Here is a 56082-nt window from a genome sequence, read left to right as displayed (position 1 = left end):
GTACGCCCGCCACTTCAATTGCGTCGAGGGCAACACCACCCTGTATGCGCTACCGAAGCCGGAGATTGTCGCCCGCTGGTACGAGCAGACCCACGATGACTTCCGCTTCTGCTTTAAATTCCCGGCGACTATCTCGCACCAGGCCGCCCTGCGCCACTGCGACGATTTAAGCCGTGAATTCTTCACCCGCCTGGCGCCGCTGGCCTCGCGCATCGGCCAGTACTGGCTGCAGCTGCCGGCGACCTTCGGCCCTCGCGATCTCCCGGCGCTATGGCATTTTCTCGACGCACTGCCGAAGGATTTCACCTACGGCGTCGAAGTTCGTCACCCCGAGTTCTTCGCCAAAGGGGAAGCGGAACAGCAGCTCAACCGCGGGCTGCACCAGCGCAGCGTCAACCGCGTGATCCTCGACAGCCGCCCGGTCCATAGCGCCGCGGCCACCAGTCCGGCGATGATCGACGCGCAACAAAAGAAACCGAAGGTGCCGGTGCATGCGGTGATGACCGCCCGGCAGCCAATGGTGCGCTTTATCGGCGGCGACGATATGGTCCATAACCGGGAACTGTTTCGCGTCTGGCTGCAGACGCTGCCGAAATGGCATCAGTCAGGGACGCCGTGGCTGTTTCTGCATACTCCCGATATTGCCTACGCGCCGACGCTGGTCGATACCCTGTGGGGCGATCTGCGCACCGCCCTGCCGGCGGCAGGAAATGCGCCGTCGATTCCGCAGCAATCTTCTCTTTTCTGATATCCTGCTATCATATCCGGAGCCATCTGCCAGAGTTAAAGGGAGTTTTCGTATGGTCAGCGCGCTGTATGCCGTTTTAGGTGCGTTATTGTTAGTGAAGTTCTCATTTGACGTGGTGCGTTTGCGCACCCAATACCATGTAGGCTACGGCGACGGCGGCTTCAGCGAGCTGCAGGTCGCCATCCGCGTTCACGGCAATGCCGTCGAATATGTGCCGATTGGCCTCATTTTACTGTTATTTATGGAGATGAACGGCGCCCAGACCTGGATGGTGCACGTTTGCGGCATTTTATTGATCGTCGGACGACTGATGCACTCCTGGGGTTTTCATCACCGCGTCTACCACTGGCGCCGCTCCGGCATGAGCGCCACCTGGTGCGCGTTGTTGCTGATGGTGCTGGCCAATCTCTGGTATATGCCCTGGGAGTTGGTTTTCTCCCTCCGTTAGCGCACAATACGCCGTTTTCGTTTTTTCGGGTTTAACGTTATGTCTCACCGCGATACGCTTTTTTCCGCGCCGATTGCCAGCCTCGGCGACTGGACCTTTGATGAACGGGTTGCTGAAGTCTTCCCCGATATGATCCAGCGTTCTGTGCCTGGCTACTCCAATATCATCTCGATGATCGGCATGCTGGCCGAGCGCTTCGTTCAGCCCCACACCCAGGTTTACGATCTTGGCTGTTCGCTGGGCGCCGCCACCCTCTCCGTGCGCCGCAATATTAGCCATCCGGGATGTCGCATTATCGCCATCGACAACTCCCCGGCGATGGTGGAGCGCTGCCGTCGCCATATTGACGCCTATAAAGCGCCGACGCCGGTCGAGGTGATTGAAGGGGATATCCGCGATGTGGCCATTGAAAACGCCTCGCTGGTGATCCTGAACTTTACCATTCAGTTCCTTGAGCCGGGCGATCGTCAGGCGATCCTGAATAAAGTCTATCAGGGGCTGAATCCCGGCGGCGCGCTGGTGCTCTCGGAGAAATTCAGCTTCGAAGACGCCCACGTCGGTGAGCTGCTGTTCAATATGCATCATGACTTTAAGCGCGCGAACGGCTACAGCGAGCTGGAGATTAGCCAGAAACGCAGCATGCTGGAAAACGTGATGCTGACCGACTCTGTGGAAACCCATAAAAAACGCCTGCGTCAGGCGGGGTTCGAACATGCTGAACTATGGTTCCAGTGCTTTAACTTTGGCTCGCTGGTGGCAGTAAAATCCGGGGAGCAGGCATGATCGACTTCAGTAACTTTTATCAGCTGATCGCCAAAAGCCCGCTGTCTCACTGGCTGGAGACGCTGCCTGCCCAGGTAGCCGCCTGGCAGCGCGAGGCCCTGCACGGCAAGTTTCGCGAATGGGAGCGCGCCGTTGAGTTTCTTCCGGAATTAACGCCCTGGCGTCTGGACCTCCTGCACAGCGTCACCGCCGAAAGCGAAACGCCGCTCAGCGAAGGTCATCAGCTGCGGGTAGAAAACCTGCTTAAAAACCTGATGCCATGGCGCAAAGGCCCTTATTCGCTGTACGGCATCAACATCGATACCGAATGGCGCTCCGACTGGAAATGGGAGCGCGTCCTGCCGCATCTGTCCGATCTTAGCGGACGGACCATCCTCGACGTGGGCTGCGGCAGCGGCTATCACATGTGGCGGATGATCGGCGCGGGCGCGCATCTGGCGGTCGGCATCGATCCCACCCAGCTGTTCCTGTGCCAGTTTGAAGCGGTGCGTAAGCTGCTTGGCAACGACCAGCGGGCGCATCTCCTGCCGCTGGGCATCGAGCAGCTCCCGGCGCTGGAGGCCTTTGACACCGTGTTCTCGATGGGCGTGCTCTACCATCGCCGCTCGCCGCTGGACCACCTGTGGCAGCTGAAAGATCAGCTGGCGCCGGGTGGCGAGCTGGTACTGGAGACGCTGGTGGTCGAAGGCGATGAAAATACGGTGCTGGTTCCGGGCGATCGCTATGCGCAGATGCGCAACGTCTATTTTATTCCCTCAGCGGCGGCCCTGAAAATGTGGCTGGAGAAGTGCGGGTTTATCGATGTGCGCATCGTCGACGCCTGCGTCACCTCGACGGAAGAGCAGCGGCGCACCGAATGGATGACCAGCGAATCGCTGGCCGATTTCCTCGACCCACAGGATCAGCGCAAAACCGTGGAAGGCTATCCGGCGCCGCTGCGCGCGGTGATTATCGCCACCAAACCGGAAACGCAGCAGTCGCTGGCGAAGAAAGCGAGATAAAAAAAGGCCCCTGTTTAATGGGCAGGGGCCTGGTACGGGCAATCATCATATTGGGCGACATGATGTGCAGCAAAAACCGTTTAACTTCTGTCAGCGGAAATTATCTTTTTCATCTCCGCCACCGCTGCGCCATTGACGGCGTAGCGTCTGTATTCGTCCGCATCAGGATCGGCTGACATCGAAACGCCTGGATGCCGAAAGCGCATTTCCGATGGCAACCACTGGCCTGCAGAGCTATGAACCTCTTTCACCCCCGCCTGCAGAAACAGCGGCAGGTTCGCGGCGCGCACTCCCGCACCGGCCATAATGATTGGAGTATCCCCTGCGGCAATAAGTTCCGTAATTAATGAAATACCTTTCTCCGCCGAGGATTGCTGACCGGAAGTCAGGATACGTTTAACCCCCAGCTCACCCAGCGTCTCCCAGGCCTGACGCGGGTCGGCGCACAGATCGAACGCGCGATGAAAGGTCACCGCCAGCGGCCCGGCCGCGGCCATTATTTTTTTCATCCGCGGGATATCGACCTGACCATCGGCATTCAGCACGCCGGTCACCAGCCCGGGAAAGCCGAGCTCCCGCACCATGCGGATATCGCCAAGCATCGCGGCGAACTCCTCTTCGGTGTAGCAGAAATCGCCGCCGCGCGGGCGGATAATCGGATGCACCGGGAGGGTAATCGCCTCGCGGACCGAGACCAGCACCCCGTAAGAGGGTGTTAGTCCCCCTTCCTGCGGCGCGGCGCAGAGTTCAATACGATCGGCGCCGGAGCGCTCAGCCTCCCGGGCGCACGCCACGCTGTAACAACATACTTCCAGTACCGCCATTGCTCACTCCCTGATCCAGACAACCTTCTCAGCATGTCATGATTTCACGCGGCGGACGCCGCGCGGCTTCACACTGTTATGTATCGGCTTGCTCGCTGGCGACGATTTGTTCAATAGACCATGGGTGAAATTTGACCGTCACGCTGCCGTCGGTGACCGCCAGGGTGGGATTCGGCAGACGCTCATGTTCCCCTTTCGGCGAGCTGGTTTTGACGACGATCCCCGGCTGGCTGAGTCCGTCATCGGCCAGCAGCGCCAGAGCGCGGGCATTTAAGGTAGCCGGATCGCCGGGCAGGACAATTTCGATATGCTCCCAGCCTTCATGGGGATAACGCTTTTCACCCGGCCACGGCAGCTCAACGATATGAAAGCGCCAGTGCGCCACGCAGACCGGCTCCGCCAGTTTAAACAAGCAGATAGGCCGACCGTTGATCATATTCTCCGACAGCAGGGTTCCGCACTGCGCCAACCCACTGCGCCAGCGCTCCGCGGTGGCGTTCTGATGACAGCGCAGGGAGATATGGTCGGCGTCGAGTCCGCCGATCTCCAGTCCCAGTCGCGCAGCGAAGCGCTGTAGCGCATCGGAAAATCGCGGGAGATCCGCCGTAATATCGGCCAGTTGTTCAATCTGCTGCCAGTTCGCCATGGGTTTGCTCGTCACTTATGTTCATCAATAATAAAAAGGCTAATCTACCGTGTTTTAGGCCGCGGACCAACCGCCACCCTGCCGCTGCGTGACCGACCGACGATGGATTGCCCATGCCGCCGCGCCGCGCGCGATGCTGACGGACGGGGACAAATGCAGTATACTCCCGCCCTAATTTGTCCACATTCCGGCGCCGCCTCCCTCGGGGGCTGGCGCATTACACGTAAGGTATTCCGGTGAATATTCAGGCTCTTCTCTCAGAAAAAGTCAGCCAGGCCCTGATCGCGGCAGGCGCGCCTGCCGATTGCGAACCTCAGGTCCGCCAGTCAGCAAAAGTTCAGTTCGGTGACTATCAGGCCAACGGCGTGATGGCTGTCGCCAAAAAACTGGGCATGGCGCCGCGACAACTTGCAGAGCAGGTACTGTCTCATCTTGACCTCAACGGCATTGCCAGCAAGGTTGAAATCGCCGGGCCGGGCTTTATCAATATTTTCCTCGACCCCGCGTTCCTGGCGGACAACGTCAACCGCGCGCTGCAGTCAGAACGCCTGGGCGTCGCCACGCCGCAGGTACAGACCATCGTCGTCGACTACTCGGCGCCAAACGTGGCGAAAGAGATGCACGTCGGCCATCTGCGTTCGACCATCATTGGCGATGCCTCGGTCCGTACCCTGGAGTTCCTGGGCCATAAGGTGATCCGCGCCAACCACGTCGGCGACTGGGGCACCCAGTTCGGCATGCTGATCGCGTATCTGGAAAAACAGCAGCAGGAAAACGCCGGCGAGATGGCCCTGGCCGACCTCGAAGGTTTTTATCGCGAAGCGAAAAAACACTACGACGAAGACGAAGCCTTCGCCGAGCGCGCGCGCAGCTACGTGGTTAAGCTGCAGGGCGGCGATGAGTACTTCCTGCAGATGTGGCGTAAGCTGGTGGACATCACCATGTCGCAGAACCAGATCACCTACGATCGCCTGAATGTGACGCTGACCCGCGATGACGTGATGGGCGAAAGCCTGTACAACCCGATGCTGCCGGGGATCGTCGCCGATCTGAAAGCCAAAGGGCTGGCCGTGGAGAGCGAAGGCGCCACCGTGGTGTTCCTTGATGAGTATAAAAACAAGGAAGGCGAACCGATGGGCGTCATCATCCAGAAAAAGGATGGCGGCTACCTCTATACCACTACCGATATCGCCTGTGCGAAGTATCGCTATGAAACACTGCACGCCGACCGCGTGCTCTACTACATCGACTCCCGTCAGCACCAGCACCTGATGCAGGCGTGGACCATCGTGCGTAAAGCAGGCTATGTGCCGGACTCCGTGCCGCTGGAACACCATATGTTCGGCATGATGCTGGGTAAAGACGGCAAGCCGTTTAAAACCCGCGCCGGCGGCACCGTGAAGCTGGCGGATCTGCTGGACGAAGCGCTGGAGCGCGCGCGTCGCCTGGTGGCCGAGAAGAACCCGGAGATGTCCGCTGATGAGCTGGAAAATCTGGCGAAAGTGGTGGGTATCGGCGCGGTGAAATACGCCGACCTGTCGAAAAACCGCACCACCGACTACGTTTTCGACTGGGATAATATGCTGGCGTTCGAAGGCAACACCGCGCCGTATATGCAGTATGCCTATACCCGCGTGCTCTCCGTGTTCCGCAAAGCCGGCATTGACGAAAACGCCCTCACCGACGCGCCGGTGGTGATTGCGGAAGATCGCGAAGCCCAGCTGGCCGCGCGCCTGTTGCAGTTTGAAGAGACCCTCTCCGTGGTCGCTCGCGAAGGGACGCCGCACGTGATGTGCGCCTACCTCTACGATCTGGCGGGCCTGTTCTCCGGTTTCTACGAGCACTGCCCGATCCTCAGCGCGGAAAGCGAAGCGACCCGCAACAGCCGCCTGAAGCTGGCGCTGCTGACGGCGAAAACCCTCAAGCTGGGCCTCGATACCCTCGGTATCGAAACCGTCGAGCGTATGTAAAACCAACCCGGCGAAAGCCGGGTTAGTTTTTTCAGGCGCCGCGCCTGCGGGGTCTCCTGCTCAGAAATACTTGCGCAGATACTCGGTCAGACAGAGGATCGCCATCGCCTGGCCGTAGGGCATCGAGGTGAGCGGGATCTGGCGATAGAAATCAAGGTCTGACCCCATTCCGGTGCCAAAGGAAGTCTGCAGCAGCTCCCCCTGCGGCGAAATATTCTGCACAATTCCGCGAATCGCTTTTTCAGCCACCCCGGCGTAGTGCTGCCCGACATATCGCTTGCGCACCGCTTTGAGTATGCCGTAGGCAAAGCCGGCGGTCGCCGAGGCCTCTGGATAAGAGTGCGGGTCGTCCAGCAGGGTATGCCACAGGCCGCTGTCGTCCTGACATTTCGCTAAGGCGGCAATTTGCGCGTTCAGCACCTCGGTCAGATAGCGCCGTACCGCATTCCCCTCCGGGAGATCCACTAACTCAAGAAAATCCGGGATCACCATAGTGAGCCAGCTGTTGCCCCGCGCCCAGCGCGCCCGGGCAAAATTATGCCGACCGTCATAGCTCCAGCCGTGAAACCACAGCCCGGTTTCCCGGTCCATCAGGTTCTGCACGTGGAGCAGGAACTGATAGGTCGCCTCCTCCACATACTGCGGACGGTGAAGCAGCTTGCCAATTTTGGCTAACGGCAACACGGTCATCATCAGGGTGTCATCCCACATTTGCTGGTGGTTTTCTTCCGCCAGGGTGATGTGCTGCATGCCGCCCTGCTCGGTACGAGGCATCTCATACATTGCCCACTCCGCCCAGCTCTCCAGCCACGGCAGATATGCCTTACATCCGGTCTCTTCAAAGCGATAGGCCAGGGTCAGGAACGGCGCCATGGTGTTGACGTTTTTGGTCGTTGCCCCCTCGGCGAAGCGGTCGGCAAACCAGCGGTCAATAATATCGCGCATCTCGAGATCGCCGGTTTGCTGATAATACTGATAGATGCCATACAGCCCGACGCCGTGGGTCCACTCCCAGCCGGCCCAGCCTTTGGTATCAATAACGCGCCCGTCATCCAGGCGCAGTAAAAATTGCCCGCTCTCATCCTTAATATTCACCAGGTTTTGCGTCACGTTGCGGATGAGCGCCTGCAGTTCGCTACGGGCGATAAAACGCTCAGGCTGACAGAGTAATGGGCTATGTTTGACCGGCCAAACTTTCATGTTGTTAACCTCGGGTATATGTCGAATTCAAAGCGCCGCCCTGGGTGAGCGCCGGGGCAGCAGGTTTATGACGATTCAGGTAGCCAATATTGTTATTTCCCCACAGGCAGTCGTAGGGCATCCCCGCCAGCATCTCGACGACCGCGCGGTGTTCCGCACTGGTCAGTTCCGGCTGGGCGTGACCGCTTTCGCGCATTCTTAGGGTTTCGCTGCGCAGGACGCTGTGGGTATGCAGATTGAGTTTGAAGCGCAGCGAAACGAGGAAGCCGCAGGCTAAGACCACCAGCGTGCCGACGCTGAGGATCAGCAAAATGGTATGGCTGACCCCTTCAGGCTGTATTTTTTGCCCGGAGACAAACCCCGACAGCTGCATGATGATGCCCACCAGCATCACCGCCCCCGCCTGCGAGGCTTTGCGGGTCAGCGTCATGATGCCGGCAAAAATCCCCTCCCGGCGCTGCCCGGTGATCGCTTCGTCGACGTCGGCAATATAGGTGTAGGTATTCCACGGTACGTAGTTAATCCCGCCGCGTCCCAGTCCGGCGACAGCAGAGATGAGCAGCAATAACGAATAGACGTCGCTCAGTCCGGCGTAATAGAGCAGCGCATAGGAGAGCGAGCTCAGGCCAAAGAGGACCACCACCATGCGGTACGACGGTGCGGGGCCAAAGCGAATGCACAGCGGGATCATGGCGATCACGGCGATAAACTGGAAAATCGCCATCGTCCCCAGCAGATTCGAGGCGACAGAGGCCTCCTGCATCAGAACAAAGACCACGTAATAGGTGAACACGGCATTGAAGACGTCCTGGGCGATATAGCCCCCCAGATACATGCCGAGGTGCTGGCGGAAAATTTTTATCCGCAGCGTGGAGCTCAGCTCAATCACCAGGCGATTGAGGCTCTGGGCGAGGGTTAAGTTCTGTTTTTCCGCTTCCGCCCGCAGCGCCGCCTCTGACCAGGCCTCACGCGGCCGCTCCCAGGTGAAACACCAGACGAAGGTCAGCATCACCGCGCACAGGACCGAGAACACCAGACTAGCATAAAAGAACGAGCTGGCATTGTCTTTGCCGAGCCAGGTAAGGAGGATCCCCGGCAGAAAGGAGGCTAAAATCGCCGACATTTGCGCCATTGAGATGCGCGCGCCGGAGAATTTGGTTTTCTGTTTAAAGTCATCGGTCATCTCCGGCACCAGCGTCTCGTAGGGCACCAGAATCATGGTGTAGACCATATCAAACAGCAGATAGGTGATCAGGTAGTACCAGAAGCCCATCTCGCCAACCCACATCGCCGAGTAGCTGAATACGCACGGGATGCCGAGCAGAATAAAGAATTTTCTGCGGCCGAAGCGCTTGCCGAGCCAGGTGGTGCCGAAGTTATCGGTGAGAAAGCCCATCAGCGGGCTCACCACCGCATCCAGTACGCGGGCGGAAGCGAATATCAGCGTGGCTTCTATCGGAGAGAGTCCGCAGAAGGTGGTGTAAAAGTAGAGCAGCCATGCGGCGGTTAGCGCCGTGGTGCCGGCGCCGAGGAAATCGCCCGCGCCGTAGGCCAGGTAGTTAGCCAGTCCAATCTTTCGTGTTTTCATCGCCGTGATCCTGTGTCTTTTTTTAAGAGAACGCCGACAATCTTTCCGGATTTGCCACCGGAAGGGAGTGGGTACCTGGCTACACTAAAAGCAGCGAAACGACGTTACCTTTGTGCTTTTGCCACGCAACCGCCGCCGGTGGCAAAATGACAAAGAGATGACGTCTTCACTTCACTCATTTATAAAACGGCATTTCTTTTAAATCAAAAGACAGGTTCATCATTGTGATCTGACCGGAAAAACACCGACTGGCGAAGAGGCTCGCAAATCCCGGGATCGGCCCTTGCGCAGCCGGGTAAACAGGAGTAAAGAAAGAAGGAAAGAAAGGGTTATTCCGCGTATCTCAAGGAGGCCAGATGCCTTATTCACATCTGCTGGTTGCCGTCGCGCCAACGCCGGAGAGTCAGGTATTAATTAAAAAAGCGGTGTCGATTGCCCGGCCCGTGAACGCGAAAGTGAGCTTTATCACCCTCGCCACGGATCCGGAGCTGTATAACCAGTTCGCTGCGCCGATGATGGAAAATCTGCGCGAGGTGATGCAGGAAGAGACGCGTGATTTTCTCAACGAGCTGGCGCGTCACGCGGACTACCCGATAGAGAAAATGACCATCGCCTGCGGCGAACTGGGCCATCATATTAAGGACTTCTGCCGGTCGCACCAGGTCGATCTGGTGATCTGCGGCAATCATAACCATTCCCTTTTTTCGCGCGCCACCTGCTCGGCGAAAAATATCGTCGGCAGCTGCGGCGTCGATGTCCTGTTGGTTTCCCTTGAAAAGGGCTAACGCCGGTTAGCCCTTTTCCTGAACTAGGCCAGTTTAGGGAACGTGGCTATCTTCCCCCGCAGGCGGCTCTCCTCACTGCGCGGTGAAATATGCTGCAGATCGTCGACAAAGCGCGCCTGCCAGTTATGAATATCATTTTCTCTGATCACGTCCAGCATCGCAGAATGACGGGCAATACGTTCCGCCAGCGGCATGCTAAGGGCGCGATCCAGCGCGGCGGCAACCTCGTCGCGATCGTAGGGGTTGACGATCAGGGCGCTGGTCAGCTCCTGCGCCGCGCCGGCAAACTGCGACAGGACCAGTACGCCAGGGTTATCCGGATCCTGCGCCGCCACGTATTCCTTCGCCACCAGGTTCATACCATCGCGCAGGGGCGTCACCAGGCCGACGTCAGAGTAGCGGAAGACCTTCATCAGCAGCTTACGGTCAAAATGCTGGTTCAGGTAGTAGAGCGGGGTCCAGCCAAGCTGGCCAAACTGGCCATTGATGCGCCCGGATGCAGTTTCCAGCTGGTGGCGGATATCCTGATAGGCCTGCACATCGCCGCGGGAGGTCGGTGCGATCTGGGTATAACGGATCTTACCGTGATGCTGAGGATACTTCTCGAGCAGCGTCTCATAGGCGAGGAACCGCTCCGGCAACCCTTTCGAGTAGTCAAGCCGCTCCACCGAGAAGATATTCTTCACGTTTTTGAGCTCGTTTTTCAGCTGGACCAGCTTCGGCGGCAGCGGACCTTTGGCGTTGCGCGTAATCTCGTCCGGATCGATCCCTATCGGATAAACCTCAGTGCTGAACGCCTTACCCCACGCCTGATAGCGTTTGTCTCCGAGGTCGGAGAGTCGGGTCTGCATGGCAATGCTGTCAAGAAACGCGGTTCTGTCGCTTTCAGTCTGGAAGCCCAACAGGTCGTAATCGCACAGTTGCTCCAGCAGCTCAGCGTGCGGCGGTAGCGCGTTAAAAATCTCCGGCGTCGGGAACGGAATATGCAAAAAGAAGCCGATCCGGTTGTTGACCCCACGCTTGCGCAGTTCGCTGGCGAAGGGCAGCAGATGGTAATCATGGATCCACAGCGTATCGTCTGGCTCGATCAGCGGCAGAAGCTTGTCCGCCAGCATGGCGTTAACTCGCTGATATCCCTCCCAGGCTTCGCGCTGGAAGCTGACCAGATCAAGACGATAGTGGAAGGCCGGCCACAGCACGGCATTAGAGAACTGGTTGTAGTATTCATCATGGTCACGTTCATTAAGGTTGAACGACGCCCATGAAATATTTCCGCGGGAGACCTGCTTCAGCGGTTGCTGGTCATCGCCAATTTCGCCGCTCCAGCCAAACCACAGACCCCCTGCCGCTTTCAGTGCCCCCAGGATGCCGACGGCCAGACCGCCAGCGCTCGATTTTTTATCGTCCGGTAAGGCGATACGGTTAGAGACTACGACTAAACGACTCATGGTCATCCCTCCTTTCGGTTTGCGCGTCATACGCCAGATGTTGCAACCACGTCCTTACGGCGGCGGCATCCGCCAACCGCCAGTGCGCCTGGGTTTCCCCGGCGCCCACTTTTATCGACATTCCCTGCAGTTGATTAACCACGCTGAATCCCGCTTCGTCGGTCAAATCATCGCCGACAAAAACCGGTTCGCGACCGGCAAACGGCGCTTCCTGCATGAAGGCGGTGATCGCCTCCCCTTTGTTGACACCGCGGGGTTTAATCTCCACTACGCACTTGCCAAGCTGTAGCGCCAGCAGCGGGTAGCGCTGAACGATGCGCTGCGCCAGCTCCAGCACCGCGCTCTGCTGCTGCGGCGCCTGGCGGTAGTGGAGCGCGAAAGCCATCTCTTTACTCTCCAGCTCGCACCCGGGGAGCGCCTGCAACGCCGAGGTCAGCTCAGCCGCGATTTCATCGCGCAGAGCCGACGGCAGAGAGACAATATAGGTTTTACCATTGATATCACGGCGTTCAGCCCCGTGAACACCGGCCAGCGGTAGCCGCCAGGGATGGGTTAGCGCGTCAAGTTCAGACATTGAGCGCCCTGAAATCAATGCCACCGCCCCGCCCTGCTGCCGGGCCAGCGCGTTGAGCGCCTGCAGCGTGTTGTCGGGTATCACCACCTGATCGGGGTGCGGCTGGATATCGGCAAGAGTACCGTCGAGGTCAAAGAAAAAAGCGTAGTTTCCGGTTAGCGCAGGCGGTACAGATATCTGGTTATCCACCCTGTTTCCTCCTTATCATGGCCAGCCGAAGCTGGTTGTTAATTATATGTTAGCCATGTAAGTATAGACAGTGTGACCAACCTCGCCATTTTTGATAGTTACCGCCAGCGAAACGGGCGCTGGCGGTAATTACTCTGTAGACTTAAAAGTTATGCCTGAAATCAGGCCGCACGTTTGGCTTTTTGTTTGTAGCGGTCAAAAATTACCGCCGCCAGCAGGATGACCCCGCGCACGACGTATTGTGAGAACGGCGAGATGTTCAACAGGTTCATCGCGTTCTCCACGGTCCCGAGGATCAGGATCCCGGCCACCACGTAGGAGATCTTGCCGATCCCGCCCTTCAGCGATACCCCGCCCAGCACACAGGCCGAAATAACAATCAGCTCATAGCCAATCGAGGTCATCGGCTGGCCGCTGGTCATCCGCGACGCCAGAATGATCCCCGCCGCGGCCGATACCAGGCCGGAGAGCACAAAGATAATAATCTTGGTGCGCACCACCGGAACACCGGCCAGACGCGCCGCCTCTTCATTGCCGCCTATAGCCAGCGTATTACGGCCAAAGGTGGTTTTGTTTAGTAATAATCCGAAAACCACCAGGCAGGCGACCGTCAGCCAGATCGGCGCCGGCAGACCAAACCAGTTGGCGTAACCGAGGGTGAAGAAGCGTTCATCTTCGATCCCTACCGCTTTACCGTCGGAGATAATGTAGGCCAGACCGCGGACAATCTGCATAGTGGCCAGCGTGGTGATCAGGGCGTTGATCTTCAGGCGGGCAATGACAAAGCCGTTGACCAGGCCACTGATCGCCCCCAGCAGCAGACCGGCGGCAATCCCCAGCCACAGGCTTTCGCTCAGGTTAATCACCACCGCGGTAGTGACCCCGGCACAGGCGATAACCGACGCCACCGACAGGTCGAAATCGCCGGAGGCCAGGCAGAAGAGCATACCGCAGGCCACCATCCCGGACATCGAGATCGCCAGCCCCAGCCCCTTCATATTGACGAATGAGGCAAAGTTAGGCACAAAAATTACGCAGCCGATAAACAGCACCGCAAACACCACCAGCATGCCAAACTGATCCCAGATACGGGCAAAGCTAAAGGCAGAGCGGGTAGCGCCGGACGTAGTCACTGATGACATCATTTACTCCTTACTCAGGCGACAGCCTGACTCACTTTTGGCATCGCAAGGCTTAACGCCTGCTGTTCATTGGCTTCTTCATGCAGCAGTTCGCCGGCGACTTGCCCTTCACGCATCACCACGATGCGGTCGGCGACGCCCAGCACTTCCGGCAGGTCGCTGGAGGCAAATACCACGGCGACACCGGAGGCGGCGAGGCCATATATCACGTTGTAAATTTCATGTTTGGCGCCGACATCGATACCGCGGGTGGGCTCATCGAGCAGGATCACCTTCATCTCTTCCGACAGCCAGCGGCCCAGGATCGCTTTCTGCTGGTTGCCGCCAGACAGGTTCATGATCAGCTGTTCCGGGCCCGGCGTTTTAATGTTCAGCGACTGGATATGCTGATCGGCGTTGTCCGCCTCCCAGGCGTTGTTGATCAGGCACCCGGCGTGGATATGCTTGCGCCGGGCGCTGATATTGATGTTGTCGCGCACGGAGTGAACCGGAATAATCCCCTCCGCTTTCCGATCTTCCGGGCACAGCATCATCCCGGCCTGGATGGCCTGGGCCGGTTTGCGTATGTCGACGGGCTGGCCATCGATATACACCTGACCGCCGGTGATCCGCGTCCCGCCGAACAGACCTTTCATCAGTTCGCTGCGCCCGGCGCCCACCAGCCCAAACAGGCCGACGATTTCGCCACTGCGCACCGAGAGGCTGACCGGCGTGCGTACGCCCGGGGCCTTCACCTCCTCCAGACGCAGCCGCTCTTCGCCGTAGGGGCGAGGTTTCCAGCCGTAAATATCCCCCAGATTGCGTCCCACCATGGCCTGAACCAGCGCGTCGTGGCTGACGCTCGGCATATCGTCAAAAGTGCAGACGTAGCGGCCATCTTTAAAGACGGTGATGGCATCGCTGAGGGCAAAAATTTCTTCCATCCGGTGTGAAACATAGATGATGACGCGCCCCTCCTCCCGTAGCTCGCGGATAACGCGAAACAGGTTGTCGATCTCCCGGGCGGAGAGCGAACTGGTCGGTTCATCGAAGGCGATAATTTTGGCGTTACGCGCCAGCGCTTTGGCAATCTCCACCATCTGCCACTGGCCAATGGAGAGATACTTCAGCGGCGTCTCCGGGTCGATATCCAGCCCCAGATGCTCAAGCTGCAGGCGGGCCTCGTAGTTGAGCAGCGAGCGGTTGACGATGCCGCCTCTGTGCGGCAGCTGGCCAAGATAGATATTTTCGGCGACGGTCATCTCCGGGATCAGATGCAGTTCCTGATAGATAATCGCCACGCCGGCGTTGAGCGCCGCCATCGTATTGGTGAACGCCATCTGCTGACCGCCGATCTGCAGGTGGCCCGCGGTGGGGATGTAGTTACCGCTGAGGATTTTCAGCAGCGTCGATTTGCCTGCGCCATTTTCGCCCATCAGCGCGTGGATCTGTCCTGGGTAGCAGTCAAAACTGATATCGGACAAGGCCTTTACGCCAGGGAACGTCATGGTGATGCCGCGAAATGAGAGATAAGGGGTAGACTGTTGCATAACGACTCCGCTCTTCTGCACTCAGCCCCCGCCGCGGCGGGGGCCAGTTCAACCGGGCTGTTACAGCCCTTTTTTCGCCAGCTCTTCTTTGAAGTTATCGCGGGTAATCAGCACCACATCGGTCACCGCAGTGAACTTCGGCGGCTCAACGCCCTTGGTGACCCAGTTGTAGAGCATTTCGCTGGTTTTATAGCCATGAATATCCGGGCTTGGCAGCAGGGAGCCATAGAAACCGGTCGGCTGCGCCTTCGACAGTTCGTTGACGGCATCCACGCCGTTGATGCCAATGCCAATCACATCCGGCGCTTTAAAGCCCTGGCCTTCAGTGGCACGCACGCCGCCGAGCACGGTGTTGTCGTTCATCCCAACGATCAGCCAGTGTTTAACCTGCGGGTGCTGGACCAGCATCGAGTTACCGGCGTCAAACGCCCCCGGGATATCGTTAGATTTTGTCGGAACGCGGTAGATTTGCGCTTCCGGGAAACCGGCCGCCTTCAGGGCATCGATGGAGCCAGTGGTACGACGGCGGGCGGTGTCCAGCTCATCGGCGGTGATGGCCATCACCGCGGTGTCTTTAACATCCCAGCCGCGTTTCTGCATCTCTTTATACAGCTCCTGCCCCTGGCGGGCGCCGATTTCGCTGGCCGCCATCATCACCAGCGGCACGCTCTCCATCGGTTTACCTTTGGCGTTGACGAACTGGTCATCGACGGTAATCACCTTCATGTCATAGCCGCGCGCCTTAGCGACAATCGCCGAGCCGAGCTTAGGATCGGGGGTACAGATGACAAAGCCCTTCGCGCCGCTGGCCGCCAGGCTATCGATGGCGTTCAGGGTTTTCTCACCATCCGGCACCGCAATTTTAATGACGTCAAAGCCTAAATCTTTTCCTGCTTTATCAGCAAATTTCCACTCGGTCTGGAACCATGGCTCTTCCGGCTGTTTCACCAGAAAACCCAATTTCAGGTTTTCCGCCATAGCTGATTGTGACATAACCGCTGCGAGACCAATGGCCGCCAGCGCTTTAGTAAATTTGTGCATGGTAAACTCCAGCTTTAATTCGCTTTCATGTAGGGAAAAATCGGAATTAACTTTTTTATCAGCATCAAAACAAGGCATTAGAAAAATCACATTCCCTACTGCCGTTGTTAGAGTAGTAATACCCGGAAATTATTTCTCCATACGAGAGCATTATCACATCGCGGAATTACAGTAATTGCGTACATAGATTTAGCAAAAAAAGACATAAAAAAAGACATAATTGTCATACAATTTAACCGGCGAATAGCAGGATCATCTATACCACCAGCAGGGTTATCCCTGTGATGTCAGAGGGTGTTTAACAGAGGGTTACGGCACTGTTATATCCAGCGGCTAACGGGGTCGCAGCGGCGGTCAACTGCCTGCCGGCGCTGAAGATCAGCAGACGCGCGTCGCCAGTCCGGTATCGGCCGTTTTATATCGCGATAAAACGGATCTTTTGCGTAATTTATTCCGAATTGATAAAAGATATTCCGGATACATAAAAAAGCCTGCAACAAAAAATAAAAATAATTATCATCACCATGAAACATTGCTCTCTGAAATAACTTATAGCTTTGCGTTATACGACGAATCTCGTAGTCAAATACCTATAACTTATACCTGGCACACCGCGCTAGCGCCCCGGTCTACGCCGCCAATCTCCAGCCAGTCGTCATTCAGGAATAATCGTGTAACAAAACGTAAATTATCCATCTTGAGAGTTTTCTTAATTCCATTCAGCGAGTATTCTAAAATTGTCGGCAAGAGGAAAAATTACCCGACTCATACGGAATGTGTAGAGTTTTATTATTCTGCAACAGTGCAGCGCGCCACTCTTTTATCCTGTTGTTTACCGCAGGAACCGCTGACGCGCACCAGTAACCCCTTCCCGGTTAATAAGGATATTTTTATGGCAGTTCCAGGAATGGCACAAAAGCTAAACACCCAGATGAACCTTGAGTTCCACGCCTCTAACGTTTACCTGAACTTAAGCGAGTGGTGCGCCCGGCATCGCTTCGACGGCGCCGCGACATTTTTGCGCAACCGCGCGCAATGCAGCATCACCCTCACCATGCGCGTCTTTGACTATCTGAAAAAAGCCGGCAGCTGGCCGATAGTGAATCCCGACCGCGCCTGTAATCCCGAATGTACCTCGCTGGAAGATCTCTTTACCCAAACCCTGGTCGATTACCGCCAGCGTAGCAGTATGCTGAGCGGTCTCGCCGAGGAAGCCAAAGCGCAGAGCGATGACAACACCTGGCGTTTTCTGACCCGGCTGGCGGAAGAGCAGCAGCAGGATGGGCTGCTGCTGCAAAGCGTGCTCGAGGAAATTCGCAATGCCGACAAAGCCGGGATCGGTATGGAACAGACCGATCGCCGTCTGATGGCCCTCGTCGGAGCGTCACAGAAACCCCATTAATCAGAGGTGTCGGGCCTTTCTCGGCCGATCAGGGGGGAGCGCGTTCGCGCTGCCCCGCCCTGTTTATTAATCCGTTATCGCTATACTCCCCTGCCATTTATTCCTCAAAAGAATAAAAAAGTTTTAACTCGATCCCATTCCCTCGTCACCGTTACCCCTTTGGGGGGATTAGTGAGCGCGGTCACTTTTTGTTGAGCCACAAAGAAATATAAAAACAGTGTTTCAAAAATATAAAACACGAGGTTTATTTTTTATGGCTCGATACACGGCTTCAGCCTCTGAAGGGCTGCAGGGAAGACCGATCTTGTTACGCCATCAGTTAGCCTACGGCGGCGGTAATCTGTTAGGGAGTGGCGCACTGGCGATAAGCGGGGCATGGCTACTCTATTTTTATACGACCTTTTGCGGCCTGACGCTGATCGAGGCCTCATTTATCTTCTCCGTCGCCAGCATCATCGACGCCATCAGCAACCCGCTGATGGGCTATCTGACGGATAATTTTGGCAAAACGCGGTTAGGCAAGCGCTTTGGCCGTCGGCGCTTCTTTTTGCTGATCGGCATTCCGCTGATGCTGTTCTACCCGCTGTTGTGGGTAGAGGGCCTGAGTTTCTGGTACTACCTGTGCACCTACGTGGTGTTTGAGATCATCTACACCTCCATCATGGTGCCCTATGAAACGCTGGCGACAGAGATGACCGATGATTTCTCGCTACGCTCAAAGCTCACCGGCTATAAAGCCATCTTCGGCAAGCTGGCCAACTTCCTCGCCGCGTTTATTCCCGGACAGTTCATTCTGCTGTACGGCAAAGATTCCGCCACCCCTTTCTTCCTCACCGGCCTGACCTACGGCGCGATCCTGATCGTCGCGATTACCTGTCTGTGGCTGTGCAGCTGGGAGCGCGAGCGTGCGGAAGCCGTGGATACCAGCGCGAAAAAGGGGCTGCTGAGCACCCTGCTGTCGCTGGCGAAAGACATGCGTTCCACCTTTTATCTGCGCGTGTTCCGCAAACATCTCGGTATGTACCTGTGCGGGTTTGGCGCGGAATGGCTGTTTGCCTCCATCTTCACCTATTTCGTGATATTCGTTCTGCAGCACGATCCGGCAATGGTAGCCGGGCTGAACAGCCTGAACTCGATTCTGCAGCTGATCTCCACCGCGCTGTTTATCGGCATGTGTGTGAAAAAGGGCTTCAGCAAACCCTATATCCTCGCGCTGGGGATCGTGATTTTCGCAGTCCTGCTGTATACCTCGCTGTGGTTCTTCCATCTGCCGTCAGGCCTGGCGACCGTGCTGATGTTCGGTATTACCGTGCTGTTCGGCCTGGGGACCGGCGGGGTTTACTATATTCCCTGGACCGTTTACACCTTCCTCGCCGATGTCGACGAGATCTACACCGGACGCCGCCGGGAAGGGATCTATGCCGGCGCCATGACCTTCTCAGGGAAAATTCTGCGCTCGATTGTGGTGTTTTCGATGGGGACCATCCTGAGCTTTTACGGTTTCCAGTCAAAAGCGCACAGCCAACCGGAAAGCGCCGTGACCGCCATCGCGGTGGTATTCTGCGTCGGTGTCGTCGCCTTAGCCCTGGCCGCCATCGTCTTCAGTAAGCAGATGAAACTGGACCGTAAAGCCCATCTGGTGGTCCTGCAGGAAGTCGCGCGGATTAAAGCGGGCGGTAAAATCAGTGATATTGCGCCGGAGGTGCGGGCAATCGTTGAGGATCTGGTTGGCCATCGCTACGAAGAGTGCTGGGGCAACAGCAAATTGTTTAAAACCGCTGAGGCTGCGCCAACGCAGACCGTGGTTTCCCATTAAAGGAAAAGGCCCCGTCGGTCACCCGCGGGGCCGGTTATTAATGCGTTTCTTCCTGCGGGGTAAACTTCAGCTCAATCAGGGCAATCGCTTTTTGCACCGCGCGAAGCGTCACCGGATCGGCAGAGACCGGGTGGCTGGCGAAGTCGATGGCTTTCAGCTGACTGGTCATTTTTTCACGCACTTCCACCGGCGCGATGACGTCAATCACGTCGAGGATCTGCTTGATAACCAGCTGGCAGGCAACCACATCGGAAACCAGCTCGTCGTGTTCGGTAAGATGTTGAGACATTAATTACTCCTTTTTTCAGGAGCGTAATAGTACCCTAAATCGTTAACGATAATAAAACCTGCCGTGGCAGGTTTTTTTCGCCACCCGAGTGGCTGGCGGCACCTTTGCTGCCGCTTTGCCGAGGATCCCCTTAATGGCAGCGACAACATGAATACCGCGATCTCTTCCGGGAACGAACGTGCTTTTTCAGCTCCGGCGCTGCTGGTGGCTGGCGCCTTTTTTATGGAGTTTCTCGACGGGACGGTGATCGCTACCGCCCTGCCCGACATGGCGAGAGATTTTGGCGTTACCGCCGTCGAGCTGAATATCGGCATCAGCGCCTATCTGATTACCCTCGCGGTGCTGATCCCCGCCAGCGGCTGGATCGCCGATCGCTTCGGCGCCCGGGCTATCTTCACCCTCGCCCTGGCCATTTTTACCCTTGCTTCGATCTTTTGCGGCCTCTCCAGCGAGATGCATATCTTTGTCGCCATGCGTATCCTGCAGGGGATCGGCGGCGCGCTGATGGTCCCCGTCGGTCGTCTGGCGGTACTGCGCACCACGCCGAAACACCTGCTGATAAAGGCCATCGCCACCCTCACCTGGCCGGCGCTGGTGGCCCCTATTATCGGCCCGCCTTTGGGAGGCTTTATTACCCGCTACGCCAGCTGGCACTGGATCTTCTTTATCAATGTCCCGCTGGGCGTCGCGGCGATTATCCTGTCGCTGCGCATCATTCCTGATATCCGCGAAGCAGAGCGGCGCGCCTTTGATATGACAGGGTTTATCACGACCGCGGTGGCGATGGTCAGCCTGGTCACGGCGATGGAACGGCTCGGCGATCGTCAGCCGCAGATCTGGCCGACGCTGGCCCTCGCCGCGCTTGGCTTCGGCTGTCTGGCGTATGCTATCCGCCACTTCCGCCGGGCGACAGCGCCTATGGTTCGTCTGACGGCGTTGCAGGTGCCGACGTTCCGCGTGACGATGTACGGCGGCTCGCTGTTCCGGGCCTCCATCAGCGCGGTCCCCTTTCTCCTGCCGCTGCTGTTTCAGGTGGGGTTCGGCATGGATCCCTTTCACTCCGGTCTGCTGGTGCTGGCGGTATTTGTCGGCAATTTAACGATTAAACCCGCCACCACGCCGCTGATCCGCTGGCTGGGTTTTCGTCGCCTGCTGTTGATCAACGGCGCGCTGAACGTCTGTTCGCTGCTGGCCTGCGCGCTGCTCACGCCGCAAACTCCGGTCTGGGCGATCATGCTGATCCTTTATCTCGGCGGGGTGTTTCGCTCAGTCCAGTTCACGGGCGTGAGCACGCTGGCCTTTGCCGATGTCCCCGCCGCGCAGATGAGCGATGCCAATACTCTGTTCAGTACCGCGTCGCAGCTGGCGGTGGGGCTGGGGATCACGCTTGGGGCAATCGGCATTCGCCTGGGTGAACAGGTCGGCGACTGGCTGCACCTTTCCGCCGTACCGGGGATCAGCTTTCGCCTGGCGTTTGTGTTTATCGCGGTGATTTGTCTGGTGGGGATGATCGACAGCCTGCATCTGGCCAAAACGGCAGGCAGCAGCGTGTCGGCGAAGAAATCGTAGAGGATGGAAGGGCCAGCGGCGCTGGCCCTGATAACGATTACCCGACGATCTGGCGGACAAACGCTTCGATCGCTTTATCCTGGCAGTTTTCGAAGAAGCACTGCTGGAAGCGAGGGCCAGAGACGGCGGTTTTCACCAGTTCCGGATCGATGGCGCGCAGGGTATCGAGATAATTTTCTTTGACTACCGCCGCTTTGACCTGGTTGAGGATCCCGGCATTACGCACCTGCGGTTCTTTGCGCTCCGGCGGATAGCCTTCGCCGTTACGACCGGTAAAGGCTTTTTCAAAGATAAACCGCACGTTCAGCTCGGCGCCCCAGCCGAAACCTTTGGCAAACGGCAGCGACAGCGCGTTACCATTGTTGATCTGGGCAAACAGGAACGCATCCGCCGGGTCGATACAGTAGCCGCAGACCACGCCAGGATGGATGTTCAGCGACATCAGCGCTCCCTGGCCGGTACCGCATCCGGTGACCACGAAGTCGACCGCCTTCGAATTCAGCAGGATGCTGGCCATGATCCCGAGGTGAATATAGGTCAGATGATGATCGTTCTCATCGCTCATACCGACGTTATAGACCGGAAATCCTTTTTCGTCGGCAACCGCGTTAAGCTCCTTGAGGATGATGGCGTTTTTGTTCGCCTGGCTGTTCTCCATCATCAGTGCAATCTTCATGGTTTACTCTCCTGAATGCTGTGCGGGCCTGCCCGCAGAATGTCATTGGCGTTGACTGCACTCTACTACCTGGAAAACAAACTTTCAAATTTTATGAAAAGTTGTTTTAAAAATTACGCATCGCTTCACACTTTCGCCGCCTCTGTCGCTCAGGTTAGCGTGTCGCCTCCTCATCAGGACGACTCCGCCTGGCGCTCCCCGCCTCGCAATCCGCAGAGGCAGTCATTTCGCCTCCGCAAAAAACTAATAATAAATTAAAACCATTCTCATTTATTATTAAACTGCCAATGCGTGTTATTCCCATTAGCATTTTAAATAAAATCTTTTTAAATTTACTTTTTGCAAATAATTAAATAACAAATTATAGTGGCAGCCGATAACATCTATATTTTAATTCCAGGAGCGCGACGATGCTGAAAACGGAAATGATCGACAAACTGAATGAACAGATGAATCTTGAACTCTATTCTTCTCTTCTTTATCAGCAGATGAGCGCCTGGTGCAGTTATCATAGTTTTGAAGGGGCTGCGGCCTTCCTGCGTCGCCATGCCCAGGAAGAGATGACCCATATGCAGCGCCTGTTCGACTACCTGACCGACACCGGCAGCCTGCCGCGCATCAACGCTATCGCCTCCCCGTTTGCCGAGTATGCGTCACTGGATGAACTGTTCCGCCAGACCTATGAGCACGAGCAGCTGATCACGCAAAAAATTAATGAACTGGCGCACGCGGCTATGACCAGTCAGGATTACCCGACCTTTAATTTCCTGCAGTGGTATGTCGCCGAACAGCATGAAGAAGAGAAATTATTTAAATCGGTAATTGATAAACTGACCCTCGCCGGGAAAAGCGGTGAAGGTCTGTACTTTATCGACAAAGAGCTGGCCACCCTCGATACGCAGAATTAATTGCCCGCGCCGCGACGCTTCTCCGTCGCGGCATTTTCAATGCTGACAAATCTTGTTTTCTGCGGTGGTAAATCCTGCCTCTCTGGCAATAAATTTGCCTTTCTGCTCTAAAAACGCCACCAGCTCCGCAGCGCTCAGATTTTCCGCCGAACAGGTGTGAAAGCGCGCCTCTGCGCCAAAGCGACGGTGAATGGCCGCCTCCAGCGAAGCCACCGTCCAGCACTCCTTCGACGCCAGCATCATCTGCAGCACTTCATGACCATGAATAGAAGACATAACCCCTCCGGAAAAAAACGCCAGCTTAGGCCAGACCGACGGCCCGCGCCTTGCGCCAGCGCAGGCTTTCATCCTTTCGACCTTGTAAAGTTTTAATTACAGAGCTTGTAACCCTGATTTGACGAAAGACGCAATATCCCCTACTCTGCGCGGCATAAATTATTGTGATTTGCTGTAGGGATAGCGAAAAGCGTGAAGAACCGCACTCTGGGCAGTATTTTAATCGTAGCCGGCACCACAATCGGTGCAGGTATGTTGGCGATGCCATTGGCCGCCGCAGGCGTCGGCTTTACCGTCACGCTGGGTTTACTTTTCACCCTGTGGGCATTGATGTGCTATACCGCCCTTTTGCTGCTGGAAGTCTACCAGCATGTCCCTGCCGATATGGGGCTCGGTTCCCTGGCGGCGCGCTATCTGGGCCGTTATGGACAATGGATCACCGGGTTCTGCATGCTGTTTCTGCTGTATGCCCTCACGGCGGCCTACATCAGTGGCGCCGGCGAATTACTCGCTTCCAGCCTCAACCAGTGGCTGGACTGGCAGCTGCCGCCGGCTGCCGGCGTACTGATCTTCACCCTGTTCGGCGGGGCGGTGGTGTGCATTGGCACCGCGCTGGTCGACCTGTTTAATCGCTTCCTGTTTAGCGCCAAAATCGTCTTCCTGGTGATTATGCTGGCTCTGCTGATGCCGCACATTCATCAGGTGAACCTGCTCACGCTGCCGGTTGAGCAAGGCCTGGCGCTGTCGGCCATTCCGGTGATCTTTACCTCTTTTGGCTTTCACGGCAGCGTGCCGAGCGTCGTCAGCTATCTGGGGGGCGATATCCGTAAGCTGCGCCGGGTGTTTATTATCGGCAGTTTTATTCCGCTGGTGGCCTATATTTTCTGGCAGCTGGCGACGCTGGGCAGTATCGACGCTCCGGCCTTTACCGCCCTGCTGGCGCAACATGCCGGTCTGAACGGTCTGCTGGAGGCGATCCGCGAAGTGGTAGCGTCACCGCACGTGGAGCTGGCCGTACACCTGTTTGCCGACCTTGCGCTGGCGACCTCCTTCCTCGGCGTCTCGCTCGGGCTGTTTGATTATCTGGCCGATATGTTTCAGCGCAAAAACAGCGTCAGCGGGCGTCTGCAGAGCGGGATGATCACCTTTCTGCCGCCGCTGGCGTTCGCCCTGTTCTATCCCCGCGGCTTCGTCATGGCCCTGGGCTACGCCGGGGTGGCGTTGGCCGTGCTGGCCCTGATGTTACCGGCCATGCTGGTCATGAAGAGCCGCCGACTGCATCCGCAGGCGGCCTGGCGGGTGGCCGGCGGCGCCCCGGCGCTGTGGCTGGTCCTGCTGTGCGGGATCGGCATCGTAGCGATCCAGTTCTGCATCGTCGCCGGGCTGTTACCGGCGGTGGGATAAAAAAGGGGCCAGCTGGCCCCTTTTTCATTTCGCTAAGCAACACTGCTTATACTTTTTACCGCTGCCGCACGGACAGGGATCGTTACGTCCGACTTTCGTCTCATTTCTTACCGGCTGCGGGACCACCTCCGGCTGCGGATTCGCCATCCAGTACTGGTAAAGCGCCAGCGCCGCCGGGGTGATGCGCTCGATGCTGGCGATAAATTCATCCGCCGTCAGATTATCCAGCGCGGAAAACTGTTCTTCGCTACCGTGGAGCGCAATCGCCTCCAGCTCAGGCTGAAGTTCAGCAGGCAGCGTCGACCAGTCGCTCAGCGCCACGCCGCGCAGATAGCCAAAACACCACTCTTCAACGATGGTCAGCTCCTGACCTTCCGCTTCACGGGTGCCGAACAGCGGTTCGAACTGATCGGGATAAGACTCCAGCCGTTCGGCGATATCGCTCATATGCTGCAGCGTCAGATTGACAAAGCGATCGCGCTCGCGGTCGTTGGCCCAGCGTGGCACATTATCGGCACCACCCCAGATAGCCAGCAGCCACTGGGCGGGTTCGATAGCGGTGGGCGCCGAGAGGATCGCCGTCAACAGGCCATCCAGTTCAGAGACATCCAGAATAGCGCCTTCGGTGGCGTATTTCGCCAGCGTCTCGTCCAGCCATTCCAGTTCGTTTTCGTTTAAAGGTCCGGTATTCATTCACAGGCTCGCATGGTAAAAATCGGGCCTACAGTAGCCGAAATGCCGACAGAAAGCCACCCGGCAGCGCCCATTGCGCCTGCGTCGACCCGACACAATCAGGCCAGCCCGTGCAGCGCCGCCGCCACGTCGCGACAGGCCTCCTCCCCTAACGGCAGCAAGGGGCGGGGAAGCGAGTCAGGATCACACAATCCCAGAATGGCCGCAGCGGCGGCGACCACCCGCAGGCTGCCGCCGTAGCGGTCAAAGCACCGCCAGAGGGGCGCAAGTTGCTTATTCAGCGCCGCCACCTGTGCCGCATCGCCGTGACGGATGGCTTTCACCAGCGCCAGAGAGATACGAGGAAAGAGGCCGCCGCAGACCGAGTACCAGACCTCGCAGCCGGCCTGCAAGCCCGCTGTCGCGCGAACGTCACCGCTAACGCCAAGCGTCACGCCGCCAGGCAGATGACGACGCAGAGCCGCCACCCGTTCGCTCGCCTGCGGCGCGGGCAGACCGGGAATTTTTATCGAGGCGATGGCCGGTAAGGCAGCAATCTGCCCCTGCAGCTCATCCGATAACGTCACGTGGGTGGTACGGGGGTTGTCATACAGGCAAACCGGCACCGAGGCATGCCGGCAGACCTCCTCGTAAAAAGCGTAGATCTCCTCCGCAAAGAGCGGCTGATAGGACATCATCGGCAGGAGCAATGCATCCGCCCCGGCCTGCTGGGCATCCTCCACCAGCCGGAGCACCTCGCTGGTGGCGATGGCGCCGACGCCGACCATCATCGGGGTCGACCCGGCATGCGCCTTCGCCACCTGCACCACCCGCTTGCGCTGTTCACGACTGAGATAGGCGTAGCTGCCGGTTGAGCCTAAGATGCCCAGGGAGTCGACTCCGGCATCGGTAAGACGAGCAAGAAGACGAATAAACGCTTTTTCATCGATAGTTTGCTGATGCAGCGGCGTCAGCGGAAACGCGCAAAGCCCTGTGAACATGATGCCTCCGGCAGGCTGGATGAAGTGTCCGGTCGATAGTAGCAGGGAGAGTTCGTTTTGTCCTGGGACAAATGAGCGATTGCCGGTGACAATGGATTGTTTCCCACTACGTGGTGATCCCGTTCGCGAGATTGCCGCCGTCAGCCCAGTCATCGATAGCCACCAGATTCTGCCGAGGATATTCAACGACGCCGTGCCCTGCAGTCGCTATTTTTTGCTGGATTGCCAATCTTAAATCAACTTGTCATAATCCCGCGCAATTTATATGGCTATATATTTAAGCAGCAATTAAATAAAGCAACACTATGGCTTCAAGCGGATAAAAAATGGCAGATGACATCCAGAAAAAATATCTCAAAATATTGTTAATAAAGTCTACGTATAAAACATTACTGGGTCGCCCCGCAGATCCTGACGGTCTTAAAAATTATTACCATGCAATTTCTGACAAGTCGCTTGCAGAATCAGCACAATTTCTTAACGCATCGCTGATGAACAGTGACGAGTTCAAGCGATTAACACCATCCAGAATGGCATTCGAGAATGTATGTATCCCGCCACATCCTGTATCAGGGATTGAAACTCAAGGACAATGGGCTGTGAAGCACATTGTGTCATTAGGAAGCCATTGTTTAACGTCGTGGACACTGAAAAAATTTAATCTGAAAAAACCTCTCTGCCTTTTGACTGGATTTTTTCCTGCCCGGCGATGATCATCGATTGCCTGAGGGACGATTTTCAGACTTTTTTAGACAAAAACGAATATAGCTCATTAAATCGCCAGTCCAAAGAGCCCGGCGCCCACCACAATAAATATAAACAAAAATATAACCTGAATGATATCTTCACCCATCGCGATCCCACCACCCCAGCCGATTATGCGTATTACCTCCGGGCAGTAAAGAGACTCAGGAACATATTAAAAAGCGCGGATGGCAAGCTTTTTGTCATTTGCTGCAGAGAAGAGATCGACCTTGCAAAGGCGCTCCCGGCATTAGTCGCTGAACTTGCTCAGCACACGACGAACTTTTATCTGTTAGCTTTTTCACTGCGGAAACCCTCTCACCTTCAGCTGGAGAGCATCGCGTCCGGGGAGAATTATTCGCTATATCGTTTTACCCCTGAGTCTGAAGAAAGATTTACCGGCAAATTCCCCTCGCTTACGGATGAGATGGTATTTATATCGAAAGTACTTTCTTTCAACCTCGAACTATAGAGACGGTTTCAACGCCGGTTCGCTGTGTACCCGCTTGCCTCCCCCTGCTGGCCTGGGGGAGCGAGATCGTTCCGATCATATAATCCCCCACCCGCTAAGCCTATTATCCGCCGCGACCCGGACCGGCTTCACTACGGTAAGCCTCTACGCCAGAGGTCTGTGCCGATCACAGACCATGACTTCAGGCCTCTCCTTGCCCGGAGTCAGAACGGCATCCCGTATCATCAGGCGCAGGCTTAGCCAGTAACAATGTTTCGGGTGCAGGACAAGGTGGAGAAGAAAAACAGGATGACATGTCGTGATAAAGCGGGGTTTAAAAACAAAAAAACCACCCGTAGGTGGTTTCACGACACTGCTTATTGCTTTGATTATTTTGCTTTTATCCCAATGGTACCCGGAGTGGGACTTGAACCCACACAGCGCGAACGCCGAGGGATTTTAAATCCCTTGTGTCTACCGATTCCACCATCCGGGCTCGGGATATAAAGTGGAGGCGCGTTCCGGAGTCGAACCGGACTAGACGGATTTGCAATCCGCTACATAACCGCTTTGCTAACGCGCCTTTAATTCTGAAGCACCCGCTACTGCCGATGCTGTTAATCTGGAGCGGGAAACGAGACTCGAACTCGCGACCCCGACCTTGGCAAGGTCGTGCTCTACCAACTGAGCTATTCCCGCATCATCAAGTTATTTGCTAATCACTTGATTTTGTTATCGTCTGGAAGACTGTGCCGCCGTTCGATGCGTTGCATTCTACTTATCTCTCGCGGTGAGTCAACGGTATTTTTCGCAACTTTGCATCGTTTGCTGAAAATAACGGCGAAACGATCACTGATCAAGCAAATCGCCGCGCGCCGCGTTCAAATATTGCAGCATCGACCACAGCGTCAGCACCGCCGCCACGAGGAAAAGCGCGATCCCGGCCCATTCCACCCACGGATAAGGACGCCACAGCATCCACACCAGGGCAGTCATCTGTGCGGTGGTTTTCACTTTGCCAATCCACGAGACCGCCACGCTGCTGCGTTTTCCCAGCTCCGCCATCCACTCGCGCAGCGCGGAGATAATAATTTCCCGGGCAATCATCGTCGCCGCCGGCAGCGTGACCCACCAGGTGTGATAGTGCTCAGCGACCAGCACCATGGCGATAGCCACCATGACTTTATCGGCCACCGGATCGAGGAAGGCGCCGAACCGGGTACTCTGGTTCCAGCGACGGGCGAGGAATCCATCAAACCAGTCAGTCACGGCGGCAACAAAGAAAATCAGCGCGCAGGCAAACGGCGCCCAGCTAAAGGGCAGATAAAACGCCAGCACAAAGAACGGGATCAGGATGACGCGGAACAGAGTAAGCAACGTAGGGATATTAAATTGCATAGTGACGGGTAACTATCTGTTGTAAGTAAAAATTAGCCCTATGTTGCTACAGAGCCCCTAATGTTTCAACGAGTAGAAGATCTTTTCTGCCAGAGCGTGAGAGATGCCCGGTACTTTGGCAATTTCTTCGACGCTGGCCTGCTGCAGCCCCTGCAGCCCCCCCATGTACTTCAGCAGCATCTGGCGACGCTTCGGCCCCACCCCCTCGATAGTCTCAAGCGAGCTGGTGCTCTTCACTTTCGCCCGTTTTTTGCGATGTCCGGAGATCGCATGATCGTGCGATTCATCGCGGATATGCTGGATCACGTGCAGGGCCGGCGAATCCGGCGGCAGGCTAAACCCCTCGCCCTCTGGTTCAAAGAATAACGTTTCCAGGCCGGCTTTACGATCGCTACCTTTCGCCACGCCCAGCAGCAGCGGATGATGTTTATCCCAGGGGACGTCCAGCTCGGCAAACACCGCTTTCGCCTGCGCCAGCTGCCCCTTGCCGCCGTCTATCAGGATCACATCCGGAATCTTGTTGTCATCAATCGCTTTACCATAGCGACGGCGCAGGACCTGATTCATCGCCGCATAGTCATCGCCCGGGGTGATGCCGGCGATATTGTAGCGCCGGTACTCCGCGCGCAGGGGGCCATTACTGTCAAATACCACGCAGGAGGCGACGGTCTGTTCGCCCATGGTGTGGCTGATATCAAAGCACTCCATCCGCTTCACGGCCGGCAGCTCCAGCACGGTGGCCAGCGCCTGCAGACGCTGATGAATGGTCGATTGCTGAGACAATTTCGTGGTTAACGCCGCGGCGGCATTGGTGCGCGCCAGCTTAAGGTAACGCGCCCGGTCGCCGCGCGGTTTAGTCTGCACATGAATTCGGCGCCCCGCCAGCTCCGACAACGACTCGGCCAGCAGCGTCTTATCCCCGAGGTTGAAGTCGAGCAAAATCTCTCCCGGCAGCGTGCGCATCTGGCTGCCCTGCAGGTAGAACTGGCCGACAAAGGTCTCCACGACCTCGCCCAGCTCGGTGCCGCCCGGCACTTTCGGGAAGTAGCTGCGGCTGCCCAGCACTTTACCCTGGCGGATAAACAGCACATGGACGCAGGCCATTCCAGCATCGAAGGCAACCCCGATCACGTCAAGATCATCGCCGGTGTTAGAGACAAACTGTTTCTCCGTCACGCGGCGGACGGCCTGAATCTGGTCGCGAATGCGCGCCGCCTCTTCAAACTCGAGGTTCTGACTCGCCTTCTCCATCCTCGCGATGAGCTGAGTCAGCACCTGATCATCTTTGCCGGCGAGAAACAGCCGCACATACTCCACCTGCTGAGCATACTCGTCTTCACTGACCAGCCCCGCCACGCACGGCCCCAGGCAGCGGCCAATCTGATACTGTAGACAGGGACGGGAGCGATTGCGGTAAACGCTGTTTTCACACTGACGGATGGGAAAGATTTTCTGCAGCAGCGCCAGGGTCTCGCGCACGGCATAGCCGTTGGGAAAAGGACCAAAATACTCGCCCTTCGCATGTTTGGCGCCACGATGCATCGCCAGACGCGGATGGGTATCGCCGCTGAGGAAGATAAAAGGATACGACTTATCGTCGCGCAACAGCACGTTGTACCGCGGCTGGTACAGCTTGATATAGTTGTGTTCAAGCAGCAGCGCTTCCGTCTCGGTATGGGTGACGGTCACGTCGATTTGCGCGATCAGCGCCACCAGCGCTTCCGTTTTACGCGACGCGAGGTTGCTGCGGAAGTAGCTGCTGAGCCGCTTTTTCAAATCTTTGGCTTTGCCAACATAGATGACGGTTCCGCCAGCATCATACATCCGATACACACCGGGCTGGCTGGTTACCGTTTTCAGGAAAGCTTTTGCGTCAAAAACATCACTCACTGGCTTGCTAACGACTCCGCATTACACAGGCCATGGCGAATTGCCAGGTGGGTCAGCTCGACATCGCCATGAATGTTCAATTTGCTGAACATCCGATAGCGATAGCTGTTAACCGTTTTAGGACTCAGATTCAGCTGCTCTGAGATCTCATTCACCTTCTGACCTTTGGTGATCATCAGCATAATCTGCAATTCGCGTTCAGACAAACTGGCAAAAGGCGATTCTGTTTTTTCCGGTTCAATCTGACTTAACGCCATTTGCTGCGCAATATCGGAGGCAATGTAACGTTGCCCGGACGCGACGCAGCGAATCGCATTCACCACTTCCTGTGGCGCAGCGCCCTTACTGAGATACCCTGCCGCCCCTGCCTGCATGACCTTGGCAGGTAAAGGATTCTCGGTATGCACGGTCAACATGATCACTTTCGTGCCCGCTACCGAGCGCGCGATTTTGCGCGTCGCTTCCAGACCACCGATCCCGGGCATGTTCATGTCCATCAGGACGACATCAGCGGAATTAGCCCGGCACCACTTGACGGCGTCTTCGCCGCAGCAGGCTTCGCCAGCGACTTTAATCCCTTTTATATCTTCCAGAATGCGTCGTATCCCTGCGCGCACCAGTTCGTGGTCATCAACAAGAAGAACGTTGATCAAAGGAATAATCTCCAGAATGAGGGATAACGCTACTGATACTTTATCTCCCACATATTACCGGGTTTTATTGCTAATTTAAAAGGCAAAAAAATGCCGTCCCCTCGATTTGGCTCTCATTTATGGCAATGTCTGTGCACACTGAGTGGAAAGTCATTGCGAACAATCAGTTGCCCGAGGCTTATTTTTTAACAATCCTCATACAGAAGGCACAAAAAACACAACAGATTACGTAGCGCATAAATACGAGGCAAAATATGTAACAATTATTAACGTGCTAAATAATTGGGGGAAATTATTGCGCTGCTGACAGCTATTACGTCTTATCTGATGCATAAAATCATTCACAACTCAGATGAGAGAACAGAAATTAAGCACTCCTTTTTTTTCTGTCGCTTGTGGTATACTGCGCGGCCTTCACATTCAGACAGGCGCAATAGCGCAGCGAGCAAACGAGGATATCGATGAGCACACCAGATTTTTCCACTGCAGAAAATAATCAAGAACTGGCGCAGGAAGTCACCTGCCTGAAAGCGCTGATGACGCTAATGCTGCAGGCGATGGGTCAGGCAGACGCGGGTCGCGTGATTATTAAAATGGAAAAGCAGATCGCGCAGATGGAAGATGAGGCTCAGGCCGCCGTATTCTCCAGCACCGTTAAGCAAATTAAACAAGCATACCGGCAGTAATCTTGTACCGGCTGGAAGTATGACTGACAGCCGGTATCACGTCTGGCACGCAGAACGGCAGGCGCATTCAGATTAGCCCTGTCGCCACGGCGTAACAGGCAATTTGCGTTTTATTCGGCGCGTTAAATTTCCGTTGCATATTCTTCTGATGGAAATTAACCGTATTTTCCGAAATCGAGAGAATCATCGCCACCTCCGCCGAGGTCTTTCCTTCCGCGGTCCATTTGAGGATCTCCAGTTCGCGCCGGCTGAACTTCATCTCCGGCGGCATCACCATCTCATCTTCCAGACGCAAGAGCGTCAACAGGCTCAACTCCGTCAGCGTTCGCAGACGCAGCTCCAGTTCATCATCAGGATAAGCGTTCGGCAAACGGTTGTTCGCGGAGACGGAGAGAAAACCCTGAGCATGATTCGGCAACGTCAGACACTGTGTCACCCCTTTTTGCAAACCATGGTCGCGCGCCCCGTCCCATAATGCCTGCGCATCGCGAAACAGCCCATCTTCCCATGGCAGATGGCCACGCATAAAATTCTCCGGGCGTAACACGGGATCTATCGCGAAATAATTCTCTGCCTGGTAATGAGACATCCATGCGCGGGGATAGGTCGACTGAAACGTGACGCGGGGGCGAGTGAAAGGCACCGGGTGACGCACACAAAGCGTGTAGTAATCATATTCCAGCGTTTCTGTTTCTCGTTGCAGGAGATTATAAACCTCCTCACCGGCGGCCATGGACTGAAATTGATGCAGCATATCCCGCCGCCAGCTGAAAAAATCATTGTCCCTCATAGCTGTGCAAATAACTCCTGATTGATAATCATTATTATAAATACAGAAAACTAACACATAAATCTTATTTATATGTATAAAATATCGTAGCTGTCGCATTTATTAGCCTGAAGGCTTGCCTTTTTTCCGCTCGCTGCGCTGAAACTAAGGCCCTCCCTTCATTTTCTACACCCTACACGGGGGGATGGGAAGCGGTGTATACGGCCAGGGGAGTCAATAGCACGAAAATGTGATGATGGGGCGTTCCCCCGGCGTGGAAGCGGGCTGAACGCGGCGGCCCTCGCGATGGAGCGCCGCCGCGCCAGCGCCTGCTCTACTGCATCAGGAATTTTTCGAGGAACTGGCGGGTACGCGGTTGCTGAGGCGAGGCGAACAGCGCTTTGGCCTCGCCTTGTTCAACGATGCGTCCCTGATCCATAAAAATCGCCCGATCGGCAACGTCGCGAGCGAAGCTCATTTCATGGGTCACGATAACCATGGTGCGTTTCTCCTGCGCCAGCTGGCGGATGGTATTGAGCACCTCCCCTACCAGCTCAGGATCAAGGGCCGAGGTCGGTTCATCAAACAGGATCACGTCCGGACGCATGGCCAGCGCGCGAGCAATGGCGACCCGCTGCTGCTGACCGCCGGAGAGGCGGCGCGGATAGCTGTTCTCTTTGCCGCTGAGGCCTACCTTCGCCAGCAGATCGCGCGCCCGCGCCATCGACTCCTGCTTGTCTTCGCCTTTTACGATGACCGGCCCTTCAATAATGTTCTCCAGCACCGTCCGGTGGGGAAACAGGTTAAAGTTCTGGAAGACAAAACCCACGTGCTGGCGCAGCCGCCGAATAAGCCCTTTTTGCGGCCCGAGGCTGCGACCGGCGTCGATCGTCACATCGCCGACGCGGATAGTGCCACTCTCCGGTTGCTCCAGCAGATTAATGCTGCGCAGCAGGGTAGTCTTCCCCGAGCCGCTGGGACCGATGATCGCCACCACTTCGCCTTCCTGCACCTCCAGGTCGATACCGTGGAGAACCGTCTGGCCATGGAATTTTTTCACCAGGCTTTTTACTTCAATCGCACTCATTTCGGATCACGCTCCTGGCGGTTCAGCTGGTTTTCAAAATAGTTCTGCAGCGAGGAGAGTACCGTCGCCATCACCCAGTAGATCAGAGAGGCTGCCAGATACATGGTGAAGACCTCCAGCGTACGCGAGGTGATAAGCTGCGCCTGACGGAACAGCTCCGGCACCTGGATCGTCGCCGCCAGCGAGGTATCTTTTACCAGGCTGATAAAACTGTTAGAGAGCGGCGGCAAAGCGACCCGCGCCGCCTGGGGTAAAATAGCCCGACGCATTGTCTGCCACGGGGTCATACCGATACTGGCCGCCGCTTCCCATTGCCCTTTGTCAATCGAGGCGATGGCCGCGCGCAGGGTTTCCGCCGCGTAGGCCGCCGTGTTCAGCGACAGGCCGATCATCGCCGCCGGGATCGGGTCAAGTTCAATGCCAAACTGCGGCAAACCGTAGTAGATCATGAACAGCTGGGCGATAAGCGGTGTCCCGCGAAAAATGGAGATATACATGCGCGCCAGCCATTTTACCGGCCAGAGGGGCGACATGCGCATCAGCGCCAGGATAAAGCCCAGCACCAGGCCGAAAAACATCCCGCCAATGCTCAGCTGCAGCGTAAAGACGGCGCCTTTCAGCAGAAAAGGCGCGGAATCGATGACCAGTTGGATACTTTCTTGCATGCTGTGGTTTCTATATTAGACGTGAGGATGATAGGCAAACAGCGCCGGCGCTCCGCCGGTGTGGACGAACAAAATCGGCCCTTCATCCTTAAAGCGCTTCTGCGTAATGCCATCGATAAGTCCGGCCATCGCTTTACCGGTATAGACCGGGTCAAGCAAAATACCTTCCAGTTGCGCCAGCAGCTTCACGGCGGCCATCCCTTCCTCGTTTGGCGTCCCGTAGCCCGGTGCAAAGTAATCATCCCACAGGATGATGTCGGCTTTCGCCTGCAGCTCAAGGCTGTTGGCCACGGCCTGCTGCAGCGCCACCACTTTCGGCAGCTGGTCGGCAACAGCGCGCGACACCGTCACCCCGATCAGTTCCGCCTGCGGCATCAGCTGTTCAAGGCCGACCGCCAGTCCGGCATGGGTGCCGGCGCTCCCGGAGGCGACCACCACCGACGAAATCTCCACTGCGTCTTCGCACTGCTGGGCGATTTCCAGCGCGCTTTCCACATAGCCTAGCGCCCCAAGTGCGTTAGAGCCGCCGACCGGAATGACATACGGGCGGTACCCCTGCGCTTCGATACGGGTCGCCAGCTCGTCGAGCTGGGCCGCGGGATCGGTCAGGACATCGCACATCTCAATCTGGGTATTAAACAGATCCAGCAGCAGGCGGTTTCCATTGCTCAGATAGTTCTCCGCCCGGGTGCCGATGGGATTTTCCAGCAGCGCTACGCAGTGCAAGCCCAGTTTGGCGGCGACCGCCGCCGTCTGGCGCACATGGTTAGACTGGATCGCGCCGGCGGTGATTAACGTATCCGCCCCTTCGCGCAGGGCATCGGCGGCGAGAAACTCCAGCTTACGCAGTTTGTTGCCCCCCATCGCCAGCGGCGTCGTATCATCACGTTTGATAAAAATTTCGCGCCCGAGGTGATCGGACAGACGCGGCAGATACTCCAGCGGCGTCGGCGCGCCGATCAGTTCCAGACGCGGAAAGCGGGTTAAATTTTGCAGTGACATGGCCCCTCCTGACTCAGTTATGCTTCATTATGCACACAGTTACGCGCTAAATAAAAAAAGGCGCTTCCAGGAGCGCCTTTTTTCACCGCTGGCCGTTATTTTGTCACGTCAGCGCCAAACCATTTCTCGGACAGCGCCTTCAGGCTGCCATCTTTTTGCATATCCGCAATCGCGCCATCTACCGCTTTCAGCAGGTCATCGTTGCCTTTACGCAGCGCAACGCCAGCTTCCTGACGGGAGAACGCTTCGCCGGTGACCGCCAGCGTATTGTTGGTTTTCTTCACCAGATCCAGCGCCGCCAGACGGTCAACCAGAATGGCGTCAATACGGCCTACGCGCAGATCCTGGTATTTGGTCGGGTCGTCGTCATAGGTGCGGACATCCACGCCCTGGACGTTCTGACGCAGCCACTCTTCATAGTTAGTGCCCAGCCCGACGCCCACTTTCTTGCCTTTCAGATCCGCCGCGGTTTTAATCGCGCCTTCGTTGCCTTTCTTCACCAGCGCCTGCACACCGGAGATCGTGTACGGGGTAGAGAAATCGTATTTCTTCTTACGCTCATCGGAGATAGTGACCTGGTTAATCACCACGTCAATGCGTTTGGAGTCCAGCGAGGCCAGCATACCGTCCCACTTTGTCGGTTTGAGGTCGGCCTTCACGCCCAGATGTTTCGCCAGCTCGTTGGCGAACTCCACTTCAAAGCCGGTCAGCTTGCCGTCATCACCCTGGAAGCTAAAGGGAGGATAGGTGCCTTCGAGGCCCACGCGCAGCGTGCCGCGCTCTTTAATCTGATTGAGCAGTTTTTCCGCCGCAAAAGTTTTCACGCTAACGCCAGCCATCAAAACAACGGCCATTGCGCCCATCAGCGCCTGACGACCCAGAAGTGCTAATTTCATAGATACCCCGAAGATTAGGATTTTCCTGTAGTGTAAGGCGCTTAACGGCCCGACACCAACATCGTTACGCTACATCTTATGCAAATTTATTATATATGATCCGCTTTAGGGTATAGCGAAATTCAGGGCTTTCCTCACCCGTTTTGCGGGATATCTCCCATACTGCAAAGGTCAGCCTGTTGACGTCTGGAGCATGGAAGATGAAAAACCCCACCTTGTTGCAATGTTTTCACTGGTACTACCCCGCCGGCGGCGAACTGTGGCGTGAAGTCGAAGCGCTGGCCCCCAGTCTTAACGAAATCGGCATCAATATGGTCTGGTTGCCACCCGCCTACAAAGGCGCCTCGGGCGGTTATTCCGTCGGCTATGACACCTACGATCTCTTCGACCTCGGCGAGTTTGATCAAAAAGGTTCTGTCGCCACCAAATATGGCGATAAAACCCAACTGCTGGCGGCGGTCAACGCCCTGAAGGAGCACGACATCGCCGTGCTGCTGGACGTGGTGGTGAACCATAAAATGGGCGCCGATGAAAAAGAGGCCTTGCGCGTGCAGCGCGTCGATGAGCAGGATCGCACGCAAATTGACGAGACGATCATAGAGTGCGAGGCATGGACTCGCTATACCTTCCCGGTGCGCGCCGGGCAGTATTCGCAGTTTGTCTGGGACTACAAGTGTTTTAGCGGCATTGACCACATCGAGAATCCGACGGAAGACGGTGTATTTAAAATCGTCAACGACTACACCGGCGAAGGCTGGAATGAGCAGGTCGATGATGAGCTTGGCAACTTCGACTACCTGATGGGCGCCAATATCGATTTTCGTAATCACGCCGTCACCGAAGAGATCAAATACTGGGCGCGCTGGGTGATGGAGCAGACCGGCTGCGACGGTTTTCGCCTTGACGCCGTGAAGCATATCCCCGCCTGGTTTTACAAAGCGTGGATCGAACATGTTCAGGAGGTGGCCCCGCAGCCGCTGTTTATTGTCGCGGAATACTGGTCCCATGAAGTGGAAAAGCTCCAGCAGTATATCGACCTCGTCGAGGGCAAGACGATGCTGTTCGATGCCCCGCTGCAGATGAAATTTCATGAAGCGTCCCGTCAGGGGCGCGATTACGACATGAGCCAGATTTTCAGCGGGACGCTGGTGGAAGCCGACCCCTTCCATGCCGTCACCCTGGTCACCAACCATGATACCCAGCCGCTGCAGGCGCTCGAGGCGCCGGTTGAGCCATGGTTTAAACCGCTGGCCTATGCGCTGATCCTGTTGCGTGAAAATGGCGTGCCCTCGGTCTTCTATGCCGATCTCTTCGGCGCTTCCTATGAAGATACCGGCGGCGACGGACAAACCTACGCCATAGAAATGCCCGTCATCGAGCAGCTACACGAACTGATCGACGCCCGTCAGCGCTTTGCCCACGGCGTGCAGACTCTCTGGTTCGATCACCCCAACTGCATTGCCTTCAGCCGCAGCGGCACCGACGAGGATCCCGGCTGCGTGGTGGTGATGTCCAATGGTGATGAGGGAGAAAAGACCCTGACGCTGGGCGAGAACTATGGCAACAAACGCTGGCGGGATTTCCTGGGCAACCGGGAAGAGATTGTCGAAACCGACGACGAAGGCTGCGCAACCTTTACCTGTAACGGGGGAAGCGTCAGCGTGTGGGTGCTGGAGGCGGTGCTGTAGTCATCTGACGCCGGACGGGCCAGCAGTGGCCCGCCGGAACCTTAGCGCGCGGTGGTCGGCGCGCTGACTGGAGCGGCGGCACGCGCTTTAGCCCACGCCTTCTCGCACTCCGGGGTGAGACGTTCAACGCGGGTCAACGTCATACGATCGTAGGAAAGGGTGTTGCCCTCGCGCTCGATCGGGTAGATATCCAGGGAAGCGGTCACGTTGTAGATATCGCTATCGCGGTTCATCAGTTTCCCCGGCTGGGCGATCACACGCTGCCACTGGCGGCAGTCGAAGGTGTCCCCTTCTTTGGTGACGATCAGGCTGGCGATGGCGTCCGGACTCATCATCTCGCTCTGCGGCCCTTTCGTCTGCCAGTAGCCTTCCAGGCCTGCCGGCGCTGGCGCTTTAACAACCTCTTCGTAACGATCAACCTGCACGCATCCGGCCAGCGCCAGCACCATGCCAGCAAAAACTAACTGTTTCATCATTCATCCCACAAGCTGATAAAAAAGTATTGTGGCATTAAAGCGTTAAGCCTTCCACCCCCGCCGCAGGCGGAGAAGCCGGGCAAAACACGGCCAGGCATCGCAGCCTTCATTTGAAATAAGGAAATTCTGAAAGTAAAAGAATGTTTGGGGCCTAACCATAGCATCCGCGGGCACTTTTTGTTTTTAATTCGCTCACACTACCGGTTCTTGACTTTACTTTAAGAGTTTTCCTGGCAAATTATATACAGAGATGCGGAATAGTTTAATGGAACTAATGGGTTCTTTCTTTAACCTACTATTATCACCGCCCGCAAGGACTGCTTCGCACAGCCAGTGTGAAGTGTATATCGTTACGTGTTGATTGAGGATGGGTCATGTCAACGATGATTATGGATTTGTGCAGTTATACCCGGTTGGGACTAACGGGATATCTGACCAGTCGGGGAATTAAAAAACAGGAAATCGTTGAGGTCAACTGCGCTGAGGATCTGCACAGGCATTGTGCGTCATGTTGCCCGGCGGTGGTGTTTCTGAATGAAGATTGCTTTGTGCATGATGATGAAAGTAATGGCATTATTCGCCAGATCATCACGCAAAACCCGGCGACGTTGTTTGTGATTTTTATGTCGCTGGCGAACATCCATTTTGACCGCTATCTACGGGTGCGTAAGAACCTGCTAATCAGCTCAAAATCGATCACTCCAAAAGACCTTGATGTCATTCTGGTTAATTATCTTAAATACAAGAACACGAGTCTGGGACAGTTAAATTTACCGACGTTGTCGCTGAGCAAAACAGAATCAAATATGCTGCAAATGTGGATGGCCGGGCATGGTACTTCGCAAATTTCAACGCAAATGAACATCAAAGCGAAAACGGTATCATCGCATAAAGGCAATATTAAAAAGAAAATACAGACGCATAATAAGCAGGTGATTTACCACATCGTTCGGCTGACCGAAAACATTACCAGCGGTATTCAGGTGAATCTACGCTGAAACAAACTGGCGGTGGTCCCGCCAGTTCGGTTTTACGAGATTTCTTTTTCCACGAAGATCCCATCCGGGTGCCCTATTTCATTGAAAAACCAGATCCCCAGGGGATAGTCTTCCAGCGAAACCAGATACATCGTCCCTTCACTAAACGACTCAATTGCCAGCACTACGCCCGATCGACGTGGGCCACCGTCGGTCTTCACCGTGACACGATCGTTCACCTGCATAATCCATCTCCTCTCTATTTCCAGCCAGTGTAGAACAAAACCACGCCGCTCGCAGCGTCGCGGGCAGTGACTGGCGTTTTTTTAGACCGACTATACTTAAAGAGGCTTGAGCGACGCTCAGCGAGGGGGGGTAATGATGAAGAACCGATTGACAGACCAGACCGGGAACGACGTTGATGTCAACGTTGATGCTCTGCTGGCGGCGATTAATGAGATCAGCGAAAGCGAAGTCCATCGCATCCTCGATGACCCACAGCACGCCAGTATCGATGGCCGCGGGGCGCATACCTGGCGTGAACTGGCGGAGGCATTTGAACTCGATATTCATGATTTCAGCGCCAGTGAAGCCAACCGCTAGCGATGGGCGAAAAAAATCCCGACTCGCAGGAGTCGGGATCAAACTTGCTAATGCAAGAAGCACTTGAAAATTCGTTACACCGGGAAATCCGATGCGTTGAAACATTATCCTCAATTATTTTGCATGACAAGCGATATTCATGGCGCAAAATATTGAGAAAGTTGGCGCTTCGCAGCAGAAAGGGCTGCAGGGCTGATGCGATAAGGCTTAGCCGCAAACCGGTTTCATTCGATAGCGCGATCCCCGCCGAACACTTTAAGAAAAATCTCATTTTGCCTGATTCGGGCGAAACGTTTTGCTCACGCTTCGCTGCGATACCAGACCTGGTTGCGGCCATTTTGCTTGGCCAGATACAGTCGACCATCGGCGACCGACTGCAGGGCTTCAAAGTGATACTCCCCCCGCTCTTCGCTGCCGCTCACCCCTAACGACGCGCTGACCCGCAGCGTCACGTTGTTATGCAAAAAGACCTCCCGGCCATGAATACGCAGGCGTAGCCGCTCCGCTACCGCCGCCGCTTCCTGCAGCGTGGTATTCGGCAGCACGACACAAAACTCCTCTCCGCCCACGCGGCCCAGCAAATCACCGTCCCGGACGGTGCCGGCAAGCGTACTGGCCACCATCGACAGCACTCTGTCACCCGCCTGATGGCCATAGCGATCGTTAATGCCCTTAAAGTGATCCAAATCGAGCTGGATGACCGCCAGCGGTCGTCCGCTGCGCTGGCAGTCGCTGGCTACCGCCATCGCCTTCTCAAACAGCGCCCCGCGATTGAGCAGGCGGGTTAAGGCATCGTGCCAGGCCTGCCACTCCAGGGAGGTCTGGAGAACGCTCATATTGCGGACCATACGGCGGATCACCAGCCAGGAGAGCAGCAGCATTAAGGTGAAGAGGATCCACATCAGGGTCAGGGCGATGGTGATGGTGCCAAAGTTGCCGCGTACGCCTTCCCGCAGAGTATGGATCCGCAGCAGCACGCCATCAAAATTGCGCAGTTTGGCCCAGCTGATATAGCGCGTCAGCAGACGCAGACCGCCCTGATTATCATGGGCAAACGCGCGGCTGAGCAGTTCCTGTTCGCGCGGCGACAGCAGCGTAAGGACATTCCCCGGCGCAGACGAGGCCAGCAGGCTAAGATGGCTGTCGTAAAGCTGGTATTCCCCCTCCTGCCCGCCCTGCATCGCGCTGATTAAAAATGCTTTTATTTCGCTGACTGAGAAATCCATCGCCAGCACGCCGCGCCAGTAACCGGCAAAATCCAGAGGTATCGAGGCGGTGACCACCTGCTCTTCCAGCTGCGGGTCATCGTCAGGAAAGGTTTGCCAGATAACGCCGCGGTGCGGATTGTTCCGCTGGGTCTGCCGGGTAAACCAGAGGGCGCTGATGGCGCGCGAATAGTAGGTCTTCACCTGCGATTCATCGCGCAGCGGCAGGGTCGAGGTGAAAAAACCGCTGCGGGAGATATATTGCATCCGCTCGGCAAAATCGCGGTCATGCTGCGTCAGGTTTAACAGATAACCCAGCTCCAGCGTCGCCATCAGTTCATTGACCACCAGCGGATCGTCCGGCAAGAGCAGCGGGTGATCCCTGACGACGCCCTCCGAGACGCCAAACACCGGCAGCGTCCGGCGGTTGGGGAGCGCCACCCGCCAGGTCTCCTGGTGGCGTTGGCTCAGATAGCGCTGGCTGGCTTCGTGCAACACATCGACGTCGAGCGGGCGTTCAAGCGCGGACTGCATACCGTGGCGAAAAAACATCATCCTGTCGATGTTGAACTGCAGCAGGCCATCCATTTCATGCGCGACGTTAGCCAGATTATTGCGCTGGTTCGCCACGTAGGCCTCTTCCAGGACATTGATTTCGCGCCAGATCAGCAGCGTGGAGAAAAACAGCACCACGATAAAACAAATGTTAACCACATGCGCCGGGCGAGTCAGGTGGTAGAGTTTTTTCAACTTCAACCGTAGTGGCTTTTCCATCTTTCTCTCGCAGTACGTTGCGCAAATCTGACGTCGTCAGCACGCCCGGTCTCTGTCGATACCGGAGGCGCTTTTAGCGTAGACCACGCGGCGCCGTCATGCGGCGCCGCACCTGACTACTTCACCGCGCCACGCAGGCGACTGACCGCCTTGACGCCCGCCAGCACCACCGCGCCGATGATAAAACCCAGCACCAGATTAGCCACCATCGGCAGCAAGGCGGCCAACATGCCGCCCAGCCCCGCGCTCCAGTGCTCAATGGCATGGTGTAGCGGCGCAATACCGTGAACCACAATCCCGCCGCCCACGAGGAACATGGCCAGCGTTCCGACGATAGAGAGCACTTTCATCAGCCAGGGCGCCACGGTCAATAACCCTTTGCCCAGCCACTGCGCCAGGGTACTGCGTTTCTCCGCCAGCCAGTAGCCCATGTCATCCAGTTTGACGATCACCCCCACCAGGCCATAGACCCCGACGGTGACCAGAATCGCGATCCCCGACAGAATGAGGATCTGATTCAGCAGCGGCGCTTCCGCGACAATGCCGAGGGTGATGGCGACAATTTCCGCGGACAAAATAAAGTCGGTGCGGATCGCCCCTTTGACTTTGTCACGCTCAAAGGCCAGCGGATCACGATCCGCCAGCGCCTGAAGACGCTGCTGCCGTTGCGCTGGGTCCTCTTTGTGCTTACGCGCTTCCAGGCTGTGGAGCACCTTTTCCACCCCTTCAAAACAGAGAAACGCGCCGCCCAACATCAGCAGCGGCGTAATCGCCCAGGGAATGAAGGCGCTGATTAGCAGAGCCAGCGGCACGAGGATGATTTTATTGACGAACGACCCTTTCGCCACGCCCCAGACCACAGGCAGCTCACGATTTGCCCGCACGCCGGTCACCTGTTGGGCGTTGAGGGAGAGATCGTCGCCCAGCACCCCCGCCGTTTTTTTCGCCGCCAGCTTGCCCATCATGGAAATATCGTCCAGCAGCGTGGCGATATCATCGAGTAATGTTAAAAGACTACTTCCTGCCAAAATGATTTTCCTTCTCTTTTCATCAATGTCTCCCTCGAGTATGCGTTAAAAAACGGCCGCTGCCCAAGGTACAATTAGTCAATATAAATTTAACAACCTGACGCAAATTAAGCGCTCGCCAGCAGGATAGTTTTCACGTTTACTATATGTCCCCTTTCTATCTCTGCACCGTCGTGAGGAAGTATGTCTACCCGTCAGCTGTTACCGCTTATCGGGGCGCTGTTTGCGCTGTATATCATTTGGGGCTCTACCTATTTCGCCATCGCCGTCGGCGTCGCCAGCTGGCCGCCGCTGATGATGGCCGGAATTCGCTTTCTCTCTGCCGGCGTGCTGCTGCTGGGATGGCTGTTGGCCACCGGCCATAAACTGCCGGCCCGCGGACCGTTGCTTAACGCCGCGCTGATCGGGGTTTTGCTGCTGGCCGTCGGCAACGGCTTTGTCACCCTGGCCGAACATCAGCACGTTCCCTCCGGGATCGCCGCGGTCATGGTCGCCACCGTTCCGCTGTTCACCCTGTGCTTCAGCCGCTTTTTCGGCATCGCCACTCGTAAACTGGAATGGCTGGGGATTGCCATTGGCCTCGCGGGTATTGTGATGCTTAACAGCGGAGGCAACCTGAACGGCAACCCCTGGGGCGCGCTGCTGATCCTGATTGGCTCCCTGAGCTGGGCCTTCGGCTCGGTTTACGGTTCGCGGATCGAGCTGCCGACCGGCATGATGGCGGGGGCAATCGAGATGCTCGCCGCCGGGATCGTCCTGCTGGCCGCGTCATGGCTGAGCGGCGAAACCTTAACCCGTGTACCGTCGTGGTCCGGGATCGCCGCTGTGGCCTACCTGGCTATCTTTGGCTCGCTGATTGCCATCAACGCCTATATGTTTTTGATCCGCAATGTCACCCCGGCGGTGGCCACCAGCTACGCCTATGTCAACCCGGTGGTGGCGGTTCTGCTTGGTACCGGATTCGGTGGCGAAAGCCTGTCCCTGATCGAGTGGCTGGCGCTGGCGGTGATTATTTTCGCCGTCGTGCTGGTGACGCTGGGGAAATATCTCTTCCCGGTTCGCAGCGAAGCTACCCCTTGTAAGGCGTCGAAATAAGCGCCAGTTCGCGGATACCCTGGGTGTCGATCTGCGCGTCGTGTCCGGCGCTGCAGATCCACTCTTCCAGACGCTCGGTGAGCGCCTCGTCATTCAGCTTCAGCCGACCGCGCAGGGCGCATTCCCAGACGATAAGCACCCGCCAGCCCTGCTCGGCCAGCTTTTGCCGGTCACGGGCATCGCGCGCCACGTTGCCGGCGATCTTGTCCAGCCAGAACGCCGTCCGGGTGGCCGGCACCTTAAACAGGTAACAGTCATGGTGATGCCAGAAACAGCCGTGGGTAAAGATGACGCAACGGTAATCGGGTAAAGCGAAATCAGGGCGTCCCGGCAGCTCGCGATCCTGGGCAACAAAGGTGAATCCCGCCTGAGTCAACAGCGCCGCTATCCGCTTCTCGATCGCCGTATCGCGCGTGGCGATAGCCCGCATATTTTTACTGCGCGTGGCTTTATCGTGAACATCCGCCATCGTTATCACCCGCTTCGCGACGCGCCACCGCCTGAGCGATGCGCGGGGCCAGGAGCTTCGCCACCGCGGCGAAGACCGGAACCACCACCGAGTTGCCGAACTGACGATAGGCCTGGGTATCCGACACCGGGATGCGGAAACGCGCCCCCTGAGGCGATTCGAAACCCATCAACCGGGCGCACTCCCGCGGCGTCAACCGACGAGGACGCCGCTGTTGATTCTGCGGATCGTCAAAATGCGTCTCGCCCAGCGGCCGGTCCCAGCCGCGATCGACGAGAATTTCGGCGCCATCTTTATAGTAGCGGGCGGAGAGCGTCCGGGCCACGCTGTGGGGATTGGCGGGGTCCACCAGGCCATAACCAAAGCCATTGCCCCGCGCCTGATGTTTGCGGGCATATCGATAAAGATATTTCCACAGTACCGGCGTGAGGATAAATTTGGCATCCACCGTCGGCTCCAGCAGCTCGCCAAATGTTGGCCGAACCGCCGGATACAGCGCCGCGATATCGCGCAGCGTAAACCCCTCGTGCAGCTGCAGATCGCGGCGGAAGCCCACCAGCACGATGCGCTCCCGGTGCTGCGGTAAGAAATGGCGCCCGTCGATCACCTTCGGATCGTCCGGCCCGCTATGCCCGGCGTCAGCGACCTCATACCCCAGCTCATCCAGCGTCTGCATGATGATGCGGAAGGTCCGCCCCTGATCGTGGCTTTTGAGATTTTTAACATTCTCCAGCACAAAGATCGCCGGCTGACGGGCGGCGATAATTCTCACTACATCAAAAAACAGCGTCCCCTGGGTTTCGCAGGCAAAGCCGTGGGCGCGACCCATGGCATTTTTTTTCGACACGCCGGCGAGTGAGAAAGGCTGGCAGGGAAAGCCGGCCAGCAGCACATCATGCTGCGGGATAGTCTCGCGGATATGCTGCGCCGCCTCGTCATCGCTAACGTCGGGGCGATGGCTGAGGGTGATATCGCGAATATCTTCATTGAAACGGTGTTGCTGCGGATCACAATACCAGTTGGCCTTATAGGTGCGCACCGCATGCTTGTTCCACTCGCTGGTAAAGACGCACTGCCCGCCGATAGCTTCAAAACCGCTGCGGATCCCGCCGATACCGGCAAACAGATCGACAAAACGGAATCCATAGTGCGGATGATGGGCCGGCGGCGACGGCAGCAGCGTCGCCAGATGAGCGACCTCCTGCGGACGCAAACGCGCTGCCGCGCGGCTGAGGGCCGCCACGCGCTTGAGGATCGCCGCGCTCCAGTGCTGCTCCCCGACGCTCACCAGTTCGGCGACCAGCGTTTTTACATCGTAGATCGTCATCAGCTGGCGCAGCAGCGCCTGAGCCTCTTCACCGGCCTGTTCCGTCAATGACAACGACCTGTTTTCCTTGCTTAACTTTTGTGGCATATCCTCAACCAGCGCGGACGATTTTTGCAGAGAGTACCATAAATCACTGGTCGGTTGACGGCTGCGGTGCAAAGCGGCGTAAAACCGCCTCATCCAGCGCCAGGGGTTCCCCCTTCAGCTCCGCGCTGATCTTGGCCATAAACTCGACGAGGAAGCGCGCATTATGCTGCGCCATAGCCCTTCCTCCGGCGGTCTGCATGGTTTCCGGCAGGCGCAGGAGCTTGCACTGGAAATGGTCGAGGGCATATTTTCTGTCATCCAGCGCTCGCCGGTCGGCGAAAGGATCGTCGGCATCAAACAGAATGGTGTTCAGGGCGCCGGCGACGGCGAAGACCCGCGCCAGGCCTATCGCCCCCAGCGACTCGAGACGGTCGGCGTCCTGGACGATTTTCGCCTCCAGCGTGCGCGGCGGGGTCGCCGCGCTGAAGCTGTGCGCCTCAATAGCGTGGCTGACCGCCGCATACCGGTCTGCGGGAAAATCGGCAAACGACGACTGCAAAATAGCCAGGGTTTTCTCGGCAGCCATCATCGAGGAGCGGCTTCGCTCCGGATGATTTTTAGGCAGACTGACAATGTCATGAAAATAGCAGGCCGTGAGAAGCACCAGCCCGTCGACCTCCTCCTCCCCGGCGGCCAGCCGGGTGGCGGTGGCCCAGACGCGACGAAAATGGGACAGATCGTGCGCCGCATCCTCCCGGGCGTGGTGCGTCAGTATCCAGTGCTCAAATCGCTGCTGCCAGTCAACCAGGTTCATAGGCGTTCCTTTATCTGTAGGTCAGCCTCGAGCATAGCAACTTTACGACCGATGATCCCGCCCGCTTCCGGAGGGCCGTGTATACCAGACGACAGCGCCGAGGATCGCGCCAATGCCGGCGAGCACCAGCATTCCCAGCAGGGCGCCAAGCCATTTCCCTGCCATGGTGCCAAAGTCGCCCTCCGCACTGGCGCCGGGGACACTGTGAATTTTTCCCACCACCCACCAGTAACGCACAATGACCCAGACACAATATCCGCAAAAGGCATACAACGCCCATAGCGCAAGTTTGCCGCCCGGGCTGCGTTTTGCCTGCTCTTCCATCTCATTCCTCTCCGTGACAAATCATACTACCGCCACTCAAAAACGTGACACTCATCACATTATACCGCCATGCTGCGCCACAGGCAGCAGTTTCATCCTTGTCTTCTGCACCCACTTATCACTTATTCTGCCAATGGAAATACGCAGGGGTGATTTTTTTTATTCTTTACCCACGGGCTTAAACATTAACGACACCCAGCCATGCCGCGTAGTGTAATTATCAATCCGCCGGCGGAATTGACTAATAAATTATATTTAAAGGCTGAATAACCAGCTCACTGTAAATTAATACAAATAATTTCATTCAGTTAACCACGATCGCAACACAGCAACATAACCTATTGCTATACAAAAAAATAATCATTAAAACAGATTCATTTAAATTTAATATAATGAACCACATAGAAATATTTTGTAATATCTTACATTATTTATTTACATATTTTATTTTAAATAAAAATGAACTTAGTCGTTAGTATCTGACAGGCATTCCGGAGGGATTGTCATAATTCACAGAAATTATTATTAAAAGGGAATATATAATGAAAAGAAAAGTACTGGCACTCATGGTACCGGCATTACTCATGGTCAATGCCGTTAATGCTGCAGAAATTTATAACAACAACGCCAACAAACTGGACCTTTATGGGAAAGTCGCCGGCCTGCGTTACTTCTCTGACGACACCAGCGAGGACGGCGACCAGACCTATGCTCGCTTAGGCATCAAAGGCGAAACGCAGATCGCTTCCGAGTTAACCGGCTACGGTCAGTGGGAATACAATGTCAAAGCGAACACCAGCGAAGGAGAAGGCGCGAATTCATGGACTCGTCTGGCCTTCGCCGGTCTGAAGTTTGCTGACTATGGCTCACTGGACTATGGCCGTAACTACGGCGTAGTGTACGACATCGAATCCTGGACTGATATGCTGCCGGAATTCGGCGGCGATACCTACACTCAGACCGACGTTTACATGACCGGCCGCACCAACGGGGTGGCCACCTACCGTAACAGCGATTTCTTCGGCCTCGTCGACGGCCTGCATTTCGCCCTGCAGTATCAGGGGAATAATGAAAACGCCGGTTCTGGCGAAGGCACAAACAACGGCGGCGCTCGTAAACTGGCGCGGGAAAATGGCGACGGGTTTGGTATCTCCAGCTACTACGATCTCGATATGGGCATCAGCTTCGGGGCCGCCTACTCGGCTTCCGACCGTACCCATAACCAGCTGGCGGCAGCACGCAGCAGCCATATTTACGCTAACGGTGATAAAGCCGAGGCCTGGACCGTCGGCGCAAAATATGACGCCAACAACATCTATCTGGCCGCCATGTATGCGGAAACCCGCAACATGACCTTCTACGGCAACGGCGCTATTGCCAACAAGACGCAGAACTTTGAAGTCGTCGCCCAGTACCAGTTCGATGAGTATAATTTACCGCTGCGTCCATCCGTGGCCTATCTGCAATCGAAGGGGAAAGATCTTTACAACTACTCTCGCTATAGCGACAAGGATCTGGTCAAGTATGTCGACATCGGCATGACCTACTACTTCAATAAGAATATGTCCACCTATGTGGATTACAAAATCAACCTGCTGGATGAAGACGACCGCTTCTACCGCAACAACGGTATCTCGACCGATGATATCGTGGCCCTCGGTCTCGTTTACCAGTTCTGATCCCCATCAAAGCCCGCGCTCAGCGGGCTTTTTCTTGTTCCCGCTCCGTTGAGATCACTCTTTTCAACATTGCCGCTTTCCAGGCGTACCTTCCCTCTTTATGATGCGTTTAAGCTCGTTCGGGCAAATTGCGGCGGTAAGACCACAAAAGGACAAGGCGCACTACCGCGTCTTTACGCTGAAACCAGGACGATGATGATGGCGATACCCCAGCGCAGGCGTTATACCTGAAGCTAACGGTGTTATTGAAGGGGAATGGTCAGAGAAAGAATAGTTGGCGGAGAGAGGGGGATTTGAACCCCCGGTAGAGTTGCCCCTACTCCGGTTTTCGAGACCGGACTGCTTTTCTTTAAAAACAGATAGTTAACTATTTTTCTGAGAAAATACCTCAAATTTCACACACAACCTTTTCAATAAGTTAGCCATCTTCAAAACTTCATTTTCTCATGAAATTTTTGACATTAGCCCTTAATGATTGGCTGGGAATACTTTAGCCTCTGAATGAAGTTGCGAGCGCCTTTCCAGTATCGAATGGCGCTACTTTACCAGCATGTTTTTATAGGCTCTTCATCCAGGGGTAAGGATGAAATTTAGGTGCGCACCACTTTTCATATAACTGGATAATCATCATCATCCTTCCCTATCCGGTTAATAACGAATGTCACTATTCCTAACACTACCACGTCGTCGAGTGCTTCGCCTTCCAATGCCTCACCATCCCGAGTAATAAACGCCTTCCCCATAACTTTCGCAAAATCTGTACCGCCGGAGTACTGGATCAATACCGTGTCCTGCTGCTTTGGTTTAACGGAGAAATCAACCACGGCATAACCGGTTTCTGTTTGTACGATCCGAGTATTAGGGCCAGTACCGCAGAGTTTATCGACGGTCAGACGCCCTTCTACATAGTCTGCTGCTGGCGACGGAAACCCCACGTTATAGCCCTCCGTTCGGGTTGTATAACTGGAACGTTCTTTCATCTCCTTCCTGCGTTGAGACATCCCGGAATGTCGTCACATAGTGCTCTATCCACTGGTTAGCCTGGCGCGGTGACCATATCCAGTTAACTTTTGCGAGTTCCCGGATAAAACCGGACGTTGTCACGGTGCGACGGCCATTAGGATCAATGACAATTGCCTGACGCCAGGCTATTTCGATATCTGAGTTTCGCGGCATAATTTCACCTCCTTAAATACTGTTTTTATATACAGTAGATTCATTGGGAGATCTGATCAATACAGGTTCCAGCTATCGATCAGGCGCACCGACGCAACATAATGATTATTCAGAAGCAGGCAGGTACTTGTAGATAGTTTTCACGTCTACACCTATCACATCGGCTACCTGCTGCCTGGTAGCGCCGTTCTCCAGCATTCTGCGGCATCGCTCCACAACCTCAGTGGTCATTACCCGGCGGCGTCCGCCTACTCTCCCCTGCTCTCTCGCTGCGGCTAAACCGGCTCGGGTACGCTCGACGATCAGCTCGCGCTCCATTTCCGCCAGGGCGCTCATGACGTGGAAGAAAAAGCGGCCTGCTGGCGTACTGGTATCGATGCTGTCGGTCAGACTGCGGAAATTCACCCCGCGCGCCTGCAACTCCGACACGAGCGTAATCAGATCGCGTACGCTGCGGCCAAGCCGATCCAGCTTCCAGACCACCAGCACATCCCCCGGACGGAGCCGCCGCAGCGCTCGCTTTAACCCTGGCCGCCGGGCATTTTTCCCGCTGGCCATATCCTCAAAAACCAGCTCACATTCTGCGCGGATCAGCGCGTTTTTCTGTAAATCGAGGTTTTGATCCCCGGTTGAGACCCTCGCATAGCCAATCAGCACTATCTAACTCCTTGAAATAGCTGATTGTAAAAAGCCGCGGCCATTCGCTCAAACCCTCGTTTGGGCGAACGCCTTTTTTTGGAGCAAAAAACATGGCCTTTGATCCGCCACTTGGGAGCACGTCGCCCGCGGTGCTGCTCGATAACGCCACGCGCTTTGACGAACTTGTTAACGGGCCAGCGGGCACCGTTCCCGACCGTGCCGGGCAACCGCTGGACACCTGGCGCCAGATCGTGACGATGATGCTTGCTGCTGTCACTGATGCGCAGAACAGCATTACCGCTATTGGGCTCCCCTTTAATACGCTCTCTGATGCTCAGGCTGCAGTAGCTGCTGGAAAAATACCAGATGGCTCCGTGACATGGGTTAGAACTACGGACAGCGCTGCCCTTGCGGATGAGTACAAAAACATAAATGGGGTTCTGACGGCTACCGGACGTCGGATGCCTTCTCAGGATGCCGTGGACGCACTTTCGCGTCAGTTACTGGATTCGATTGTTACCGGAGATGTACCAGGGTTCTGGCTGGCACTGAAAGACTCTGCTGGCTGGATTTCATGGGGAGTGGATGATCAGGGGGGATTTGGATCACGGGCTGCTTACCTCGGGACAGACAATATTCTGGCGGGAAATATCAAAATCCTGTTTACCGATGATGTCGGATTACGGTTTCAGGACCCCGAGGGATTCTATATCGATGTGCTGGATAATTTCGGACGCTATCTGTTGGGAGATTCCGGCGGCGGTTCTTCACCTGTTGACGAAGTCAGCATTCTGGATTTGAAAAATAAAGCTTACGCGGCGGAAGTTTCGCGGCGCGTACTGACACGGCTGAAATTTCCGACTGAGGCGTATAACCATTTTTTGATGGAGTGTCAGAGCCTTGGTATGGGGTATATGAGCTGGCCGGTTGTCAGCAAAACGCCTAAATATGATTCGCTAATGCTGGGGAAGTCTGTTCGTCCGGCGAGCACGACGAACAATGCGTTTGTTCCCCTGGGCGTAAATGCGTGGCAACCTCTGCGGGCAGTTGTACAGTCAGTCTCTGGCAGCGCCATTCTGTCCGATGCGGAGCAACTCGCGCTGGCTCGAAGCGCGGTTAATGAAGGGGAGAGTCCGATCGTTGGCGCGGTGAACGGATTCAGACGACACTTCCTTGAGGCGCACTGTCTGAGTGCTGACCCTGGTCGACTGTTTGTCGCCTCCACGGTCGGCGTGTCCGGCCAGTCAATTGCCAGCCTGATGGACGATACCAAATATTTTAATCGTGTCGTTGAATGCGTAACGAAGGCAAAGGCCCTGGCTGACAGCGAAGGGAAAACCTATTCGGTTACCGGGGTCGATTTCGTTCAGGGACAACGCGACTATGATGACGGAACGCCTAAAGCCACATATAAATCGCAACTGGGGCAACTCTACAACAAAATCAATAATACAATTCGTGGGATCACCGGCCAGAAAGACAATCCAGCCTGGTTTATTTCTCAGACGGGATACACCTACAGTCCTAATCCAGCCACGCAGCCGGTGAACGCTGTCGAGCTTTGGGTGGGAATGGCGCAATGGGAGTTTTGTCAGGAAACACCAAACTGTTTCCTCATTGGGCCGGACTATCAGTTGCCGGATAAAGGCGGCCATCTGATGACGAACGGCAGTCGCTGGCTGGGTTGTTATTTTGCCAAAGCAAAAGATCGTGTACTGAATCAGCGGCGTCCATTCCAGCCACTCGCTCCCACGGGTATTACCTGTGCAGGTTCAGATTTTCTGTTGAGTTACTACGTCGATCATCCACCTTTAAAATTTACCAGCCCGTTCAGGAACGGAACCAGAACCCCCATCACTAATAGCGGATTTCGCGCCTGGCATATGATTGATGCCGATCCGTCAGGCATAGGGACAGAACTGAATATCACCAGCGTTGCTGTTGCAGCCGACACGGTTATTCGCCTGACATGCGATACAGAGCCGCAGGGGAAAGTCCGGGTGGCCTATGCAACACGCCCCCAGTATGGGCAGGGTATGGTAACCGATTCTGATAATTACGTACCGGATGAAGTGTACGAATATGACCCGCAGTTCACCCAGTGGCCGGAAGAGAATATTCCGGAGCTGATCGGCAAACCCTATCCGATGGAAAACTGGTCTATTGCCTTTTCCATGACCTTCACTAAGGATGAATAAATGAGCCTGGCAATTCAGAAAGATGTCGATTTTTCTGCGGTGGCTACCGGATATTTACCTCCGGTAACTGCAGGCGTGGAGTACTTCAATTTTTTTAACAGCGAAGACTCGCTGACACGCAACCTGATTCCCAACAAGCCGACTCCTGCAAAGAACGGGAGTCCGCTCTTTAACACCAACGGACAAAGCTTCCTGCTGACCAACCTGCTTAATTTCATCAATACCGGGATAAAACTGACTGATGAAATGACCATTATTACGGTGGCAGAACCAACCGGCGCGGATGGTAATTTCCCGACCTGGTCCACTACAGGTTCGCCGATTACAAATGGAGGGAGTTTCACGTCACAATCATTTATGCGTCAGAGCGCCACCACGCGAAACCCAACGCTGTCGCTGAGTTATTCCACTGATGGTTTCATCACCCGACAGAACCTGTCTTATGGGGTATCGTCGGGTGTTGATAATATCAGGCTCCGCGCCATAGCATCGGCATTCAGTCAAACAGCAAAAACGTCCAGCCTTTATGATCTGACGAATAATAAAAATGGCCAGGCGCCTTTGCCAGCAAATGGTGTTTATGGAAAGGCAGGTAATATCCTGTTGGGATCGCATTACAACGCCGCAGAGAGCTCACAGGGTAATCTTTACGCGGCCGCGATTTACAGCCGTATGCTCTCAACAACTGAGATCAATCAGGTATATGCTGCGTTAAAGGCTTATTACTCAAAGCGTGGCATATCTGCATGATCTTATTCTTAAAAAAAAGAAATAGCTGGAAATGCCAGGAATTTTCCTAGAGCATATTGCTGTGCGCAAAGACGCACACAGCAATAATGTCATTTATCATCTTTCCCCCGGCGTGCCTCCGGGGGACATTTTTCTATCTGTTTGTTAAAACACGAAAAACGGCATCTTTGATTAGATAACCCCCAGTTGCCGGATCCGGGTGAATGCCATCCTCGGCAAACCAGGAATGAACCGAGCCATAGGCATAATCTGCCGGATTATCTCCAAAAATGTACTGCAGGTTTATAAATGCACAGCCAAGCTCGGCAGTGACGGAACGGGCCCGTTTTGCCATTGTTGCCATTGTTGTCGGGTTATCTGTGCGCTCATTCTCGCAGGGCATAACGAACAGGATATCTGCACCCGGCAAAGCCGCTCGAATGCGTGCAATGAACGAGCGGAGGTTATTCTCGAAAGCCGTCGCTCCTCCCGTAATTCTCTGGTCGTTTGTGCCTGTCAGAATGATTACTGTGTCGAGCGCCAGCTCCGTCAGCGCCTTCGCAAAATCACCCGCATCCATTGTTAGCCAGCTGGCGAGGCTTGAACCGGATGCACCAAGCTTATGAACACGTACACCTGCCCCAGTTGCCAGGGGATTTAGTCCGCAGAGCGAAACGGTACCGGACACGTTCTCAATGTTGAGCACGTTCGACGCATTTACTGTAGCCGGTGGGTTAATATTAACAAACTGCAGCCCGCTACCTTGTACGTTGAGCGTCGTCCATGCCCCTCCATCCCAGTTATATCGAATAACACCGTCACCAGTACCCACATACCCAAGCCTGCACGTTGACCAGCCACCATCAGACGTGCCGGGAACAGTAGCTTTCAGCTTATCCCCTGGTGTGGATGACGTAACCACGGCAGTATCCGGAGAGCTGTTTGTGGGATTTTTAGTTCCGCTGTAGCTAAATAACCAGTTACCCGTCCATGTGAACAACGTTTTCAATACGTCTGAACTGCTCGGAGAAAACACATTGGCGTTAATTATGCTCTCTGAGGTTGCATGTCTTCCAAACGACGTCCATCCAACCCCCGATCCAGCGCCATACTTTGCTCTCAACGCCTTTGCTAATGGCTGTGAAAACCGGTTTGGCTGTGTTGGCCACGAGTCACCAAAGATACCGACGGTTAGAATGGTCGATGCTCCTGATTCCAGCTGGCTTAACTTCATACGACCAACACGGATTTGATGCGCTCTTTCCACATAGTCAGAAATAACTGCAGTGTTCGTCTGAGGTATCAGCAGTGGATCAAGCTGAACAGCATAGGGCTGGTAACCCGTCGCCTCGCTTCCCTTTTCAAACTGCATTGTGTTCAGAACCGTTTTGGCAACGGTCATTCTGATGTAAGCGGCACCTGTCGGTATTGTTAAAGTTCGGGGTGTTGCCGGAGATGTAGATGCCTGCTCACCTGACAAATAGTTTTTGTTTGCATCGTAATATGCAGTTTGATGAGCATAGTGTTGCGTATAGGTGTTCCCTGCAACAACCGGGATAAAATCTGAGGCATCATAAGTTACATTTGTCTTTATTGTGCCCGTTGAGGCATCAACATATGAATCAGGTGTCACCGCACTCTTATCGAAGAGGTTAACCCCAGGAACAAAAAAGGCGGCCTTTTCTACTGTCACCGCCTTTTTCTGTATCGCATCGGTCGAGACCGCTCCCGCGCTGAGAGGGACAGGATAAGGAGAAAGAGGACGTCCAGGAACAACCAGGTTAGCGGAAGCGTTTGCAGTAATCACGAACACAACAGCCAGCTCTACCAGTCCAGCGTTAGCCGTATTTTCCACCCGAATATCTAACCTGACTGCCCCGGCAGGAATAGTCAGCGTGTTTGTAAAACTGTTTACGCCCGTCGCAGTGGCATATTGCAATCCCTGGGTGCCAATCTGTGTACCAGACGTATCCCTGAAAACATAGGCCACGCGCCCGCCTGCGTTGGCATACCATGCAGTAACCCTCGTACTGATTACATCCCCCGCCTTCAAACCGCAATCAGCAAGCCATGCCGTTCTCGCTGCCACACCTCCCGCTGCTGGCCCCGCCACAATGGCCGGGAACCCCATCCTTGAATTTGTATTCGCCGCTGCTGTGATTGACCCCAGGGGGATATGTGTTTTCCCGCCAAGGGAAGGATAAAGAAGAAGCAATTCGCAAAGCGGATCAAACAACACATTAAGACCGCCAAAAACAGCCCTGATAATGGCGTCCACGGCCTGCTGGGAGGGCATTTTTCGGCCGGTTGGCTGTAGCGTCCCGGCGTTATTGATAACCTCAATTGCAAGCGCACTGTCATCCGGGCTGCGGTAATACGTGGTGCTTCCCACCGGAATATTCACGATATCCGCCTGCGCCGCCGCCAGCGTCATATATTGCTTGCTGAGCGGGATTAAAGTTTGATGGATACCGCGCCAGGTATACAGCAGTTCACCCGCACGGTCCGGAAAGGTTAATTCCGAGGACTGCATCAGTTGATCGAGACGCCGGACATTTTCCATAAAAATCTGAGGATCGGCGGTGCCCAGTGGCGGAATAAACTCGGCCATGTTTTTTGCTCCAAAAACGGCGTTCGCCCAAACGAGGGTTTGAGCGAAAGAAAAGTTGAAAGGGATTTTTTGG

General features: G+C 55.7%; 56 protein-coding genes, 3 tRNA genes and 1 pseudogene (1 of these 60 only partly in view). 22 read left to right on the top strand and 38 right to left on the bottom strand.

All coding sequences use genetic code 11. The features are described 5' to 3' along the window. The 4 genes in view from ABLV04_RS08705 to cmoB are tightly spaced (at most 52 nt apart) and all read left to right on the top strand, a layout consistent with a single transcriptional unit that may run on beyond the window. Window positions 1-748, top strand: the 3' portion of a protein-coding gene (locus tag ABLV04_RS08705; RefSeq protein WP_332079439.1) for a DUF72 domain-containing protein. It extends 71 nt beyond the left edge of the window; the window shows 748 of its 819 coding nt (coding positions 72-819); its start codon lies beyond the left edge, outside the window; it ends in the stop codon at window positions 746-748. Window positions 749-800: 52 nt separating this feature from the next. After that, window positions 801-1196, top strand: coding sequence for an MAPEG family protein (locus tag ABLV04_RS08700; RefSeq protein WP_008804243.1), 396 nt, complete (start codon window positions 801-803; stop codon window positions 1194-1196). A gap of 39 nt (window positions 1197-1235) precedes the next feature. Next, window positions 1236-1979, top strand: coding sequence for a carboxy-S-adenosyl-L-methionine synthase CmoA (cmoA, locus tag ABLV04_RS08695; protein ID WP_004203422.1), 744 nt, complete (start codon window positions 1236-1238; stop codon window positions 1977-1979). Then, on the top strand, window positions 1976-2980 hold the full coding sequence (gene cmoB, locus ABLV04_RS08690) for a tRNA 5-methoxyuridine(34)/uridine 5-oxyacetic acid(34) synthase CmoB (RefSeq protein WP_032456324.1): 1005 nt from the start codon (window positions 1976-1978) through the stop codon (window positions 2978-2980). Before cmoA ends, cmoB begins: the two co-directional genes overlap by 4 nt. Window positions 2981-3060: 80 nt before the next feature. On the opposite strand, the gene cutC is transcribed toward cmoB, so the two are convergent. Together cutC and ABLV04_RS08680 are read right to left on the bottom strand one after the other, a co-directional pair. Beyond that, window positions 3061-3804 (bottom strand): copper homeostasis protein CutC, encoded by a 744-nt coding sequence (gene cutC / locus ABLV04_RS08685; protein ID WP_048297821.1) that lies wholly within the window; start codon window positions 3802-3804, stop codon window positions 3061-3063. A gap of 76 nt (window positions 3805-3880) precedes the next feature. After that, window positions 3881-4450, bottom strand: coding sequence for a VOC family protein (locus ABLV04_RS08680; protein ID WP_023290260.1), 570 nt, complete (start codon window positions 4448-4450; stop codon window positions 3881-3883). Window positions 4451-4686: 236 nt separating this feature from the next. Here ABLV04_RS08680 and argS point away from each other — a divergent pair, with 236 nt between their 5' ends. After that, window positions 4687-6420 carry an arginine--tRNA ligase gene (gene argS, locus ABLV04_RS08675; RefSeq protein ID WP_004203428.1) on the top strand — a complete coding sequence of 578 codons (1734 nt, stop codon included), beginning with the start codon at window positions 4687-4689 and terminating at the stop codon, window positions 6418-6420. A 60-nt stretch (window positions 6421-6480) separates the two neighbouring features. Here the strand turns inward: argS and ABLV04_RS08670 are convergent, their stop codons facing one another. Both ABLV04_RS08670 and ABLV04_RS08665 read right to left on the bottom strand, forming a co-directional pair. Continuing rightward, the gene (locus ABLV04_RS08670) at window positions 6481-7620 is read right to left on the bottom strand and encodes a glycoside hydrolase family 105 protein (RefSeq protein WP_048336026.1); all 1140 of its coding nucleotides are present in this window, start codon (window positions 7618-7620) and stop codon (window positions 6481-6483) included. 4 nt (window positions 7621-7624) lie between these two features. Continuing rightward, the gene (locus tag ABLV04_RS08665) at window positions 7625-9208 is read right to left on the bottom strand and encodes an MFS transporter (protein ID WP_023290263.1); all 1584 of its coding nucleotides are present in this window, start codon (window positions 9206-9208) and stop codon (window positions 7625-7627) included. Window positions 9209-9564: 356 nt separating this feature from the next. Here ABLV04_RS08665 and uspC point away from each other — a divergent pair, with 356 nt between their 5' ends. Next, a complete protein-coding gene (uspC, locus tag ABLV04_RS08660) occupies window positions 9565-9993 on the top strand; it encodes a universal stress protein UspC (protein ID WP_004203433.1) in 429 nt (142 codons plus the stop codon). Between the two features lie 23 nt (window positions 9994-10016). Here uspC and otsA read toward each other — a convergent pair whose 3' ends face one another. The 5 genes from otsA to ABLV04_RS08635 form a co-directional block, all read right to left on the bottom strand. Next, complete coding sequence (gene otsA / locus ABLV04_RS08655; protein WP_032453397.1) at window positions 10017-11441, bottom strand: alpha,alpha-trehalose-phosphate synthase; 1425 nt, start codon at window positions 11439-11441, stop codon at window positions 10017-10019. Then, window positions 11416-12204, bottom strand: coding sequence for a trehalose-phosphatase (otsB, locus tag ABLV04_RS08650; RefSeq protein WP_023290265.1), 789 nt, complete (start codon window positions 12202-12204; stop codon window positions 11416-11418). The genes otsA and otsB overlap by 26 nt, the downstream gene beginning before the upstream one ends. A gap of 161 nt (window positions 12205-12365) precedes the next feature. Continuing rightward, complete coding sequence (gene araH / locus ABLV04_RS08645; RefSeq protein ID WP_023290266.1) at window positions 12366-13346, bottom strand: L-arabinose ABC transporter permease AraH; 981 nt, start codon at window positions 13344-13346, stop codon at window positions 12366-12368. 14 nt (window positions 13347-13360) lie between these two features. After that, a complete protein-coding gene (gene araG, locus ABLV04_RS08640; protein WP_032453398.1) occupies window positions 13361-14875 on the bottom strand; it encodes an L-arabinose ABC transporter ATP-binding protein AraG in 1515 nt (504 codons plus the stop codon). Window positions 14876-14935: 60 nt separating this feature from the next. Then, window positions 14936-15916, bottom strand: a complete 981-nt coding sequence (locus ABLV04_RS08635) for an arabinose ABC transporter substrate-binding protein (RefSeq protein WP_004203441.1) — start codon at window positions 15914-15916, stop codon at window positions 14936-14938. Between the two features lie 892 nt (window positions 15917-16808). On the opposite strand from ABLV04_RS08635, the gene ABLV04_RS08630 reads away from it, so the two are divergent. Then, a complete protein-coding gene (locus ABLV04_RS08630; RefSeq protein ID WP_032453399.1) occupies window positions 16809-17318 on the top strand; it encodes a non-heme ferritin-like protein in 510 nt (169 codons plus the stop codon). Window positions 17319-17422: 104 nt separating this feature from the next. Here ABLV04_RS08630 and ABLV04_RS08625 read toward each other — a convergent pair whose 3' ends face one another. Beyond that, window positions 17423-17557, bottom strand: coding sequence for a hypothetical protein (locus ABLV04_RS08625; protein WP_032428923.1), 135 nt, complete (start codon window positions 17555-17557; stop codon window positions 17423-17425). Window positions 17558-17622: 65 nt separating this feature from the next. Here ABLV04_RS08625 and ABLV04_RS08620 point away from each other — a divergent pair, with 65 nt between their 5' ends. Next, complete coding sequence (locus ABLV04_RS08620) at window positions 17623-19134, top strand: MFS transporter (RefSeq protein WP_348815642.1); 1512 nt, start codon at window positions 17623-17625, stop codon at window positions 19132-19134. Window positions 19135-19171: 37 nt separating this feature from the next. Here ABLV04_RS08620 and ABLV04_RS08615 read toward each other — a convergent pair whose 3' ends face one another. Next, entirely contained in the window at window positions 19172-19423 is a 252-nt protein-coding gene (locus ABLV04_RS08615) for a DUF2766 family protein (protein ID WP_023290271.1), read from the bottom strand. A 147-nt stretch (window positions 19424-19570) separates the two neighbouring features. Here ABLV04_RS08615 and ABLV04_RS08610 point away from each other — a divergent pair, with 147 nt between their 5' ends. Continuing rightward, window positions 19571-20992, top strand: coding sequence for an MFS transporter (locus ABLV04_RS08610; RefSeq protein WP_032453401.1), 1422 nt, complete (start codon window positions 19571-19573; stop codon window positions 20990-20992). 37 nt (window positions 20993-21029) lie between these two features. Here ABLV04_RS08610 and ABLV04_RS08605 read toward each other — a convergent pair whose 3' ends face one another. Beyond that, the gene (locus tag ABLV04_RS08605) at window positions 21030-21668 is read right to left on the bottom strand and encodes an RpiB/LacA/LacB family sugar-phosphate isomerase (protein WP_023290273.1); all 639 of its coding nucleotides are present in this window, start codon (window positions 21666-21668) and stop codon (window positions 21030-21032) included. Window positions 21669-21913: 245 nt separating this feature from the next. Here ABLV04_RS08605 and ABLV04_RS08600 point away from each other — a divergent pair. Both ABLV04_RS08600 and ftnA read left to right on the top strand, forming a co-directional pair. Next, window positions 21914-22021 (top strand): annotated as a pseudogene (locus ABLV04_RS08600) (hypothetical protein); the annotation flags it as partial. Between the two features lie 57 nt (window positions 22022-22078). Next, complete coding sequence (gene ftnA, locus ABLV04_RS08595) at window positions 22079-22576, top strand: non-heme ferritin (protein WP_004203451.1); 498 nt, start codon at window positions 22079-22081, stop codon at window positions 22574-22576. 36 nt (window positions 22577-22612) lie between these two features. On the opposite strand, the gene ABLV04_RS08590 is transcribed toward ftnA, so the two are convergent. Next, on the bottom strand, window positions 22613-22852 hold the full coding sequence (locus ABLV04_RS08590; RefSeq protein WP_023290274.1) for a YecH family metal-binding protein: 240 nt from the start codon (window positions 22850-22852) through the stop codon (window positions 22613-22615). A 192-nt stretch (window positions 22853-23044) separates the two neighbouring features. Here ABLV04_RS08590 and tyrP point away from each other — a divergent pair, with 192 nt between their 5' ends. Continuing rightward, window positions 23045-24256: a tyrosine transporter TyrP gene (gene tyrP / locus ABLV04_RS08585; RefSeq protein WP_101867068.1), complete on the top strand. Its 1212-nt coding sequence runs from the start codon at window positions 23045-23047 to the stop codon at window positions 24254-24256. A 24-nt stretch (window positions 24257-24280) separates the two neighbouring features. Here the strand turns inward: tyrP and ABLV04_RS08580 are convergent, their stop codons facing one another. Next, a complete protein-coding gene (locus tag ABLV04_RS08580) occupies window positions 24281-24949 on the bottom strand; it encodes a YecA family protein (protein WP_004203454.1) in 669 nt (222 codons plus the stop codon). 98 nt (window positions 24950-25047) lie between these two features. Continuing rightward, complete coding sequence (locus tag ABLV04_RS08575) at window positions 25048-25929, bottom strand: dihydrodipicolinate synthase family protein (RefSeq protein ID WP_064154388.1); 882 nt, start codon at window positions 25927-25929, stop codon at window positions 25048-25050. A gap of 326 nt (window positions 25930-26255) precedes the next feature. Here ABLV04_RS08575 and ABLV04_RS08570 point away from each other — a divergent pair, with 326 nt between their 5' ends. Together ABLV04_RS08570 and ABLV04_RS08565 are read left to right on the top strand one after the other, a co-directional pair. Next, window positions 26256-26642, top strand: a complete 387-nt coding sequence (locus ABLV04_RS08570) for a hypothetical protein (RefSeq protein WP_348815601.1) — start codon at window positions 26256-26258, stop codon at window positions 26640-26642. Then, window positions 26639-27145 (top strand): hypothetical protein, encoded by a 507-nt coding sequence (locus ABLV04_RS08565; RefSeq protein WP_348815599.1) that lies wholly within the window; start codon window positions 26639-26641, stop codon window positions 27143-27145. Before ABLV04_RS08570 ends, ABLV04_RS08565 begins: the two co-directional genes overlap by 4 nt. A 388-nt stretch (window positions 27146-27533) precedes the next feature. Here ABLV04_RS08565 and ABLV04_RS08560 read toward each other — a convergent pair. From ABLV04_RS08560 to uvrY, 6 genes are all read right to left on the bottom strand, one after another. Next, window positions 27534-27620, bottom strand: a tRNA-Leu gene (locus ABLV04_RS08560). A 13-nt stretch (window positions 27621-27633) separates the two neighbouring features. Next, window positions 27634-27707: transfer RNA gene (locus ABLV04_RS08555), tRNA-Cys, on the bottom strand. 40 nt (window positions 27708-27747) lie between these two features. Next, window positions 27748-27823, bottom strand: a tRNA-Gly gene (locus ABLV04_RS08550). Window positions 27824-27973: 150 nt separating this feature from the next. Then, window positions 27974-28522 carry a CDP-diacylglycerol--glycerol-3-phosphate 3-phosphatidyltransferase gene (gene pgsA, locus ABLV04_RS08545; RefSeq protein WP_004141115.1) on the bottom strand — a complete coding sequence of 183 codons (549 nt, stop codon included), beginning with the start codon at window positions 28520-28522 and terminating at the stop codon, window positions 27974-27976. Window positions 28523-28579: 57 nt separating this feature from the next. Then, window positions 28580-30412, bottom strand: a complete 1833-nt coding sequence (uvrC, locus tag ABLV04_RS08540) for an excinuclease ABC subunit UvrC (RefSeq protein WP_348815598.1) — start codon at window positions 30410-30412, stop codon at window positions 28580-28582. Beyond that, on the bottom strand, window positions 30409-31065 hold the full coding sequence (uvrY, locus tag ABLV04_RS08535) for a UvrY/SirA/GacA family response regulator transcription factor (protein ID WP_002911539.1): 657 nt from the start codon (window positions 31063-31065) through the stop codon (window positions 30409-30411). The genes uvrC and uvrY overlap by 4 nt, the downstream gene beginning before the upstream one ends. Window positions 31066-31526: 461 nt before the next feature. On the opposite strand from uvrY, the gene ABLV04_RS08530 reads away from it, so the two are divergent. Further along, window positions 31527-31751 carry a DUF2594 family protein gene (locus ABLV04_RS08530; protein ID WP_032453405.1) on the top strand — a complete coding sequence of 75 codons (225 nt, stop codon included), beginning with the start codon at window positions 31527-31529 and terminating at the stop codon, window positions 31749-31751. 67 nt (window positions 31752-31818) lie between these two features. On the opposite strand, the gene sdiA is transcribed toward ABLV04_RS08530, so the two are convergent. The 5 genes from sdiA to tcyJ all read right to left on the bottom strand — a co-directional run bounded on the left by sdiA (window position 31819) and on the right by tcyJ (window position 36170). Further along, window positions 31819-32541: a transcriptional regulator SdiA gene (sdiA, locus tag ABLV04_RS08525; RefSeq protein WP_023290280.1), complete on the bottom strand. Its 723-nt coding sequence runs from the start codon at window positions 32539-32541 to the stop codon at window positions 31819-31821. Between the two features lie 313 nt (window positions 32542-32854). Then, complete coding sequence (gene tcyN / locus ABLV04_RS08520) at window positions 32855-33607, bottom strand: L-cystine ABC transporter ATP-binding protein TcyN (RefSeq protein WP_004203465.1); 753 nt, start codon at window positions 33605-33607, stop codon at window positions 32855-32857. Next, a complete protein-coding gene (gene tcyL / locus ABLV04_RS08515; RefSeq protein WP_008804215.1) occupies window positions 33604-34272 on the bottom strand; it encodes a cystine ABC transporter permease in 669 nt (222 codons plus the stop codon). The genes tcyN and tcyL overlap by 4 nt, the downstream gene beginning before the upstream one ends. 15 nt (window positions 34273-34287) lie before the next feature. After that, on the bottom strand, window positions 34288-35274 hold the full coding sequence (gene dcyD / locus ABLV04_RS08510) for a D-cysteine desulfhydrase (RefSeq protein WP_101978058.1): 987 nt from the start codon (window positions 35272-35274) through the stop codon (window positions 34288-34290). 95 nt (window positions 35275-35369) lie between these two features. After that, window positions 35370-36170: a cystine ABC transporter substrate-binding protein gene (gene tcyJ, locus ABLV04_RS08505; RefSeq protein ID WP_205425525.1), complete on the bottom strand. Its 801-nt coding sequence runs from the start codon at window positions 36168-36170 to the stop codon at window positions 35370-35372. A gap of 200 nt (window positions 36171-36370) precedes the next feature. Between tcyJ and amyA the strand changes: the two genes are divergently transcribed. Then, window positions 36371-37858, top strand: a complete 1488-nt coding sequence (amyA, locus tag ABLV04_RS08500) for an alpha-amylase (protein WP_044524008.1) — start codon at window positions 36371-36373, stop codon at window positions 37856-37858. A gap of 41 nt (window positions 37859-37899) precedes the next feature. Here the strand turns inward: amyA and yedD are convergent, their stop codons facing one another. After that, a complete protein-coding gene (gene yedD, locus ABLV04_RS08495) occupies window positions 37900-38334 on the bottom strand; it encodes a lipoprotein YedD (RefSeq protein ID WP_072413406.1) in 435 nt (144 codons plus the stop codon). 374 nt (window positions 38335-38708) lie between these two features. Between yedD and rcsA the strand changes: the two genes are divergently transcribed. Next, on the top strand, window positions 38709-39332 hold the full coding sequence (gene rcsA / locus ABLV04_RS08490; RefSeq protein WP_023290286.1) for a transcriptional regulator RcsA: 624 nt from the start codon (window positions 38709-38711) through the stop codon (window positions 39330-39332). A gap of 32 nt (window positions 39333-39364) precedes the next feature. Here rcsA and dsrB read toward each other — a convergent pair whose 3' ends face one another. Continuing rightward, window positions 39365-39556 (bottom strand): protein DsrB, encoded by a 192-nt coding sequence (gene dsrB, locus ABLV04_RS08485; RefSeq protein ID WP_004203477.1) that lies wholly within the window; start codon window positions 39554-39556, stop codon window positions 39365-39367. Between the two features lie 136 nt (window positions 39557-39692). Between dsrB and yodD the strand changes: the two genes are divergently transcribed. After that, window positions 39693-39914, top strand: coding sequence for a YodD family peroxide/acid resistance protein (gene yodD / locus ABLV04_RS08480; protein WP_072413467.1), 222 nt, complete (start codon window positions 39693-39695; stop codon window positions 39912-39914). A gap of 299 nt (window positions 39915-40213) precedes the next feature. On the opposite strand, the gene dgcQ is transcribed toward yodD, so the two are convergent. Then, window positions 40214-41893, bottom strand: coding sequence for a cellulose biosynthesis regulator diguanylate cyclase DgcQ (gene dgcQ / locus ABLV04_RS08475; RefSeq protein ID WP_023290287.1), 1680 nt, complete (start codon window positions 41891-41893; stop codon window positions 40214-40216). A 116-nt stretch (window positions 41894-42009) separates the two neighbouring features. Next, window positions 42010-42921 carry a DUF808 domain-containing protein gene (locus tag ABLV04_RS08470; RefSeq protein ID WP_044524012.1) on the bottom strand — a complete coding sequence of 304 codons (912 nt, stop codon included), beginning with the start codon at window positions 42919-42921 and terminating at the stop codon, window positions 42010-42012. A gap of 183 nt (window positions 42922-43104) precedes the next feature. Between ABLV04_RS08470 and yedA the strand changes: the two genes are divergently transcribed. After that, window positions 43105-44016, top strand: coding sequence for a drug/metabolite exporter YedA (gene yedA, locus ABLV04_RS08465; protein WP_023290289.1), 912 nt, complete (start codon window positions 43105-43107; stop codon window positions 44014-44016). Here the strand turns inward: yedA and ABLV04_RS08460 are convergent. From ABLV04_RS08460 to drpB, 4 genes are all read right to left on the bottom strand, one after another. Beyond that, window positions 43991-44485 (bottom strand): very short patch repair endonuclease, encoded by a 495-nt coding sequence (locus tag ABLV04_RS08460; protein WP_032453413.1) that lies wholly within the window; start codon window positions 44483-44485, stop codon window positions 43991-43993. The two genes, yedA and ABLV04_RS08460, sit on opposite strands and share 26 nt — an antisense overlap. After that, complete coding sequence (locus ABLV04_RS08455) at window positions 44466-45866, bottom strand: DNA cytosine methyltransferase (RefSeq protein ID WP_023290291.1); 1401 nt, start codon at window positions 45864-45866, stop codon at window positions 44466-44468. The genes ABLV04_RS08460 and ABLV04_RS08455 overlap by 20 nt, the downstream gene beginning before the upstream one ends. A 76-nt stretch (window positions 45867-45942) precedes the next feature. Beyond that, the gene (locus tag ABLV04_RS08450) at window positions 45943-46653 is read right to left on the bottom strand and encodes a phosphohydrolase (protein ID WP_348815594.1); all 711 of its coding nucleotides are present in this window, start codon (window positions 46651-46653) and stop codon (window positions 45943-45945) included. Window positions 46654-46695: 42 nt separating this feature from the next. Beyond that, a complete protein-coding gene (gene drpB / locus ABLV04_RS08445) occupies window positions 46696-46977 on the bottom strand; it encodes a cell division protein DrpB (RefSeq protein ID WP_023290293.1) in 282 nt (93 codons plus the stop codon). Between the two features lie 542 nt (window positions 46978-47519). Here drpB and ompC point away from each other — a divergent pair. Continuing rightward, on the top strand, window positions 47520-48656 hold the full coding sequence (ompC, locus tag ABLV04_RS08440) for a porin OmpC (RefSeq protein WP_023290294.1): 1137 nt from the start codon (window positions 47520-47522) through the stop codon (window positions 48654-48656). A gap of 608 nt (window positions 48657-49264) precedes the next feature. Here the strand turns inward: ompC and ABLV04_RS08435 are convergent. From ABLV04_RS08435 to ABLV04_RS08425, 3 genes are all read right to left on the bottom strand, one after another. Continuing rightward, window positions 49265-49636 (bottom strand): hypothetical protein, encoded by a 372-nt coding sequence (locus tag ABLV04_RS08435; RefSeq protein WP_131033097.1) that lies wholly within the window; start codon window positions 49634-49636, stop codon window positions 49265-49267. Further along, entirely contained in the window at window positions 49593-49832 is a 240-nt protein-coding gene (locus ABLV04_RS08430; protein ID WP_348815593.1) for a DNA polymerase V, read from the bottom strand. Before ABLV04_RS08430 ends, ABLV04_RS08435 begins: the two co-directional genes overlap by 44 nt. A 105-nt stretch (window positions 49833-49937) precedes the next feature. Next, window positions 49938-50489 carry a recombinase family protein gene (locus ABLV04_RS08425; RefSeq protein ID WP_032429525.1) on the bottom strand — a complete coding sequence of 184 codons (552 nt, stop codon included), beginning with the start codon at window positions 50487-50489 and terminating at the stop codon, window positions 49938-49940. 92 nt (window positions 50490-50581) lie between these two features. Here ABLV04_RS08425 and ABLV04_RS08420 point away from each other — a divergent pair, with 92 nt between their 5' ends. Beyond that, entirely contained in the window at window positions 50582-52669 is a 2088-nt protein-coding gene (locus ABLV04_RS08420) for a hypothetical protein (protein ID WP_348815590.1), read from the top strand. Further along, window positions 52670-53419: a hypothetical protein gene (locus ABLV04_RS08415; protein ID WP_348815588.1), complete on the top strand. Its 750-nt coding sequence runs from the start codon at window positions 52670-52672 to the stop codon at window positions 53417-53419. A gap of 133 nt (window positions 53420-53552) precedes the next feature. Here the strand turns inward: ABLV04_RS08415 and ABLV04_RS08410 are convergent, their stop codons facing one another. Continuing rightward, window positions 53553-56009, bottom strand: coding sequence for a GDSL-type esterase/lipase family protein (locus ABLV04_RS08410; protein WP_348815640.1), 2457 nt, complete (start codon window positions 56007-56009; stop codon window positions 53553-53555). Window positions 56010-56082: the final 73 nt, after the last annotated feature.

Source organism: Klebsiella sp. JN_Kp127, assembly GCF_040062505.1.
Taxonomy (GTDB): domain Bacteria; phylum Pseudomonadota; class Gammaproteobacteria; order Enterobacterales; family Enterobacteriaceae; genus Klebsiella; species Klebsiella quasipneumoniae.
Note: the sequence above shows the minus strand (reverse complement) of the source record. Positions and strands in the feature narration are given on the sequence as shown.

Bases quoted from the DNA above. Each gene is read 5' to 3' on its own strand.
- ABLV04_RS08700 (WP_008804243.1), top strand. From the start codon at position 801: ATGGTCAGCGCGCTGTATGCCGTTTTAGGTGCGTTATTGTTAGTGAAG.
- cmoA (WP_004203422.1), top strand. From the start codon at position 1,236: ATGTCTCACCGCGATACGCTTTTTTCCGCGCCGATTGCCAGCCTCGGC.
- cmoB (WP_032456324.1), top strand. From the start codon at position 1,976: ATGATCGACTTCAGTAACTTTTATCAGCTGATCGCCAAAAGCCCGCTG.
- cutC (WP_048297821.1), bottom strand. From the start codon at position 3,804: ATGGCGGTACTGGAAGTATGTTGTTACAGCGTGGCGTGCGCCCGGGAG.
- ABLV04_RS08680 (WP_023290260.1), bottom strand. From the start codon at position 4,450: ATGGCGAACTGGCAGCAGATTGAACAACTGGCCGATATTACGGCGGAT.
- ABLV04_RS08670 (WP_048336026.1), bottom strand. From the start codon at position 7,620: ATGAAAGTTTGGCCGGTCAAACATAGCCCATTACTCTGTCAGCCTGAG.
- ABLV04_RS08665 (WP_023290263.1), bottom strand. From the start codon at position 9,208: ATGAAAACACGAAAGATTGGACTGGCTAACTACCTGGCCTACGGCGCG.
- uspC (WP_004203433.1), top strand. From the start codon at position 9,565: ATGCCTTATTCACATCTGCTGGTTGCCGTCGCGCCAACGCCGGAGAGT.
- otsA (WP_032453397.1), bottom strand. From the start codon at position 11,441: ATGAGTCGTTTAGTCGTAGTCTCTAACCGTATCGCCTTACCGGACGAT.
- araH (WP_023290266.1), bottom strand. From the start codon at position 13,346: ATGTCATCAGTGACTACGTCCGGCGCTACCCGCTCTGCCTTTAGCTTT.
- araG (WP_032453398.1), bottom strand. From the start codon at position 14,875: ATGCAACAGTCTACCCCTTATCTCTCATTTCGCGGCATCACCATGACG.
- ABLV04_RS08635 (WP_004203441.1), bottom strand. From the start codon at position 15,916: ATGCACAAATTTACTAAAGCGCTGGCGGCCATTGGTCTCGCAGCGGTT.
- ABLV04_RS08630 (WP_032453399.1), top strand. From the start codon at position 16,809: ATGGCAGTTCCAGGAATGGCACAAAAGCTAAACACCCAGATGAACCTT.
- ABLV04_RS08615 (WP_023290271.1), bottom strand. From the start codon at position 19,423: ATGTCTCAACATCTTACCGAACACGACGAGCTGGTTTCCGATGTGGTT.
- ABLV04_RS08610 (WP_032453401.1), top strand. From the start codon at position 19,571: ATGAATACCGCGATCTCTTCCGGGAACGAACGTGCTTTTTCAGCTCCG.
- ABLV04_RS08605 (WP_023290273.1), bottom strand. From the start codon at position 21,668: ATGAAGATTGCACTGATGATGGAGAACAGCCAGGCGAACAAAAACGCC.
- ftnA (WP_004203451.1), top strand. From the start codon at position 22,079: ATGCTGAAAACGGAAATGATCGACAAACTGAATGAACAGATGAATCTT.
- ABLV04_RS08590 (WP_023290274.1), bottom strand. From the start codon at position 22,852: ATGTCTTCTATTCATGGTCATGAAGTGCTGCAGATGATGCTGGCGTCG.
- ABLV04_RS08580 (WP_004203454.1), bottom strand. From the start codon at position 24,949: ATGAATACCGGACCTTTAAACGAAAACGAACTGGAATGGCTGGACGAG.
- ABLV04_RS08575 (WP_064154388.1), bottom strand. From the start codon at position 25,929: ATGTTCACAGGGCTTTGCGCGTTTCCGCTGACGCCGCTGCATCAGCAA.
- ABLV04_RS08570 (WP_348815601.1), top strand. From the start codon at position 26,256: ATGGCAGATGACATCCAGAAAAAATATCTCAAAATATTGTTAATAAAG.
- ABLV04_RS08565 (WP_348815599.1), top strand. From the start codon at position 26,639: ATGATCATCGATTGCCTGAGGGACGATTTTCAGACTTTTTTAGACAAA.
- pgsA (WP_004141115.1), bottom strand. From the start codon at position 28,522: ATGCAATTTAATATCCCTACGTTGCTTACTCTGTTCCGCGTCATCCTG.
- ABLV04_RS08530 (WP_032453405.1), top strand. From the start codon at position 31,527: ATGAGCACACCAGATTTTTCCACTGCAGAAAATAATCAAGAACTGGCG.
- sdiA (WP_023290280.1), bottom strand. From the start codon at position 32,541: ATGAGGGACAATGATTTTTTCAGCTGGCGGCGGGATATGCTGCATCAA.
- tcyN (WP_004203465.1), bottom strand. From the start codon at position 33,607: ATGAGTGCGATTGAAGTAAAAAGCCTGGTGAAAAAATTCCATGGCCAG.
- tcyL (WP_008804215.1), bottom strand. From the start codon at position 34,272: ATGCAAGAAAGTATCCAACTGGTCATCGATTCCGCGCCTTTTCTGCTG.
- dcyD (WP_101978058.1), bottom strand. From the start codon at position 35,274: ATGTCACTGCAAAATTTAACCCGCTTTCCGCGTCTGGAACTGATCGGC.
- tcyJ (WP_205425525.1), bottom strand. From the start codon at position 36,170: ATGAAATTAGCACTTCTGGGTCGTCAGGCGCTGATGGGCGCAATGGCC.
- amyA (WP_044524008.1), top strand. From the start codon at position 36,371: ATGAAAAACCCCACCTTGTTGCAATGTTTTCACTGGTACTACCCCGCC.
- yedD (WP_072413406.1), bottom strand. From the start codon at position 38,334: ATGATGAAACAGTTAGTTTTTGCTGGCATGGTGCTGGCGCTGGCCGGA.
- rcsA (WP_023290286.1), top strand. From the start codon at position 38,709: ATGTCAACGATGATTATGGATTTGTGCAGTTATACCCGGTTGGGACTA.
- dsrB (WP_004203477.1), bottom strand. From the start codon at position 39,556: ATGCAGGTGAACGATCGTGTCACGGTGAAGACCGACGGTGGCCCACGT.
- yodD (WP_072413467.1), top strand. From the start codon at position 39,693: ATGAAGAACCGATTGACAGACCAGACCGGGAACGACGTTGATGTCAAC.
- dgcQ (WP_023290287.1), bottom strand. From the start codon at position 41,893: ATGGAAAAGCCACTACGGTTGAAGTTGAAAAAACTCTACCACCTGACT.
- yedA (WP_023290289.1), top strand. From the start codon at position 43,105: ATGTCTACCCGTCAGCTGTTACCGCTTATCGGGGCGCTGTTTGCGCTG.
- ABLV04_RS08460 (WP_032453413.1), bottom strand. From the start codon at position 44,485: ATGGCGGATGTTCACGATAAAGCCACGCGCAGTAAAAATATGCGGGCT.
- ABLV04_RS08450 (WP_348815594.1), bottom strand. From the start codon at position 46,653: ATGAACCTGGTTGACTGGCAGCAGCGATTTGAGCACTGGATACTGACG.
- drpB (WP_023290293.1), bottom strand. From the start codon at position 46,977: ATGGAAGAGCAGGCAAAACGCAGCCCGGGCGGCAAACTTGCGCTATGG.
- ompC (WP_023290294.1), top strand. From the start codon at position 47,520: ATGAAAAGAAAAGTACTGGCACTCATGGTACCGGCATTACTCATGGTC.
- ABLV04_RS08435 (WP_131033097.1), bottom strand. From the start codon at position 49,636: ATGAAAGAACGTTCCAGTTATACAACCCGAACGGAGGGCTATAACGTG.
- ABLV04_RS08430 (WP_348815593.1), bottom strand. From the start codon at position 49,832: ATGCCGCGAAACTCAGATATCGAAATAGCCTGGCGTCAGGCAATTGTC.
- ABLV04_RS08420 (WP_348815590.1), top strand. From the start codon at position 50,582: ATGGCCTTTGATCCGCCACTTGGGAGCACGTCGCCCGCGGTGCTGCTC.
- ABLV04_RS08415 (WP_348815588.1), top strand. From the start codon at position 52,670: ATGAGCCTGGCAATTCAGAAAGATGTCGATTTTTCTGCGGTGGCTACC.
- ABLV04_RS08410 (WP_348815640.1), bottom strand. From the start codon at position 56,009: ATGGCCGAGTTTATTCCGCCACTGGGCACCGCCGATCCTCAGATTTTT.